Raw genomic sequence first — 55,837 nt, 5'->3', positions numbered from 1 at the left:
TTCTCACAGGTTCACCATCAACCGCTGCAACGCCACTTTCCTCTCTTCAATCGGCAACCGGCCCAGTTGCTCGACCCGCTGATAAAACCGAGCCCAATCCCCGTCAACCTCACGGAATACCGCCGCAAACGCCGGTACCCATTGATCATACAGCCCGAACGGCAACAGCTTGGCATTGCTCATCGGCCCATACATCCAGGCGTCATAGCGCTTGTCGCCACCCCACTGGGCATCACGCACTTGCCGGTATTCCCGCCTAAGCCGCTCGAACTCCGCCTGCTTGGCCGTCCGCTTCTGCGCATCATCCAGAGGCCCGGCATAAATCGCCTGCAACCGCTCGCGGCTGGCCAGCACCAACCGGATGAACTGCTCACGCTGCTGCCCTTGCTCCCCGCCAGAGGCACTCAGGCCCCGCTCCACGCGCCATTGCCGCGTGCCCTCCTGCTCGACGAAGGAGGCAAACGACTCGTTGAACTCGGTGTCGTCCTGCACATAAAAGCGCTGGTGCGCCAGCTCATGGAAGATCAGCGTGGCCAGGCGCTCGTCGCTCCAGCCCACCATCGACGACAGGATCGGGTCGTCGAACCAGCCCAGGGTCGAATAGGCCTCCACGCCGCCCACGTAAACATCCATGCCGTCCTGGCGCATCAACGCCGCCGCACCACGCGCCGCGCCTTGGTGGTAATAGCCGCGATAGGCCACACATCCAGCGATCGGGAAGCAGTGCGTCACTGGCTGCAACGACAGCTCGGGGGTTGCGAACACATTCCATACCACATAGGGCCTGCCAAGGTCGGCATATACCCGGTAGCTGCGGTTGTCCGGCAGCTTCAGCTGCCGGCTGGCAAATGCCCGCGCCTGCTTGGCGTGTTCCAGGCGCGCGCGCAATTGCGCTGAAGTGGCCGGGTTGGCCACTACCTGCTCCAGTGGCTGACGTGCGCGTAGCAGCTGCCATTGGCCCTCGGCCAACTGCCCATAGTAGGCCGCGCTGCTGCAACCGTTCAGCAGGAGCACCGCCAGCAGGGGAACCAAACGGGTGAAAACAAGGTCGAGTGGCCCAGGGCCTGAGCGCTGCATAAGAATAAGTCGAAGCATCTGCAACTGTCTGACTCGCTCAAGGCCGATTCACTCCAAGACTATCTCGCCAAGGGGGCGTTTCGCCATGCGTGCACTGTTGGTCACCGGCTCACTGTTGCTGATATCCGCCTGTTCGACCTTGCCAGACCCGGACCCGAACCAGGCCTGGATCGACCTCACCCCCTACGACAACACCTCGCTGCACGCCGTGCAGGTAGATGAACGCGACTGGGCCGACAGCCGTTATTTCGAAGTACAGCCCGGCAGCCACGAGCTGACCGTGCGCTACCAGTTTCCGGTTACCCCCAGCAATATCGGCCCGGTCGAGGAGCCGTTGTGGCGGGATTGCCAAGTCAAGCTGACCTTCAAGGATTTCAGTGCCGGCCAGCGCTACCAGCTGCAGGCTGGCAGCATCGGTTTCCGCCCCTGGATCAAACTCTACGACCACCAGCAGAAACTGGTTGGCCAGGGCTTGCCCGCAGGCTGCCAGCGCACCTGAAACGCACAAACGGCGCTATGCTTGTAGTCTATAAGTCGCAAGCGGGAGTCTTGCCATGCGCCAGCCCATGATGCTGATCGCCCTCAGTACACTGGGGGCCTGCGCCAGCCCCTTGCCGCCCGTCGACCCCAAGCAGGCCTGGGTCGACCTGTACACCATGACCCCAGGCAGAATAATCATGGCCGACCGCCTTGATGGCCAGCGCCTGGAGGATGGCCGTTACTTCCAGGTGACGCCGGGCAAGCACGAACTGGTAGTGCGCTTCGATTATGAGGTCAAGGGGGGCGGCCTCACGACCCAGCCCAGGGACCGTACCTGCTACCTGACCGTGCGCTTTGACAACTTCAAGGCCGGTGAACGCTATCGCCTGGAGGCACGGGCGCCGGTGATGGAGCCGCAGGTGCTGCTGTATGACGGCAGCCGCAAGGTGGTGGTGAACGAGCCTAGCGAGGTGTTCTGCATTCCTTGACCTGGGGCCGCAAAGCGGCCCCAGGTCAAGGACTCACCGATCATTTTTCTGATAAATGATCTTTTTGGTCCCACCATCGCAGGTCCCGACGACCATGTTCTGGTCCTTGACCTCGCTGTTGGGCACGATCTCCAAGGTATAGGACGAAACACCCTGGGCCTGGATCTTGGCCTCGATCTCGGCTTTGAGCTCCTCGCACGGCTTGACCGCCGCCAGCGTAGACGTGGCGACCAGGGAAGCCAACACGGCGATTGCGACGCGAATCATGAAACGGCTCCTGAAAGGGCAGCGTGCTGCCGACGCTGTTTAGACTACAACAAACCGCCCTCATTGCACTGTTTCAACCCACCAGTGCCGCATCCAGGCTGATCTTCGCGTTCAGCACCTTGGACACCGGGCAACCAGCCTTGGCCTTGTCGGCGATCTGCAAGAACTGCGCTTCACTCGCCCCAGGCACCTTGGCCCTGAGCACCAGATGCACTGCGGTGATGGCGAAGCCATCAGCTTGCTTGTCGAGTGTCACTTCGGCAGCGGTGTCGATCCTGTCCGGGGTGAGCCCCGCTTCGCCCAGCATCATCGACAGCGCCATCGAGAAGCAGCCGGCGTGTGCCGCGCCGATCAGCTCCTCCGGGTTTGTCCCGGATGAGCCCTCGAAACGGGTGTTGAAGCCGTAGGGGTTCTGCTTGAGTGCGCCACTTTCGGTAGAAAGCAGCCCTTTGCCGTCTTTCAGGCCACCTTGCCAGATCGCCGATGCTGTCTTTTTCATGATGCCTCCTGGTCTCGGGTTACATGCTTATGGCTTCAGAGGTCAGCCGCCTACGGCAAGTTCAGAGCAATCGCACGGCAAGCATTGAATCCTTCGAATATGCCCATACAGAGTTGAAAAGGCCTGTGGCCAAACACCTTTGCGGAGGCTCCATGACGCAGTTGCGTGACCTGAAGATTTCCACCCTCGACCTGGTGCCGGTACGTGCCGACGCCGGCCCGGCGCAGTCACTGCACAACTCGCTGGACCTGGCGCAGCACGTCGAGCGCTTTGGCTACAACCGCTTCTGGGTGGCCGAGCACCACAACATGGACGGCATCGCCAGTTCGGCGACTTCCGTGCTGATCGGCTACCTGGCTGGGGGGACCTCGAGCATTCGCGTGGGCTCTGGCGGGGTCATGCTGCCCAACCATGCGCCGCTGGTGATCGCCGAGCAGTTCGGCACCCTGGCCAGCCTGTATCCGGGGCGCATCGACCTGGGTCTGGGCCGCGCGCCAGGCTCCGACCAGATGACTGCCTACGCCCTGCGTCGCGACCGCGCCGGCGGCCCGGATGACTTCCCGGACGATGTCGAAGAACTGTCACGCTACCTCGGCCCGCGTACCGATGATCAAAAAGTGATCGCCGTGCCTGGGCACGATACCGAGGTACCGATGTGGCTGCTTGGCTCCAGCCTGTTCAGCGCCCAGCTGGCCGGGATGCGCGGCATGCCCTACGCGTTCGCCTCGCACTTTGCGCCGCGCTTGATGCATGAGGCGATCCGCGTGTACCGCAACCACTTCAAGCCTTCGACCACGCTGGACAAGCCGTATGTGATGCTGGGCATCCCCATGGTGGTGGCGGAAACCGATGAAAGGGCCGAGTACCTGGCCACTTCGGTGTACCAGCGCATCCTCGCACTGATTCGCGGGCAGAGCCTGATGCAGAAGCCGCCGGTGGAAAGCATGGATGGGCTGTGGCTGCCCCATGAGCGGGACGCGGTAGGCAGCTTCCTCGGTTTGGCGATGATCGGCAGCCCGCAAAAGGTGCGGGCCAAGGTGGAAGTGCTGCTGGAGCAGACCGGGGCAGATGAGCTGATCTTTACCTGTGATTTGTATGAGCATGCGGACCGGATTCGGTCATATGAACTGATGGCGCAGGCGCTCAAGAGCGGGTGATCCTCTTCGCGGGTAAACCCGCTCCCACAGGGGTATCACAGGCCTGAGAGCGAAGCTGTACCTGTGGGAGCGGGTTTACCCGCGAAGAATCCAATCCGTTAACCGCGGCGGTACACAATCTCCTTGGTACCAGCCTCGCAACTGCCAATCACCTTGCCGGCCGGCTCGCCCTTGTCGACGATCTCCAGCTTGTAGCCGGTGACCCCCTTGGCATCCAGCTTGGCCGCAATCTCTGCCTTGAGCTCCTCGCACGGCTTGCCCGCCGCCAGCGCACCACCGGCCAGGGCCATCAGGCCCAGCGCCAGAATCAGTTTGTTCATCACTCGCTTTCCTTGTGCAGATGAAATCAGAAGGGGCGCCCGCCAAGGCGCGCCCTTCCTGAATACCCCATCATGCCGGGCTCATCCAGCCCGGCAGTGTTTCAGCTGTTGGCTATACGGAAGCCGACCTTCAGCGTGACCTGGAAGTGCGCCGCCTTGTTGTCGCGGATATGGCCTCGGGTATCTATCACTTCGAACCATTCCAGGTGCTTGATGCTCTTGCCGGCTTCGGCCAGGGCATTGTTGATGGCCTCCTCGATGCTGGTGGTCGACGACCCTACCAGTTCGATCTTCTTGTAGGTGTGATGATCGGTCATGAGCGCTCTCCTTGGATAACGGTGAGATTCAGCCTAGCAGCGCAGGCAGGGTTTACCTGCGAACCGTCACCGTTGGTAAAAGTTCGATCGCACTTTCGCTTCGCTTGGCAGTCGCAACCTCTACAGCCCACAACGCGAAGGAGAGTCAACATGCACCGCAATTCGCTGCGTAAAACGTCCCTGGAAAGTATGGAAGCCGAAATCGAGAGCCTTCTGAAGAGCCTGGAGAACCTCAAGCATGACGCGTCGGAAGAATCCCAGAAGTCGGTGAAGGCCATCCGCAGCAACGCCGAAAGCGCCCTTCGGCATTCCCGTAGCCTGCTGAGCGATGCCTACGAGGAAGTGAAGCAGCGGACCCGCCAGACCGGCCTCGCCACCCGTGATTACGCCCAGGAACACCCGTACACCACGGCGGGTGTTGCCATCGGCGCACTGGGCCTGCTGGCGGCCTACCTGCTGTGCAAGCGCAACTAAGCGCTCTGGCGCGCCAGTTCTGCCTTTAGCCACTGCGCCAACTGCTCGGCGCGCCCGTCCGCGGCGCGCCTGGGCACCCAAAGCGCCAATGCTGCAGGGGTAGGTGAAAAACCCCACGGCGCACTCAAACGGCCCGCCCGCAGGTCATCGGCGACCAGCGGCTGCGGCGCAATCGCCACACCCAACCCGGCCACGGCAGCCTCCAGCAGGTAATACAGGTGCTCGAAAGCCTGACCATACTGAAGGGCCGCCGGCTCCAACCCCTGTTCCAGCGCCCAGGTCGGCCACGCCTGCGGGCGCGAGGTGGTGTGCAGCAAGGCTTCGCCCAGCAACGCCTTGACCGGCGCGCCCTGCAAGCGCTCGAAACCGGCGAAATGCGGGCTGAGCACCGGCCCGATGCGCTCCTCGGCCAGCACATGCACCTGCATGTCCGCCGGCCATGGCGGCTCGGCATATACCAGCAGCGCATCCAGCCCTGGCCGCCGCGGGTCCAGGTCACCTTCACCGGCCGACAGGTGCAAGCGCAGCTCAGGCAAGTCAGCCTGCAGCCGCCCCAGTCGCGGGATAAACCAGCGCGCCAGCAAGCTGCCCGAACAGCCCAGCACGAATGGTGCATCGCTGACATCGTGGCTGAGCTCCGCGCACACGCTACGCAGGCGGTCGAAGGCTTCGCCACTGGCATCGCGCAGGCGTACGCCGGCATCTGTGAGTTTGATGCCACGCCCGTCCTTCACGAACAGCGCTACGCCCAAGTGCTCTTCAAGTACCTTGATCTGCCGGCTGACGGCACCATGGGTGACATGCAACGCTTCGGCCGCCTGGCTGACACTATTGAGCCGTGCGGTGGCCTCGAAGGCCCGCAAGGCGTTCAGGGGAGGGAGGTCGTAAGCCATATTACCTGTGACTTTTTCTGACAAGTTTGCGCAATCTTATCGGTTTTCAGCAGGGCTTGCCGTGGTTAGAGTAAAGCCCATCACTTGTTCATTACGCCCTGGAGCGCCCCGATGACCCAGTCCCAATACCGTCCCGGCCCTGACGCCAATGGCCTGTTCGGCTCGTTCGGCGGCCGCTACGTGGCCGAAACCCTGATGCCACTGGTGCTGGACCTGGCCCGCGAATACGAAGCGGCCAAGGCAGACCCCAAGTTCCTCGAAGACCTGGCCTACTTCCAGCGCGACTACATCGGCCGCCCCAACCCGCTGTACTTCGCCGAGCGCCTGACCGAGCACTGCGGCGGCGCGAAGATTTTCTTCAAGCGTGAAGAACTCAACCACACCGGCGCGCACAAGGTGAACAACTGCATCGGCCAGGTGCTGCTGGCCAAGCGCATGGGCAAGAAGCGCCTGATTGCCGAAACCGGCGCCGGCATGCACGGCGTGGCCACCGCCACCGTCGCTGCCCGCTTCGGCCTGCCTTGCGTGATCTACATGGGCGCCACCGACATCGAGCGCCAGCAGGCCAACGTGTTCCGCATGAAGCTGCTGGGTGCCGAGATCGTCCCGGTCACCGCCGGCACCGGCACCCTGAAGGACGCCATGAACGAGGCCCTGCGCGACTGGGTCACCAACGTCGAAGACACCTTCTACCTGATCGGCACCGTGGCCGGCCCGCACCCGTACCCGGCCATGGTCCGCGACTTCCAGTCGATCATTGGCAAGGAAACCCGCGCCCAGCTGCAAGAGAAGGAAGGCCGCCTGCCAGACAGCCTGGTTGCCTGCGTCGGTGGTGGCTCCAACGCCATGGGCCTGTTCCATGAGTTCCTCGAAGAGCCAAGCGTACAGATCATCGGCGTCGAAGCCGGTGGCCATGGCGTGCACACCGACAAGCACGCCGCCAGCCTGAACGGCGGCGTACCGGGCGTGCTGCACGGCAACCGCACCTACCTGCTGCAGGACGAAGACGGCCAGATCACCGACGCCCACTCGATTTCCGCCGGCCTGGACTACCCGGGCATCGGCCCGGAACACGCCTACCTGCACGAAGTGAAGCGCGTGGAATACGTCAGCATCACTGACGACGAGGCGTTGGACGCGTTCCATGCCTGCTGCCGACTGGAAGGCATCATCCCGGCACTGGAAAGCTCCCACGCCCTGGCCGAAGCGATCAAGCGCGCACCGAAGCTGCCCAAGGACCACCTGATGGTGATCTGCCTGTCGGGCCGTGGTGACAAAGACATGCAAACCGTCATGAGCCACATGGCCGCCCAGGAGAAACAGGCATGAGCCGTCTTGAACAACGTTTCGCCGAGTTGAAAGCCGAAGGCCGCTCGGCACTGGTCACCTTCGTCACCGCGGGCGACCCAGGCTATGACGCCTCGCTGCAGCTCCTCAAGGGCCTGCCGGCTGCAGGTGCCGACGTGATCGAACTGGGCATGCCGTTCACCGACCCGATGGCCGATGGCGTGGCGATCCAGCTGGCCACCCTGCGCGCCCTGGAGGCTGGCCAGACCTTGGCCAAGACCCTGCAGATGGTTCGCGAATTCCGTGTGGATAACCAGACCACGCCGATCGTGCTGATGGGTTACTACAACCCGATCCACCGCTTTGGCGTGGAAAAGTTCGTGGCCGAAGCCAAGCAAGCGGGTGTCGATGGCCTGATCATCGTCGACCTGCCGCCAGAGCACGACGCCGAACTGGCGACCCCGGCCCAGGCCGCGGGTATCGACTTCATCCGCCTGACCACCCCGACCACCGACGACGCGCGCCTGCCGCGGGTGCTGGAGCGCAGCTCCGGGTTCGTCTACTACGTATCGGTGGCCGGTGTGACCGGCGCTGGCTCGGCGACCACCGAGCACGTGACCGAAGCCATTGCCCGCCTGCGTCGGCATACCGATCTGCCGATCAGCGTTGGTTTCGGCATTCGTACGCCGGAGCAGGCTGCGGCCATTGCCCGCCTGTCGGACGGCGTGGTGGTGGGCTCGGCGCTGGTCGACAAGATTGCCCAGGCCAAGAGTGCCGAGCAGGCAGTCAACGATGTATTGAGCCTGTGCTCGGCACTGGCTGAAGGGGTGCGCGGCGCTCGTCGCTGAACCGCGTCGCCTGCTTCGCGGGTAAACCCGCTCCCACAGGTTTTTCACAGTTTTCAGTATCTGTGAAATCCTGTGGGAGCGGGTTCACCCGCGAATAGGCCGGCACAGGCTATGCAGCTCTACCCCCCAAAAATCGACAGATCCAGCGGCCGCATAGCCCCCATCCAGATCGCATGATCACGATGGTCCGCCAGTTCATCCCCGGTCAACGGGTGCATGAACACCACCAACCCCTTCCGATACAACGCTAACCACGGCAACACCACCCCCACCACCTCTGGCCCGAACGCCAGCTGGCAGCTCCAGTCCGGATGCGGCCCCACCGGTTTCTGGTGCATGCGCCCCATGGTCACGGGAAACAGCCGCGCCGCCTCCTCACACAGTTCACGGGCCTGGTCCATGGTTTCTGCGTCGTAGTAAACGTGGGCGTGGTAACCCTTGATCCTCTGCACGATAACTCCTGATTGCGGTCCAACCATCACCGCCTGCAAAGGGAGTGATGCAGTGAAAAACGCCGAAACCCCAGTGTTCAAACTGGTCCTGTTCGGGCCTGAAAGCAGCCTGGGCAATGCCTTGATGGTAGAGCTGCTGTCGCGCCAGCACGAAGTCACCGCCGTGGTCGACGACCTCAACCGCCATGCGCCGCGCCCCGGCCTGCATTTCAAGATAGGCGGGCTGGGCGATGCTGACCAGGCGGAGCAGGGCGCGGCAGGCGGGTCAGCTGTAATAGCCTTGTTGTCGACGCTGGCGTCGGGCGATCTGCCCGCGCAAGCTCGCATGAGCGAGGCGCTGGTGGCGGGGCTGAAGCGTACGACTATACGCCGGCTGTTGTTGGTGGGCGATTTCGATGTGCTGGATGAGCCGGGCAAGTACAGCGAGGTGGAGCGGGAGTGTGTGGACCATGTGGTCGATGGGTTGCAGCGCAGTGCCTTGCACTGGACGTTGATCAATGCGCCGCAGGAACTGGCCGGGTTGGGGATGGAGCATTTTCGCAGTACCGAGGGCACGCTTGAGCCGGGATTGGCTGAGCCGTTGCGGCACCTGGCCAGGGTCGCGGCGGGGATGGTGGATATGCTGGAGCTGGACTTGCACCGGGGCGAGCATCTGAACTTCGTGGTCTAGATTGCCGGGGCTGCTGCGCAGCCCATCGCGACACAAGGCCGCTCCTACACGGGCCGGCCTTTGTAGATACCGTCTTGACCCTCACCCCGCAAGAGCGATTTGAGGGTCAAACGGTTTGCCGGATTTCACTACGCCATACACCAGGTGCAAAAGCTTACGCATAGCAGCGCAGACTATCTGCTTGTAGGCTTTACGCCGATTGCTCAAACGCTCTGCCAGTGCCTTCACGACCGGGTTGTATCTGATCGAGACAGTGCCTGGCATCCACAAGCCGGCGCGCAATCTTGGGGCTCCTGTACGGGAAATGGTCGATTGGCCAATCTTCTCTCCCGATTGATGGATCATCGGGTTGAGGCCTGCAAACGCAACCATGGCTGACGGGCTTTCGTACTTCAGCGGATCACCCAGTTCTGCAAGGATCAGCGCGGCCGTGGTGTCTCCCAGGCCATCAATCGACGTAATCAGTTCTCGTCGCTGGCGCAGGTCTGGATCGTCATCGATCGTCTGCTCAATAGCCTTACGGGTTTTCGCTATTTCTTCGCTGATGTGCCCAATTACAGCTCTGATCGATTCCTGGACAGCGATCTGCGACACATCCAGACGGTTCTGCTCCATCTGCTGCATCTCTTTCAGGTCGTCCAGACGCCGCACCAAGGCCCGCAAGCGCCGCTGAGCTGGCGGCTCAGGCTTCCACTGACGAAGCAAATCTTTTTTCTGCTGACCGTAAGCAGCAATAACCTTGGCATCAGCCTTATCAGTTTTGACGCGTCGAAGGTCCGCTCCGGCAAACTTGGCAATCACGGCGGGATTCAGAATACACACCCGGTAACCCTTGGCATGAAAGCACTCAGCAAGCGCTTCGTGATAAGTGCCAGTGGCCTCCATGATAACCCAGGCACGTGGTTCGGCATGTTGCTCAAGCCAGGTTGCGAATTGCTCAAAACCACTCGGATTATTGGCCAGCTTGGCTTTGGTACGGACTTTCCCATTGGGAAGTGGAGTTGCAATATCGAAAGATCGCTTGGCTACATCGACGCCAACAACAACAGACATGATCTTCTCCCTCAGACAACGAAGTTTCGATCACCCAGCACTCGGTTCAACCTTGCGAATGCGTGCTCACGCCGGGGGGCGGCACTAGATACCGTTCGAACTGTTCGAGTGGGGGTGGAGGGCCAGAGCGTTATCTACAATACGGGCTCGATGCCCTTGGAGCGGCTCCGCTTCATGACCCTCCCTCGATGATCAGTCGAGAACTTTCGCCTCTTGTGAGGCGAAAGTCGAGATACAAGGAGCGGCCTTGTGTCGCGATGGGCCGCAAAGCGGCCCGAAAATCTCAAAGGCTGCGCTCTTGCTCCAACCAATCCACAAACCGCTCGATCAACGCCCCACGCCGCTTGCGTGGCGGCAACACCACGTAATACCCACGCGCCGAGCGCAAACTCCCCTCAAGCGGCCGGCATAGCAACCCTTGCTCCACCAACCCATCCACCAGATGTCCCCAACCGATAGCCACTCCCTGCCCAGCGATCGCCGCCTGGATCAGCAACGTATAGTTATCGAACCGCAACTGCCCCGGCGGCGGCGGGCTGGCCACGCCAAACCCGCGAAACACGCCCGCCCAGTCAAACCAGCGGCTAGCCTGCTCGCCCTTCAAGTGCAGCAAGGGCAACCGTTGCAAAGCCACGGCTGACAAGGGTTTGCTATGAGTCAGCCGGGGGCTGCACACCGGGAAAACCTCCTCATCGAATAGCCAACGGCTCTCGCCCTGGTGAAAGCGCCCGTCGCCAAACAGCACAGCAACATCAATGTCCGGCCGCAACATGCCCTGGCTACGCTCACCCGTCACCAGGCTAACATCCACCTGTGGATAAGCCTCGTGAAAACGCTGCAGCCGTGGCATCAGCCAGAACGCCGCAAAAGCGAAGTCGGTAGCCACCTGCAGCACTTCGCGCTGACCCCGCCCACTGGCCTGGGCGATACCGTCCTCCATGGCCTGCAGGCCTTGATGAACCTGTTCGAACAGCACCTGGCCAGCCTCGGTCAGCTCGATACCCCGGTAAATGCGGTCGAACAGCCGCGTGCCCAGCTGTGCCTCCAGCCTTTTGACTTGCTGGCTTACCGCTGGCTGCGTGGTCCCCAGCTCCAGCGCCGCAGCGGTAAAGCCACGCAACCGTGCGGCGGCCTCGAACACGCGCAATGTATCCAGCGACAACTTGGCAAGGTGCTCAAACATAAGCAGGGCTAATCCCAGTCATTGCCCGCCATGGGCTTTACCCATGTTATCCACAGTTGCATCTTGATAGGCAAGCGGTCCGCATAACCTTCAAAGATGGAAGCCACCATGACGCGCCCGAATATCCTGTTCATCATGGCCGACCAGATGGCCGCACCCTTGCTGCCGATCTACGCCTCTTCACCGATCCAGATGCCGCACCTGAGCCGCCTTGCCGAACAGGCGGTGGTGTTCGACTCGGCCTACTGCAACAGCCCGTTGTGCGCCCCCTCGCGCTTCACCCTGGTCAGCGGTCAGTTGCCCAGTCGCATCGGCGCCTACGACAACGCCGCCGACTTCCCAGCCGACGTACCGACGTACGCCCATTACCTGCGCCGCCTGGGTTACCGCACCGCGCTTTCGGGCAAGATGCACTTCTGCGGCCCGGACCAGCTGCACGGCTACGAAGAACGACTGACCAGCGATATCTACCCAGCCGACTATGGCTGGACGGTGAATTGGGATGAGCCCAACGTGCGCCCGAGCTGGTACCACAACATGTCCTCAGTGCTGCAGGCAGGCCCGTGCGTGCGTACCAACCAGCTGGATTTCGACGAGGAAGTGGTCTTCAAGGCGCGCCAGTACCTGTACGACCATGTGCGCGAAAACGATGGCCGGCCGTTCTGCCTGACCGTGTCGATGACCCACCCGCACGACCCTTACACCATCCCCAAGCGCTACTGGGATCGCTACGAGGGTGTGGATATCCCCATGCCCCGCGCCGAATTCAGCCAGGCAGAACTCGACCCGCACTCGCAGCGCCTGTTGAAAGTCTACGACTTGTGGAACAAGCCGCTGCCTGTGGACAAAATCCGCGATGCCCGCCGTGCCTACTTCGGCGCCTGCAGCTACATCGACGACAACATCGGCCTGCTACTGCAGACCCTGGAGGAATGCAACCTGGCCGACGACACTCTGATCGTGTTCTCCGGAGACCACGGCGACATGCTTGGCGAACGTGGCCTCTGGTACAAGATGCACTGGTTCGAGATGTCGGCGCGGGTGCCGCTGCTGGTGCACGCGCCGAAACGCTACGCGCCAGCCCGGGTCAGCGCCTCGGTGTCTACCTGCGACCTGCTGCCAACCCTGGTCGAACTGGCTGGCGGCGCTGTGGATAACCACCTGCACCTCGATGGCCGCTCGCTGATCGGCCACCTGCAAGGGCAGGGCGGGCATGACGAGGTGATCGGCGAGTACATGGCCGAAGGTACCGTCGGCCCGCTGATGATGATCCGCCGCGGGCCCTACAAGTTCGTGTACAGCGAAGACGACCCATGCCTACTCTATGACCTGAGCCGCGACCCGCACGAGCGGGAGAACCTCACCGGCAGCCCGGAGCACCAGGCGCTGCTGCAGGCATTTGTCGATGAAGCACAGCAGCGCTGGGATATCCCCAGCCTGCGCCAGCAGGTTCTGGCCAGCCAGCGGCGCCGCCGCCTGGTGGCCGAGGCGCTGGCCATCGGCAAGCTGAGAAGCTGGGACCACCAACCGCTGGTGGATGCCAGCCAACAGTACATGCGCAACCACATCGATCTCGACGACCTCGAGCGCAAGGCACGTTATCCACAGCCCGCACCCCTGGATTGAGAAAAGAGGCCGCCATGCACAAGTTCTCCGCCGCCGTGTTCGCCCTGGCCCTGAGCCTCGGTACCGCCACGGCTCACGCCGCCGACAGCGACGCGCAATGCACCACCGTGAAAATGGCCGACCCCGGCTGGAGCGACATCGCCACGACCAACGCCTTGGCCCGCCTGCTGCTGGAAAGCCTGGGTTACCAGGTGAAAATCGACAGCCTGGCCGTGCCGATCATCTACGGCGGCCTCAAGGATGGCCGCGTCGATGCCTTCCTCGGCAACTGGATGCCGGCACAGCAGGGCTTTCATGACAAGTTCATCGCCAATGGCGATGTGCAGCAGCTCTCGCGCAACCTGGAAGGAACCGAGTTCACCTTGGCGGTGCCCGACTATGTGTGGCATGCCGGGGTGAAGGATTTCGCCGATTTGCAGAAGCACGCCGACCAGTTCGACAAGAAGCTGTACGGGATCGGCTCCGGGGCACCGGCCAACCTGTCGTTGAAGGAAATCATCGACAAGAATGAATTCAACCTTGGACAGTGGAAACTGGTGGAGTCCAGCGAGCAGGCGATGCTGGCGCAGGTTGACCGGGCGGTGAAGAAACAGCAGTTCATCACCTTCCTCGGCTGGACCCCGCACCCGATGAACGTGAAGCTGAAGATGCATTACCTGACCGGCGGGGAGAAATGGTTTGGCAGCAAGGGCGAGGTGTATACCCTGACCCGCAAGGGTTATCCACAAGCCTGCCCGAATGCGGCGAAGCTGTTGGGGAACCTGAAGTTCACCCTGGACATGGAAAACAGCATCATGGCCGAGGTTGTGGACAAGAAGATCAGCTTCGATGATGCGGCAAAGGCTTGGCTGAAGGCGCACCCCGAGGTGCTGGAAGGGTGGTTGGCCGGGGTTACCACCAAAAGTGGCGGGGATGCGAGCGAAGCAGTAAAAACCAAGCTGTAAACCGATCCTGTGGGAGCGGGTTCACCCGCGAATGCGTCGGTAGCCTCACTGTCGCATTCGCGGGTGAACCCGCTCCCACGGGGGGACAGTGCACCTTCGGAAATCTGGATATCTCATGCATCGCCTCACTCACCTGCTGCCCTTCCTTTCCTGGCTCCCCCGCCAATCGGGCCGCAGCCTGCGCCAGGACCTGCTGGTGGGTCTGAGCGGTGCCATCCTCGCTCTGCCGCAATCCATCGCCTACGCCCTGATCGCCGGCCTGCCCGCCGAATACGGCCTGTACGCCGCCATCGTGCCAGTGCTGATCGCCTGCCTGTGGGGCTCGTCCTGGCACCTGATATGCGGCCCGACCGCCGCCATCTCCATCGTCCTCTACGCCAGCATCAGCCCGCTGGCCGTGGCCGGCAGCGCCGACTACGTCACCCTGGTACTGCTACTGACCTTCCTCGGCGGCATCTTCCAGTTGCTGCTCGGGCTTTTGCGGTTCGGCGCACTGGTCAACTTCGTCTCCCATTCGGTGGTGCTTGGCTTTACCTTGGGCGCCGCTGTCGTCATTGCCCTGGGCCAGCTACCCAACCTGCTGGGCATGGACCTGCCAAGCCAGGCCACGGCGTTGAAGAGCGTACAGGACCTGGCCAACCATGCCGGCGAGGTCGACCTGCCTTCCTTGATTCTGGGCCTGATCACAGTGCTGATCGGCGTGGCCTTCAAGCTCTGGCGCCCACGCTGGCCTAGCCTGTTGATAAGCCTGATTCTGGTCAGCCTTCTGGCCTGGCTGCTGCCTGGGTTCTTTGGTCATGTGCCGCGAGTGCCGGCATTCACCGGCCAGCTGCCACCCTTCAGTCCGCTGCCCTTGCTGGATGTGGAACTGATCCTGCGCCTGTTACCGAGCGCCGTCGCGGTGGGCATGCTCGGGCTGGTCACCAGCCTGTCGATTGCCCGCTCGTTGTCCGCACGTTCGGAGCAGTTGATCGACGCTGACCAGGAGATACGCGCACAGGGCTTGTCGAACATTGTCGGTGCGTTTTTCTCCGGTTACCTGTCTTCCGGCTCCTTCACCCGCTCAGGGCTGAGCTACGACGCTGGCGCCCGCTCGCCCATGGCCGGGGTTTTCTCGGCGCTGTGGGTGGCGGTGTTCGCCGTTGCCGGGGCCGGGCTGATCGCGCACCTGCCGATCCCGGCCATGGCCGGCAGCATCTTGCTGATCTGCTGGGGATTGGTGGACCACCGGGGCATTCGTGCGCTGTTTCGGGTCAGTCGCTCGGAGTTCCTGGTGATGGCCCTGACGGCGGCAGCGACCTTGTTGCTGGAGCTGCAGACGGCGATCTATGCCGGAGTGCTGGCATCGCTGTTCTTCTATCTGAAGCGCACCTCGCGCCCCCGGGTGCAGCAGAGCCGTGAAGGGGAGGCGGATGTGCTGCGGGTGGGCGGGTCGATCTTCTTTGGCGCGGCGCATTATCTGCAGGTGCGCTTGCAGCGCTGCCAAGGGCCGCATGTGGTGATCGATGCGCGGCAGGTGAATTTTATCGATTACTCGGGGGTGGATATGTTGCACCGCGAGGCGCGGCGGTTGCGGCGGGCGGGGGGGAGCCTGACGCTGCACCGGGCAAGGCCGCAGGTGATCGAGGAATTACAGAAGCTGGAGGGGGTGGAGCTTTGTCCGATCCGGTTTGAAGAGTGATATTGGGCTGAGATTGGGGCTGCTGCGCAGCCCATCGCGACACAAGGCCGCTCCTACACCGACCGCGCTATGCATGCTGACGCGGTCCCCTGTAGGAGCGGCCTTGTGTCGCGATGGGCCGCAAAGCGGCCCCGACAATCTCAGCCGCGAGCCAGCTGCCGGCGCAACTCTGCCAAAACCGGCGCCGTATCCGGCCGTACCCCACGCCAGATAAAGAACGCCTCAGCCGCCTGCTCAGCCAGCATCCCCAAGCCATCCAGCACCTTCACCGCCCCCAGCTTCTCGGCCCACTGGCAAAACGGCGTAAGCTCCTTGCCATACATCATGTCATAGCAAACCGTGCGCCCCGCCTCGACCAGGCTGTCGGCAATAGGCGGCAATTCCCCGGCCAGGCTCGCCGAGGTGGCATTGATGATCACATCCACCGGCTCCTGCAACCAGGCAAACCCGCTGGCTACCACCGGCCCCAGCTCATCGAACTCACGCGCCAGCTGCTCAGCCTTTTCCACGGTCCGGTTGGCAATCACCAGCGACTGCGGCTTGTGCGCCAGGATCGGCTCCAGCACGCCACGCACCGCGCCACCAGCACCCAGGATCAGAATACGTTTGCCCGCCAGCTCGACCCCGGCATTCACCGTCAGGTCGCGCACCAGGCCAGCGCCATCGGTGTTGTCGCCCTGCAGAGTGCCATCGGCCAGCTTGCTCAGCGTGTTCACTGCACCCGCGCGCTGGGCACGCGGGGTCAGGCTGTCACACAGGCGGTAAGCTTCTTCCTTGAACGGCACGGTGACGTTGCCGCCGCTGCCTTGCTTGAAGAAACCGCGCGCGCAGTCGCTGAATTCGTCCAGTGGCGCCAGCAGCGTCCTGTACTCCAGGTCCTGGCCGGTCTGCTCGGCAAACAGGCGATGGATCAACGGCGATTTGCTGTGGCCGATGGGGTTACCAAAAACAACGTACTGGTCCATGACGGCTCCTTGGTTATCCACAGGCTTACTGACCGAGCCAGTCGCGGTCCTGCAGGAAGTACTCGGTAAGGCGCGCTTCTTCGCTACCAGGCGCGGCCTTCCAGTCGTAGCCCCAGCGCACCTGCGGCGGCAGCGACATGAGGATGGACTCGGTGCGGCCACCGGACTGCAGGCCGAACAGGGTGCCACGGTCGTAGACCAGATTGAACTCCACGTAGCGGCCACGGCGGTATTCCTGGAACTCGCGCTGCTGCGGGGTGTAAGGGGTGCCCTTGCGACGCTGGATGATCGGCAGGTAGGCGTTGATGTAGGCATCGCCGATTGCGCGGATGAAGGCGAAGCAGGTGTCGAAGTCCCATTCGTTCAGGTCATCGAAGAACAGGCCACCGATACCGCGTGGCTCGCCGCGGTGCTTGAGGTGGAAATAGCGGTCGCACCAGGCCTTGTAGCGCGGGTACACGTCGGCGCCGAACGGCGCGCATGCCTGCTCGGCCACACGGTGCCAGTGGATGCAGTCTTCTTCATTGCCGTAGTACGGGGTGAGGTCGAAGCCGCCGCCGAACCACCAGACAGCCTCTTCACCTTCCTTTTCGGCGATGAAGAAGCGCACGTTGGCGTGAGAAGTGGGTACATGCGGGTTGTGCGGGTGGATCACCAGCGACACACCCAGGGCCTCGAAGCCACGGCCCGCCAGCTCGGGGCGGTGAGCACTGGCAGAGGGTGGCAAGCCTGCACCGAACACGTGGGAGAAGTTGACCCCGCCTTTCTCGATCACTTTGCCATCACCGATCACCCGCGTGCGGCCCCCGCCACCGGCTTCGCGCACCCAGGCGTCCTCGACGAAGCGGGCACCGCCGTCTTCGGTTTCGAGGGCAGAGCAGATGCGGTCTTGCAGGTCGAGCAGGTAGGCTTTCACGGCCTCGGTGCGGCTAGTCATCGGGTCACCAGGAACGGGCAGGGAAGAATTCGCCGGGTAGCATACCACCGCCAGCCCGCGCGCCGCAGTTGACGGCGATCAAGCAAAGGCGTCCGATAGAAGGCCTTTCCCGACCCATACGACAGGAGTGCGAGATGGCCAAGCGTATCCAGTTCAGCCAGCATGGCGGCCCGGAAGTGCTGCAGTTTGTGGAGTTCGAACCAGCCCCGCCAGGGCCACAGCAGGTACGTGTGCGGAACCATGCGATCGGTCTGAACTTCATTGATACCTACTTCCGCAGCGGGCTGTATGCGCCGCCGTCCCTGCCTTCGGGGCTGGGTACCGAAGCGGCGGGTGTGGTCGAGGCGGTTGGCGAGGGCGTAACCCGGCTGAAAGTGGGTGACCGCGTGGCTCATGCCGGTGGCCCGTTGGGCGCATATAGCGAGGTACATACGCTGCCGGAAGCCAACCTGGTGAAGCTGCCCGACAACATCAGCTTCGAGCAGGCGGCGGCGGTGATGCTCAAGGGTTTGACCGTGCAGTACCTGCTGAAGCAGACCTATGAGGTGAAGGCGGGTGACGTGATCCTGTTTCACGCAGCAGCTGGCGGCGTGGGTTCGTTGGCGTGCCAATGGGCCAAGGCCTTGGGCGCCAAGCTGATCGGGACCGTGAGCTCTGCCGAGAAGGCCGAGCGGGCCAAGGCGCTGGGGGCGTGGGCGACAATCGACTACAGCCATGAAGATGTGGCCAAGCGGGTGCTGGAACTGACCGACGGCAAGAAATGCCCGGTGGTGTATGACGGCGTAGGTGCCGATACCTGGCTGACCTCGCTGGACTGCCTGCAGCCGCGTGGGTTGATGGTGAGCTTTGGTAATGCCTCGGGGGCAGTGAGCGGGGTGAACCTGGGGATTCTGGCGCAGAAGGGCTCGTTGTATGTGACCCGGCCCACGTTGGCGACCTATGCCAACAATGCCGAGAATACCCAGGCCATGGCCGATGACCTGTTTGCGATGATTGGCAGCGGCAAGCTGGTTGTGGATATCCAGCAGCGGTATCCGCTGAGTGAGGTGGCCAAGGCACAGGCGGAGCTGTCGGCGCGCAGGACTGTGGGGTCGACTGTACTGATCCCCTGAGCCCACTCCCACAGGTTCCCAAGAACTGGGGCCAATCACTTTACCTGTGGGAGCGGGTTTACCCGCGAAGAAGACACCGCGGTGCATGGCACCGGCTTTGCCGGTGTTCGCGGGTGAACCCGCTCCCACAGGTACTGCGTCGGCCTTGAACAGGGCGCTATGCCTGTGGAGGGCGGCTTGTTGGTATCGACTCGATACCATCGAGAATCGCCTCCACCAATCCCTCCGCAAGTTCAATGGAATGCAGGCTCGACCAATACATGCCACGGCCTTCTTCGCGCAGGTACTCAAGGGCTTTCGAGCCCGTTTCGTAGGCGCCTCGCAGATACAGAGCTACATGAACCAAGGCGTCCTCGGCGGAAATGTTCGGGTTTACGGTGAACAGCGGTTCGTGGCCGGCATCGCAGCGGCCGAAGGGGCGAGTAGAGGTGCAGGGAAGCGGTGGATCGGGGACTATTTTCTTCATCATTGGAAAATGCTCCTCATTGCCGCCACCAATCACTACCACGTGAATGGGTGGCGACTGTACGCGAGGTGGTAGACCCGGGCATTTTCCAATCCAGGCAGGCTCGAAAGCCTCCCACGCACAGTCACCATAGACTGCCATGGAAAAAATGCATCCGGGCTACCACACCCGATCGCCAAGTTATTCGGCGATGGGTGAAGCCTAGGGGCACTGGTTCCCACTGAGAAGGTGATGGCAGAGGACGCGGCTCGTAGGATATTTCCCAAGCCGCAAGCTGGACAGCCCTTCGAGACAAAATCAGAAAAATCTGCGGGGACTTGGCCCTGACCTGTGGGAGCGGGCATGCCCGCGAACACGGGCGAAGCCCGTGCCAGGCACCGCGTTGGATTCTTCGCGGGCTCGCCCGCTCCCACAGGAGGTCCCGGAAAGGCCTGTGGATATGTATCAGCCCGGGCGAACGACTTCGCCTGTGGCCAGGTTGCGAATCACACTCGGGTTCTTCCTTCCACCCAAGGCCCCACCCAACACCAGATCCAGCTGACCATGGAAGTACTGCTCCACCCGCAACCGGGTCTTCGCCGCCGGGCGCCCGCCAGGGTTGCACGAGGTGGAAATCAACGGCCCGACCAACGCGCACAGCTCACGCACCACCGGGTGGTCACTGACCCGCAGCGCCACGGTGTCATGCTCGCCGGTCACCCACTCAGGCAACAGGTCCTGGTGCGGCACCAGCCAGGTATTCGGCCCCGGCCAGGTGCTGCCCATGCGGTCGATCCAGTCTTCGGGGAAGTCCTCGAACAAAAAGTCGAACTGGCGGATGTTGTCGGCGACCAGAATCAGCCCTTTATCCACAGGCCGCGACTTAAGCGCCAGCAGGCGATACACCGCGTCCTCGTTCCACGGGTCACAGCCCAGGCCCCAGACCGCTTCCGTCGGGTAGGCGATCACCGCGCCCGCCCGGATCTCACGTGCGGCTTGTTGCACACGAAAACTGCTCACCATTTCTGTCACTCCGCCTATAAACCTTGCTTGTGAGCAGTGTACTTAGCCCGCGCGGGCAAACCAACGCCCGGCTTCGTTGCTGACCCGGCCTTGCAGCTCCAATTCGGTCAGTTGCGCCAGCACCTCGGCCAAGGGCAGCTCGCTGCAGTGGGCCAGGCTTTCGCTGGTTTGTGGCGCAGCATGCAGCAAGGCGAGCAGAGGATGGTCGAATTTGTCCACAACCGCAGGTGGCAGGTTCTGCCAGCCCTGCAGGCTTTCCAGGATCTGCTCCACGCTCTCCACCAACAGCGCGCCGTCACGGATCAACTGGTGGCACCCCTTGGCCCCAGGGTGGTGAATGGAGCCCGGTATGGCATACACCTCGCGGCCTTGCTCGGCAGCCAGGCGTGCGGTAATCAGCGAACCACTGGCCAGGCTGGCCTCGACCACCAGCACGCCCAGCGACAGGCCACTGATGATGCGATTGCGCCGCGGGAAGTTGCCAGGCAGCGGCCCGGCATCCAGCGGGTACTCGGAAACCAGCGCGCTGCCATTGTCGATCATCGCTTGCGCAAGCGACTTGTGGCGCTGTGGATAAAGTTTTTGCAACCCCGTGCCGAGTACGCCAATCGTGCCCCCACCAGCCTGCAATGCGGCCCGATGAGCGGCACCATCGATGCCCACAGCCAAGCCGCTGGTAATTGTGAAGCCGGCCTGCGCCAGGTAGCGGGAAAATGCCGCAGCGGTATCGAGCGCCGGGGGTGAAGCACGCCTGCTGCCCACAATTGCCAGTTGTGGGCGCTCGAGCAAGGCCGGGTCGCCTGCGACGAAAAGCAGCGGAGGGGCATCGTCGATTTCCGCCAATAGTGGCGGGTAGCCAGGGCTGTCCCACATCAGTAAATACTGGCCCGGGCGCTCTAGCCAGGCCATTGCGGCCAATGCACCCTCACGTACTTCGGCACTGCGCCGGGCATCTATGGTGGCCTGTGGTATGCCCAATGCGCGCCAGGCGCCGGCCGGAGCACACAGCGCCGATGAGGCACTGCCAAAGGCCCCCAGCAAGGTGTTAAAGCGACGCAATCCTGTCTCCGGCAGCCGGTGCAGACGTAATCTCGCCTCCAGTTCGGCAGGTGGAAGAGGCGACGAATGGTAGGTTTGCATGGGGATCATCCTTGATCGAAACGGGGCCAGCAACGTGGCACAAACTGTGGATAACTTTGTTGATAACGCTTTGACAACCTGTCCATCGAATGGGCTATAAGCTGGCCCTGAAAACCCTAGACGAGCTTTCGCAGGTGCTGAAATCCCCGTTTCCCTTTATTATGTGTGCTCAGTTTTCAACCGAACGCACAGTGACTGCCTGACCTTATGGCCATCTTGAACATTCTCGAATTCCCGGACCCGCGCCTGCGCACCATCGCCAAGCCGGTGACGGTGTTCGACGACGCCCTGCGTCAGCTGATCGACGACATGTTTGAAACCATGTACGAAGCCCCTGGCATCGGCCTGGCCGCCACCCAGGTCAACGTGCACCTGCAGGTCGTGGTCATGGACCTCAGTGAAGACCGCAGCGAGCCGCGCGTCTTCATCAACCCCACGGTCGAAGAGCTGACCCACGACATGGGCCAGTACCAGGAAGGTTGCCTGTCGGTACCTGGCTTCTACGAGAACGTCGACCGCCCGCTGCGTGTGCGGGTCAAGGCCCAGGACCGCGACGGCAAGCCATACGAGCTTGAGTGCGAAGGGCTGCTGGCGGTGTGCGTGCAGCACGAATTCGATCACCTCAACGGCAAGCTGTTCGTCGACTACCTGTCGCAGCTCAAGCGCGACCGGATCAAGAAGAAGCTGGAAAAGCAGCACCGCCAGCAAGCCTGACCCCCACCTTCCAGAAGGCTTGCTCCGGCAAGCCTTTTTCTTTTTGAAGCGAGAACTCCATGCGCATCGTCTTTGCAGGCACTCCAGAGTTTGCCGCCGAACACCTCAAGGCCCTGCTCGACAGCCCGTACGAGATCGTGGCCGTCTACACCCAGCCCGACCGCCCCGCCGGCCGTGGCCAGAAGCTGATGCCAAGCCCGGTCAAGCAACTGGCTGTGGCCCATGACATCCCGGTGTTCCAGCCGCCGACCCTGCGCAACGCAGAAGCCCAGGCCGAACTGGCCGCGCTGAAGCCGGACCTGATGGTGGTGGTCGCCTACGGCCTGATCCTGCCACAGGTGGTGCTGGATATCCCGCGCCTGGGCTGTATCAACAGCCATGCTTCCCTGCTGCCACGCTGGCGCGGTGCCGCACCGATCCAGCGCGCCGTGGAAGCCGGAGACGCCGAGAGCGGTGTGACCGTGATGCGTATGGAGGCAGGCCTGGACACCGGCCCGATGCTGCTCAAGGTGGTAACCCCGATCAGCGCCGAAGACACTGGCGGCAGCCTGCATGACCGCTTGGCCGAGATGGGCCCGCCGGCAGTAGTGCAAGCCATCGCCGGCCTGGCCGACGGTTCGCTGCAAGGCGAGGTACAGGACGATGCCCTGGCCACTTATGCACATAAGCTGAACAAGGACGAAGCGCGCATCGACTGGAGCCGCTCGGCCGTCGAGCTGGAGCGCCTGATCCGTGCCTTCAATCCATGGCCGGTCTGCCACAGCACCCTGGATGGCGAAAGCGTGAAGGTGCTCGCCGCCAGCTTGTCCACAGGCAACGGCGCCCCTGGCGAGATCCTTTCCGCCAGCAAGGACGGCCTGGTGGTCGCCTGCGGTGACCAGGCACTGAGCCTGACCCGCCTGCAACTGCCGGGCGGCAAGGCACTGAACTTCAGCGACCTGTTCAACAGCCGTCGCGAGAAATTCGCCAGCGGCAAGGTGCTGGGCCAATGAACCCACGCCTCGCCGCCGCCCGTGCCCTTGCAGCTGTGCTCAGCGGCAAGGCCTCGCTGAACAGCTCGCTGCCGGCGCAACTGGACAAGGTCGATGAACGCGACCGTGGCCTGACCCAGGACCTGGCGTTCGGCACCGCGCGCTGGCAGCCACGCCTCGACCTGCTGGCCGCGCAGCTGCTGCAGAAGCCGTTCAAGGCCGCCGATGCCGATGTGCAGGCGCTGCTGCTGGTCGGCCTGTACCAGCTGTTCTACAGCCGTATCCCGGCCCACGCCGCTATCGGCGAGACCGTCGGCTGTGCCGACAAGCTGAAGAAGCCGTGGGCCAAGGGCCTGCTCAATGCCGTACTGCGCCGCGCCCAACGCGAAGGCGAGGAACTGCTGGCCAGCATGGAGCGCGACCCGGTGGTACGCACTGCCCACCCGCGCTGGCTGCAGAAGTCGCTGAAGGCCTTCTGGCCGGAGCAGTGGGAGGCCATCTGCGCCGCCAACAACGCCCACCCGCCAATGATCCTGCGGGTCAACCGCCGCCACCACAGCCGTGATGCCTATCTGGCACTGCTGGCCGAGGCGGGTATTGGCGCCAGCGCCTGCCAGTACAGCCGTGACGGCATCGTGCTGACCGAAGCCTGCGACGTACGCGGCCTGCCAGGCTTTGCCGAAGGCTGGGTGAGCGTGCAGGACGAAGCCGCGCAGCTGTCCGCCGACCTGCTGGAACTGGCCCCCGGCCAGCGCGTGCTCGATGCCTGCTGTGCACCAGGCGGCAAGACCTGCCACCTGCTGGAAGCCGAAGCCGGCCTGGCCCACGTGGTGGCCATCGACCTCGAAGCCAAGCGCCTGACCCGGGTGCGCGAAAACCTCGACCGCCTGCAACTTGACGCCGAGCTGATCGCCTGTGATGCCCGCGACACCGCCAGCTGGTGGGACGGCAAGCCGTTCCAGCGCATCCTGCTCGACGCACCATGCTCGGCCACCGGCGTGATCCGCCGCCATCCGGACATCAAGCTGACCCGCCAGGCCGACGACATCCCGGCCCTGGCCAACCTGCAAGGCGAGCTGCTCGATGCCCTGTGGCCGACTCTGGAAGTGGGCGGCATGCTGCTGTACGCCACCTGCTCCAGCCTGCCGACCGAGAACACCGAAGTGATCGATGCCTTCCTCGCCCGCACTCCGGGCGCCCGTGAGCTGGACCTGGCCACCGAAGCCGGCCTGCGCCAGCCCCACGGCCGTCAGTTGCTGGCGCAGGAGGGCGGCCACGACGGTTTCTACTATGCCAAGCTGATCAAGATCGCCGCCTCGCGCGGATAAGAACAAAAGGTAGGGAGTAGCGGATGAAGATCATCATCCTCGGCGCAGGGCAGGTAGGCGGTACGCTGGCGGAACACCTGGCCAGCGAAGCCAACGACATCACCGTGGTCGACACTGACGGCGACCGCCTGCGCGACCTTGGCGACCGCCTGGACATCCGCACCGTGCAAGGCCGCGGCTCGCTGCCTACGGTGCTGCGCCAGGCCGGTGCCGACGACGCCGACATGCTGGTTGCGGTAACCAACAGTGACGAGACCAATATGGTCGCCTGCCAGGTGGCCTATTCGCTGTTCCACACCCCGACCAAGATCGCTCGGGTGCGCGAGTCGGCCTACCTGACCCGCGAAGAGCTGTTCGACAACGACCATATCCCGGTCGATGTGCTGATCAGCCCGGAGCAGGTGGTGACCAACTACATCAAACGCCTGATCGAGCACCCGGGTTCGCTGCAGGTGATCGACTTCGCCGAAGGCAAGGCCCAACTGGTTGCAGTAAAGGCGTACTACGGCGGGCCGCTGGTCGGCCAGCAACTGCGCCAGATCCGCGCGCACATGCCCAACGTCGACACCCGCGTGGCAGCCATCTTCCGCCGCGACCGCCCGATCACCCCGCGGGGCGACACGGTGATCGAAGCAGACGACGAAGTGTTCTTCATCGCCGCGAAGAAGGATATCCGCGCGGTGATGGGCGAGCTGCGCCGTATCGACGAAACCAACAAGCGCGTGGTCATCGCCGGCGGTGGGCAGATCGGCGAGCGCCTGGCCGAGGCCATCGAAAGCCGCTACCAGGTGAAGATCATCGAGATGAGCGCGGCCCGTTGCCGATACCTCTCCGACACCCTGGATAGCACCGTGGTGCTTCAGGGCAGCGCCTCGGACAAGGACCTGATGCTGGAGGAGAACATCGCCGACGCCGACATCTTCCTGGCCCTGACCAACGATGACGAGGCCAACATCATGTCGTCGCTGCTGGCCAAGCGCCTGGGTGCGCGCAAGGTGATGACCATTATCAACAACCCGGCCTATGTCGACCTGGTGCAGGGTGGCGACATCGACATCGCCATCAGCCCGCAGCTGGCCACCATCGGTACCCTGCTGGCACACGTGCGCCGGGGCGACATCGTCAGCGTGCACTCGCTGCGCCGCGGCGCTGCCGAAGCTATCGAAGCGGTGGCGCACGGCGATTCGAAGTCCAGCAAGGTGGTTGGCAAGGCGATCGAAGACATCGCCCTGCCGCCGGGCACTACCATCGGCGCGATCATCCGTGATGAAGAAGTGATGATCGCCCACGACGACACCATGATCGAGTCGGGCGACCATGTGATCCTGTTCGTTGTGGATAAAAAGCATATTCGGGATGTGGAGAAGCTGTTCCACGTCGGCTTGAGTTTCTTCTAGGAGCACAGGGCATGCGCGAATCGCTGGAGAAGATGCTGGCCAAGGGTGTGGATAACTCGTTGCTGAGGTTCGGGCTGGGCAAGGCCTGGCTGGACGAAGGCAATGGTGCTGAAGCGGCGGTGCATCTGGCACGGTGCGTGGAACAGGACCCGAAGTACTCGGCGGCGTGGAAGCTGCTGGGCAAGGCGCATCAGCAGCAGGGTGACCTGGCGGCGGCGCGCAAGGCCTGGGAGGAGGGGATCGTCGCGGCGCAGGCCCATGGGGACAAGCAGGCCGAGAAAGAGATGACTGTGTTCCTGAAGAAGCTCGACAAAATCTCAAGCTGACGCGGTCCCTGTGGGAGCGGGTTCACCCGCGAATGCGCCGGTGAAGCCAACATTGCATTCGCGGGTAAACCCGCTCCCACAAGGTCCCTGCTACCACAGGCAGAAGTGCATTCAGCCTACTGGAAGAGCAGTGGATAACTCAGTACCAGCGCGCTTCGCCAGCAGGGCGCTTCTTGAAGCGCTTCATGCTCCACATGTACTGGCTCGGGTACTCGCGCACATAGCGCTCGACCACCTTGCTCATCGCCGCTGCCGACACGGTCACGTCGGTGCTGTACATCTCTTCCGGCGCCGCCTCCAGGAACACCTTGAAGCCCGAGCCATCCGGGAGCCGCAGGGCATGCAGGAACACTCCCACCGCCTTGCCCCCGGCCAGCATGTTCGGCACGAACTTGCTGGTCAGCGCCTGGGTCCCCAGGAACGGCACGAATACCCCCGCCGACTCCGCCGGCTCCGGGTCGGCAGGAATACCCACCTGGCCACCACGGCGCACTTCCTTGATCACGCTGAGGATGCCTTCCTTGGTCGAAGGCGCCACGCGGTTACCCATCTGCACCCGCTGCTCGCGCAGCAGGTCATCCACCGCCTTGAGCTTCGGCGGGCGGTAGAAGATGATCGGTTTGCACTGGTTGCAATAGAAGTGGTTCAGCACTTCCCAGTTGCCCAGGTGGCTGGTGATGCCAACCACGCCCTTGCCAGAGGCCAAGGCCTGCTCCAGCACTTCCAGGCCGTGTACTTCCTTGACCAGCTCCAGCGAGCGCTGCGGCGGCCAGATCCAGGCACAGGCACTTTCGACGAAGGATTTACCGATATCCTTCAACGCGCGGCCCACCAGCTGCTCGCGCTCGGCCGGGTTCATCTCGGGGAAGCACTTTGCCAGGTTGATGCGCACGACATTGCGCGAACCGTTAGGCACCTTCCACATCAGCCAGCCGATACCGGCACCGACGCGCTGCACAGCGCCCCAGGGCAGCTTGGCAAACAGACGCAGCACCCCGACCATCAGGGCGCCCTTGAACTTTTCCACAGGCGAATTCCTTATTTCAGCAAGGCGCGCATTGTAACCCCTCAGCGCAACAAGGCGGCGTAGCGATCGCAATCGGTGGTGTGGTCCATGACCATGCCGGTGGCCTGCATGAAGGCGTAGCAGATGGTCGGGCCAACGAACGTGAAGCCGGCTTTCTGCAGGGCCTTGCTCATTGCTTTGGCTTCATCGGTAACCGCAGGTACCTCGCTGCGGCCCGTGAAGTGGTTGATCTTCGGCGCACCACCAACGAACGACCACAGCCAGTCGGCGGGGTTATCCACAGCCAGCCAGGCCTGTGCATTGCGCCTGGCAGCCTTGAGCTTGAGGCGGTTGCGGATGATGCCGGCATCCTGCATCAGCTCCTCTATGCGTTCGTCGCTCATGCCGGCGAGTTTCACCGGATCGAAGCCGTGCAGCACCTCGCGATAACGCTCGCGTTTGCGCAAAACGGTGATCCACGAAAGCCCCGCCTGGAACCCTTCGAGCAAAAGCATCTCGAACAGCAACGCCGGGTCACGCTGGGGCGTTCCCCATTCCTGGTCATGGTAGGCCTGGTACAACGGATCGTCGGTACACCAAAAGCAGCGTGGCATAAGGCTCCAATGAGTAGAGGGCGAGGCGAATCAGGTTATACTCCCGCTCTTTACATCCGCATCCCCAGATACAGGTGAATTTCGTGAGCCAGCCTACGCCAGCCGTGCGTACCTTCCAAGACCTGATCCTCGCCCTGCAGAACTACTGGGCAGCTCAAGGTTGTGTGGTGCTTCAGCCCTACGATATGGAAGTAGGCGCCGGCACTTTCCACACCGCTACATTCCTGCGCGCCGTGGGTCCAGAAACCTGGAACGCCGCCTATGTGCAGCCTAGCCGTCGCCCTGCCGACGGGCGGTATGGCGAAAACCCCAACCGTCTGCAGCACTACTATCAGTTCCAGGTGGTACTGAAGCCCAACCCGGCCAACTTCCAGGAGCTGTACCTCGGCTCGCTGAAAGCCATCGGCCTGGACCCGCTGGTCCACGACATTCGCTTCGTCGAAGACAACTGGGAATCGCCGACCCTCGGCGCCTGGGGCTTGGGCTGGGAAATCTGGCTCAACGGCATGGAAGTCACCCAATTCACCTACTTCCAGCAGGTAGGCGGCATCGAGTGCTACCCGGTCACCGGTGAAATTACCTACGGCCTTGAGCGCCTGGCCATGTATATCCAGGGCGTCGACTCGGTGTACGACCTGGTGTGGGCCGACGGCCCGTTCGGCAAGGTCACCTACGGTGACGTGTTCCACCAGAACGAGGTGGAGCAGTCGACCTACAATTTCGAGCACGCCAACGTCGAGAAATTGTTCGAGCTGTTCGACTTCTACGAAAGCGAAGCCAACCGCCTGATCAAGCTTGAGCTGCCGCTGCCGACCTATGAAATGGTCCTGAAGGCCTCGCACACCTTCAACCTGCTGGACGCCCGCCGCGCCATCTCGGTAACCGAGCGCCAGCGCTATATCCTGCGTGTACGTACCCTGGCCCGGGACGTGGCGCAAAGCTATCTGCAAGCCCGCGCACGCCTGGGCTTCCCGATGGCCACCCCAGAACTGCGTGACGAAGTGTTGGCTAAGCTGGAGGCTGCACAATGAGTGCTCAAGATTTCCTGGTAGAACTGGGCACCGAAGAGCTGCCACCGAAGGCCCTCGCCAGCCTCGGCGAAGCCTTCCTGGCCGGTATCGAGAAAGGCCTGCAGGCCGCTGGCCTGAACTACACCGGCAAGCAGGTTTACGCCGCGCCGCGTCGCCTGGCCGTGCTGATCCGCCAGCTGGATGTGCAGCAGCCTGACCGCAGCATCAATATCGACGGCCCACCCCTGCAGGCTGCTTTCAAAGACGGCGAGCCGACCCAGGCTGCCTTGGGCTTTGCCAAGAAATGCGGTGTGGATCTGTCGGAAATCGACCAGACCGGCGCCAAGCTGCGCTTCTCCCAGCACATTCCGGGCAAGGCCACTATCGGCCTGCTGCCGACGATCGTCGAAGATTCGCTCAACGATCTGCCGATCCCCAAGCGCATGCGCTGGGCGGCCAGCCGTGAAGAGTTCGTGCGCCCGACGCAATGGCTGGTGATGCTGCTGGGCGACCAGGTGGTCGACTGCACCATCCTGTCGCAGAAGGCCGGCCGTGAATCTCGCGGCCACCGCTTCCATCACCCGGAAAACGTGGTCATCACCACCCCGGCCAACTACGTCGAAGACCTGCGCAAAGCCTACGTGCTGGCCGACTTCGCCGAGCGCCGCGAGCTGATCAGCAAGCGTACCGCCGAACTGGCCATGCAGCAGGAAGGCAGCGCCATCGTGCCGCCGGCACTGCTGGACGAAGTGACCGCTCTGGTCGAGTGGCCGGTGCCGCTGGTGTGTTCGTTCGAGGAGCGTTTCCTCGAAGTGCCGCAGGAAGCCCTGATCACCACCATGCAGGACAACCAGAAGTACTTCTGCTTGCTGGACAGCGAAGGCAAACTGCTGCCGCGCTTCATCACCGTGGCCAACGTCGAGAGCCGCGACCCCAAGCAGATCGTGCAAGGCAACGAGAAGGTCGTGCGCCCACGCCTGACCGACGCCGAGTTCTTCTTCAAGCAGGACAAGAAGCAGCCGCTGGAAACCTTCAACGAGCGCCTGAAGAACGTGGTGTTCCAGGCTCAGCTGGGTACTGTGTACGACAAGGCCGAGCGCGTTTCCAGGCTGGCCGCCTTCATCGCCCCGCTGATCGGCGGCGACGCCCAGCGTGCCGGCCGTGCTGGCCTGCTGTCGAAGTGCGACCTGGCCACCGAGATGGTCGGCGAATTCCCTGAAATGCAGGGTGTTGCCGGTTACTACTACGCGCTCAACGACGGTGAGCCGGAAGACGTAGCCCTGGCCCTGAACGAGCAGTACATGCCGCGCGGTGCTGGTGCCGAGCTGCCGCAGACCCTCACCGGTGCTGCCGTGGCCATCGCCGACAAGCTCGACACCCTGGTCGGCATCTTCGGCATCGGCATGCTGCCTACCGGCAGCAAGGACCCGTACGCCCTGCGCCGTGCCGCCCTGGGCGTGCTGCGCATCCTGATCGAGAAGCAACTGGACCTGGACCTGACCGGCGCGGTCGAGTTCGCGGTCAAGCAGTTCGGCACCAAGGTCAAGGCCGTAGGCCTGGCCGAACAGGTGCTGGAGTTCATCTTCGACCGCCTGCGTGCGCGTTACGAAGATGAAGGCATCGACGTGGCCACCTACCTGTCGGTACGTGCCCTGCAGCCAGGTTCTGCGCTGGACTTCGACCAGCGCGTGCAGGCTGTACAAGCCTTCCGCAAGCTGCCGGAAGCCGAGGCCCTGGCCGCGGTGAACAAGCGTGTGTCGAACCTGCTGAGCAAGGCCGAAGGCGCCATCGCCGACCACGTCGAGCCGAAATACTTCGACAACGCCAACGAGTTCTCCCTGTACTCGGCCATCCAGCAGGCCGACCAGGCTGTGCAACCGATGGCTGCTGCACGCCAGTACAGCGAATCGCTGGCCCGCCTGGCGGCCCTGCGTGACCCGGTCGACGCCTTCTTCGAGGCGGTGATGGTCAACGCCGAGGATGCCAAGGTACGCGCCAACCGTTATGCCCTGCTCAGCCGCCTGCGCGGCCTGTTCCTGGGCGTGGCCGACATTTCGCTGCTGGGGTAAGCCTTGAAACTGCTGATTCTCGACCGTGACGGAGTCATCAACCATGACTCCGACGCCTACATAAAGACGCTGGACGAGTGGGTGCCGATCCCTGGCTCGGTCGAAGCGATCGCGCAGTTGAGCAAAGCAGGCTGGACGGTGGCGGTAGCCACCAACCAGTCCGGCATTGCCCGTGGCTACTATGCGCTGGCAACCCTTGAGACCATGCACGCGCGCCTGCGCGCTCTGGTGGCCGAGCAGGGTGGCGAGGTGGGTTACATCGTGTATTGCCCGCACGGGCCGGACGAAGGCTGCGATTGCCGCAAGCCCAAGCCTGGCATGCTGCGGGCGATCGCCGAGCATTACCAGGTCGGCCTGGAAGGCGTCTGGTTCGTTGGCGACAGCAAAGGTGACCTGGAGGCCGCCCTGGCCGTCGGTGCACAACCCGTGCTGGTGAAAACCGGCAAGGGCGAGCGGACCCTGGAAAAAGGCGTCCCGGAAACTACACTGATTTTCGACGATCTGGCAGCTATCGCCAGAGAACTAATTTAAACAGTGCGCCTTCGGGCGCATTTTTCTCAGGCGGGCATGCCCCGCAATGGTACAAGCCACTATGTCGATCCTGCAGGCGATCAGAATCTTTCTTTTTTACCTGCTGCTGGGCACCAGTTCTCTGCTGTGGTGCTCGCTGAGCTTCTTCGTCGCGCCGTTCCTGTCTTTCCCCAAGCGCTACAAGTTCATCAACGTGTACTGGTGCCGTTGCGCGTTGTTCCTGGTGCGCACCATCCTGGGTATCGACTACAAGGTCACTGGTGCCGAGAACGTGCCTGATGAGCCTTGCGTGATTCTGTCCAATCACCAGAGCACCTGGGAAACCTTCTTCCTTTCCCAGTACTTCTCGCCGCTGAGCCAGGTGCTCAAGCGCGAGTTGCTGTACGTGCCGTTCTTCGGTTGGGCCATGGCCATGCTGCGGCCGATCGCGATCAACCGCGACAACCCCAAGGAAGCCCTGCGCCAGGTAGCCAGCAAGGGCGACGAGTTGCTCAAGCAGAAAACCTGGGTGCTGATCTTCCCGGAAGGCACCCGGGTGCCATTCGGCACAATGGGCAAGTTCTCCCGCGGCGGCACCGCGCTGGCGGTGAATGCCGGGCTGCCGGTGTTGCCGATTGCCCACAACGCCGGCAAGTTCTGGCCGAAGAACGGCTGGGGCAAACGCGCTGGCACCATCGAGGTGGTGATTGGCGAACCGATGTATGCCAACGGCACCGGGCCACGGGCCATCGCCGAGCTCAATGACCGCGCCGCAGCGTGGAACGAAGCGACCCAGCGCGCCATGGGTTCGCTGCCACCAGCAGAGGAGAAGCCCCAGGAGCAGATGGCCTGACCTTCTGTGGATAACTTGTGTGCAATTTCTGGATGAAATGCTCTGAATCGACGCTAAGTCTTTGAATTAGCTGTTTATTTCTGTGTATGACATTTTTCTGAAAATCGTGCATAAGTTTTTTTGGGGCATAAGAAAACCGGCTTTTACAGCCGGTTTTTTTATGGGTTCATGCAGGTGTGGGTGATCTGTGTAGGAGCGGCCTTGTGTCGCGATAGGGCTGCGAAGCAGCCCCGGCAATTTGTGCATCACTGCTGAAACCCCAGGGCCGCTTCGCGGCCCTTTCGCGACACAAGGCCGCTCCTACAGCCAACCGTCAGATCTTGTCGATATCCACATCCTTGGTTTCTTTCAGGCAGAAAATCCCCACCACCAGGCTGACCCCGGTTACCAGCACCGGGTACCACAGCCCATAGAAGATATCCCCGGTATACACCACCAGTGCGAACGACACCGTTGGCAGGAAGCCACCAAACCAGCCGTTGCCAATGTGGTAAGGCAGCGACATCGAGGTGTAGCGGATACGAGTCGGGAACAGCTCGACCATCACCGCCGCCAGCGGGCCATAGGTCATGGTCGCGATCAGGATCATCGCCACGATAAGCACCACCACCATCACCTGGTTGACCTGCCCTGGGTCAGCCTTGGCCGGGTAGCCAGCCTGTTCCACCGCCGCACGCATGGCCGCTTCGTCGAAGCCATTGATGGTCTTGTCACCGATGTTGACCACCACATCGCTGCCCGCCACATCCACCGAGCTGTACGGCAGGCCCTGCTTGACCAGGAATGTCTTGACCTTGTCGCACGGGCTGTCGAAACGCGCCTTGCCCACCGGGTCGAACTGGAAGGTGCAACCTTGTGGGTCGGCGGTGACCACGATCGGCGCCTGGCGGCTGGCCGCGTCGATCTGAGGGTTGGCGTAGTGGCTCAGCGCCTTGAACAACGGGAAGTACAGCACCGTGGCCAGCAGCAGGCCGAGCATCAGGATCGGTTTGCGGCCAATACGGTCGGACAACCAGCCGAAGAACACGAAGAACGGCGCACCAATGACCACGCTGATGATCAGCAGGGTGTTGGCTTGGGCCGGGTCCATCTTCAGCATCTGGGTCATGAAGAACAGCACGTAGAATTGCGCCGTGTAGAAGGTTACGGCCTGCCCTGCGTTGATGCTGAACAGGGCGGTGAGCACCACCTTCAGGTTCGGCCAGGAGGTGAACGACTCACGGATTGGCGACTTGCTGACCTTGCCCTGGGCCTTCATTTTCACGAACGCCGGCGACTCGTGCATGCTCATGCGGATCCAGGTGGAAATCGCCAGCAGCACGATCGACAGCAGGAACGGCAGGCGCCAGCCCCAGGTTTCGAACTGGTCGCCACTGACATAGCGGCTGCCCAGCACCACCAGCAGCGACAACAACAGGCCAAGGGTGGCGGTGGACTGGATGAAACCGGTGTGGAAACCGCGCTTGCCGGGCGGCGCATGCTCGGCCACGTAGGTGGCCGCACCGCCGTATTCACCACCCAGCGCCAGCCCCTGCAGCATGCGCAGGACTACCAGGATGATCGGCGCCGCGATGCCGATGCTGGCGTAGGTGGGCAACAACCCCACCGCGAAGGTGGACAGGCCCATCAGCACGATGGTCACCAGGAAGGTGTACTTGCGCCCGATCATGTCGCCCAGGCGGCCGAACACCAGCGCACCGAACGGCCGCACCAGGAAGCCGGCAGCAAAGGCCATGAGGGCGAAGATGAAGGCGGTGGTGTCGTTCACGCCAGCAAAGAACTGCTTGCTGATGACCGCTGCCAGCGCACCATAGAGAAAAAAGTCATACCACTCGAAAACTGTCCCGAGGGATGACGCGAAAATGATCTTGCGTTCTTCACGACGGCTGGAGCTGCTGGCCGCCGCACCCTGCTCTTGGATGTAATCCGACATCGTTGCTGTCCTCGGCCCGCAGGCCACAGTGATTATTCTTGTTGTTCCACTGTCGGCAGCTTCTGACCGCCAGCTGCCGGTACTGCACGCACCCGTGGTCAGGGCGTCGGTATCGCGTCTTCGTTCAGATAGGTCTGGGTGGCAGCTCCTTTGAGGATCAGTTGCGCCGCCTTCTCGGCGATCATCAGGGTGGGTGAACAGGTATTGCCGGAGGTGATCTGCGGCATGATCGAGGCGTCTGCCACGCGCAGACCGGGGATGCCGTGCACGCGCAACTGGTTATCCACAACGTCCAGTTCGCCATTGCCCATGCGGCAGGTGCCGACCGGGTGGAAGATGGTGGTGCCGATCTTGCCGGCAGCTTCGAACAGCTCCTCTTCAGTTTGCAGGGCTGGGCCCGGCAGGTATTCCTTCGGGTCGAACACGGCGAGGGCAGGGGCCTGGACGATACGCCGGGTTAGGCGAATGGAATCGGCGGCAACGCGCAGGTCTTGGGGGTCACTGAGGTAGTTGGGGTCGATCAGCGGCGTGCTGTTCATGTCGCTGCTGCGGATATCGATACGCCCGCGGCTGGCCGGGCGCAGATTGCACACCGAAGCGGTAAAGGCCGGGAACGTGTGCAGTGGCTCGCCGAAGCGCTCAAGTGACAGCGGCTGCACGTGGTACTGCAGGTTGGCGGTGGCCTGCTCAGGGCTTGAACGCACGAATGCCCCCAGCTGGCTCGGCGCCATGGCCAGCGGGCCACTGCGGTCATAGAGGTAGCGCAGGCCCATGCCCATCTTGCCCCACAGGCTGTTGGCCATCTGGTTGAGGGTGCGGGTATTGCGAATCTGATAGACCAGGCGCAGTTGCAGGTGATCCTGCAGGTTGCCGCCAACACCGGGCATGTCGTGACGTACGCCAATGCCCAGGCTTTCCAGTAGCTGTCGTGGGCCGATGCCGGAGCGCTGCAGGATACCAGGAGAGCCCACCGCGCCCGCACAGAGGATGATCTCGCGACGTGCCGCAAACTCGTGCCAGGCACCCTGCCAGAACGCCTTCACCGCCCGTGCGCGGGTGTTGTTGAGCAGCACCTGGTCAACCTGAACGCTGGTCAGCACGGTGAGGTTGGGGCGGTCCTTGATCGGCCGCAGGAAAGCCTTGGACGCGTTCCAGCGTACACCGCTGCGCTGGTTCACCTGAAAGTATCCACAGCCCTGATTGTCGCCAGTATTAAAGTCGTCGACCTTGCTGATGCCGCTCTGCTCGGCGGCATCGCGGAAGGCATCGAGGATCGGCCAGCTGTAGCGCTGGCGCTCGACCCGCCATTCGCCATCACCACCGTGGTGCTCGCTGGCGCCGGCAAAGTGGCTTTCGCTGGCCTTGAACAGCGGCAGTACGTCCTTCCAGGCCCAACCGTCGTTGCCTTGCTCGGCCCAGCGGTCGTAGTCGGCGGCCTGGCCGCGCATGTAGATCATGCCGTTGATCGAGGAGCAGCCACCCAGCACCTTGCCGCGTGGATAGCCCAGCGCACGACCGCCCAGGCCAGGCTGCGCCTCGGTCTTGAAGCACCAGTCGGTGCGCGGGTTGCCGATGCAATAGAGGTAACCAACGGGGATGTGGATCCAGGGATAGTTGTCGCGGCCACCCGCCTCCAGCAGCAGCACGCGGCAGGAAGGGTCGGCGGACAAACGATTGGCCAACAGGCAACCGGCGGGACCGGCCCCTACGACCAGGTAGTCGAAGACAGAATCGGCTGATGGCATGTGCAACCTCGGGCCTGATTATTATTCTTGTCCCGATCCATCTTAGTGAGTAATTTCGTGGAGGAAACACGAGATTTCGCGCAGCCGCTGTGCGTTTTAGCACAGTGGTAAGTCTGTACCGGCCTCTTCGCGGGTAAACCCGCTCCCACAGGTTCGGCGCTGCTTCTGAAGCCTGCGCGATCCCTGTGGGAGCGGGTTTACCCGCGAAGAGGCCGGACGAACAGCCACAAGGATCAGCATGTTCGACTGGAACGATCTGCGGTTTTTCCTCGAGTTGCAGCGCAGCGGCCGTCTGCTTACCGCCGCCAAGCGCCTCAACACTACCCACAGCACCGTGGCCCGGCACATCGAGAGCATCGAGCAAAGCCTGGGTACCGCGCTGTTCGTGCAGCATGCCCAGGGCTATGAACTGACCCCCTCGGGCCAGGCCCTGCTCAAGCATGCCGAAGCCATGGAGAACGTCGCCCTGCTGGCGCAGGAAGAAATCACCCAGGCCATCACACCGCTCGGCAAGATTCGCCTGGGTGTGACCGAAGGCATCGGCATCATGTTCTTCACCCCGCGCATGAATGCGCTGTTCGACCGCTACCCCGGCCTGGAGGTGGAGCTGGTGGCGGTGCCGCGCTTCGTCAGCATCCTCAATCGCGAGGCGGAAATCAGCATCCACCTGGAACGGCCCAACGCAGACCTGCTGATCACCCGCAAGCTCACCGACTATCGCCTGGCCTTGTACGCCAGCCAAGCCTACCTGGATCGTGCCCCTCCGCTGCGCAACCGCGAGGACCTGGCCCGGCACAGCTGGATCGGCTACGTGGACGACTTGTTGTTCAGCCAGGAACTGCTGTTTCTCAACAGCTTCTGTCGCGCCCCCAACGTGGTGTTTCGCAGCACCAGCGTAATCGCCCAGCAAACCGCCGCCCGCGCCGGGCTGGGCATCGCCGTACTGCCCAACTACATGGCGCGCCACGACCCGACGCTGGTGCGCGTGCTGCCTGGCGAAACCATCCAGCGCAGCTACTGGATCTGCACCCGCCGCGAACTGCACAAGTCGGTGCGCCTGCGGGTAGTGTGGGACTACCTGCTGGCGCTGTGCGCGGCAGAACAGAGCGAGCTGCTAGCCCAGTAGCGCCTTGCCGGCCAGCAGCAGAGCCGCAGCCCAACCGGCCACGGCAAACATCTGCTGCAAGCGCGGCCCGGCCAGCCTGGCCGCCAATGGCCGCGCCAGCAGCAGGCCGAGCACCGCACCGACGGCGAACGGGGCGCCAACCTGCCAGTGCATGACCCCTGCCAGGCTGGCGCTGACCACACTGCCGGTGGACACCAGCGCGATCACCGCCAGCGAAGTGGAGACGATGCTGGCCATCCGCAGGTTGGTGTAGCGGTTCAGGGCCGGGATGATGACAAAGCCACCGCCCACGCCGAGCAGGCCGGACAGCAGCCCGGACAGTGCGCCGGTGAAGGCCAGGGCGCGCGCGCAGGGCAGGGTCCAGCGCAAACGGCCCTGCAACGGGTTCAGCACGCAGGGTTCGATGTAGCGATGGGCGTCATTGGCTTCGCCGCGCAGTTCCTTGGCCGCCTTGCGCCAGATGCGCAGGCAGGCGTATACCAACAGCCCGGCGAACACCAACTGCAGTGGCGTATTCGGCAAACGGTGGGCCAGCATCAGCCCGAACGGGGCCGCTGCCACACCGATCAATGCGATGAACAATGCCGCCCGGTAGCGCACCAGGCCCTGACGCAAGCCCAGCACAGCACCCACCGCTGCCGCCATGCCGACAGCCAGCAGGCCGACCGGTGCAGCCTCGACCATCGACAAACCCAGGCCGAACACCAGCAAAGGCACTGCGAGAATGCCACCGCCGGCACCGGTCAACGCCAGCACGGCACCGATGATCGCGCCCAGCCCCGCTCCCAGTATTTGATGTTCGATCACTGCCGACCCTCGGCTACCAACGGCTGTGGCCGTGCCAGCCACTCGCGGCCCTTGAGCATGCCTTTCCAGTACAAGGGTGGCAGCACCTGTGCCTTGAGCAACCAAGCCAGACGTGTCGGTTTGCGGCCATCCAGCAGCCAGTTGGGGAAGCTTGGAGCCAGCTTGCCGCCATAGGTGAACTCGGCCAGGACGATCTTGCCGCGCTCGACGGTGAGCGGGCATGAGCCATAACCATCGTACTGGGCCAGGGTAGGCAATCTGCCCAGGGCCACCAGCACGTTGTTGGCCACGACCGGAGCTTGCTTGCGTGCAGCGGCGGCGGTCTTGGCATTGCTGGTATTGGCTACGTCACCCAGGGCATGCACGTTGGTGTATTTGCGATGGCGCAGGGTGTGCGGGTCGACATCGACCCAGCCGGCGCTGTCGGCCAACGGGCTTTCACGAATGAAGTCCGGTGCCACCTGCGGTGGTACCACGTGCAGCATGTCGAAGGCCTCGACACGGGTTTCGCTGCTGCCATCGGCCAAGGTGCACACGAAGGTGGCGCGCTTGTTCGGGCCGTCCACGGCGACCAGGCGGTGGGAAAAATGCAGGTCCACGGCGTACTTGTCGATGTACTTCATCAGTGCGGGCACGTAGTCCGCCACTCCGAACAACACCGCGCCGGCATTGAAGAAGCTGGCTTTCACAGCCCCCAGATGACCGTGCCGCAGCCAGTGGTCGCAAGACAGGTACAGCGCCTTCTGCGGCGCGCCTGCGCACTTGATCGGCATGGGCGGCTGGCAGAACAGGGCTCGGCCTTGCTTGAGCTTCTGCACAAGTTCCCAGGTGTAGGGCGCCAGGTCGTAGCGGTAGTTGGAGGTGACGCCATTGCGACCCAAGGTCTCGCTGAGGCCATCAATGGCCGCCCAATCCAGCTTGAGGCCGGGGCAGACCACCAACTGTTCATAACTGATGGCGCGGCCACCTTCGAGCAGGACCAGTTGGCCCAACGGGTCGAACCCCTGCACGCGTGCCTTTATCCAGCGCACGCCGCGCGGAATGGTCGAGGCCATGGTGCGAGCAGTGCTTGGCGCCTTGAACACACCGGCACCGACCATGGTCCAGCCGGGCTGGTAGTAATGCACTTCGGCGGGGTCGATCAAGGTCACATCCAGCGACGGGTCACGGCTGATCAGGCTGGAAGCAGTGGCGATTCCGGCGGCGCCGGCACCGACGATGACCACTTTGTGGTGGTCGGTATTGGCAGGGGACAACAAGGCAGGCATGGCGGTAAATCCTGTAAATCTGGTTATGGGGCAGGGCGGTCACAGCTTGTTCAGCGGAATCTTCAGGTAGCTCACACCGTTATCTTCCGGCGCGGGGAACTGGCCGCTGCGCATGTTCACCTGCACCGAAGGCAGGATCAGTACGGGCATGTCGAGGGTCTTGTCACGGGCTTCACGCATGGCGACGAAGCTGTCCTCGTCGACGCCCTGGTGGATATGAATATTGTTGGCGCGCTGCTCGGCCACGGTGGTGACGTACTGCATGTCACGGCCACCTGGCAGGTAGTCGTGGCACATGAACAGCCGGGTCTGATCGGGGAAGGCCAGCAGGCGACGGATCGAACGGTACAGGGTGCGGGCATCGGCGCCCGGGAAGTCACAGCGAGCGGTACCGTAGTCGGGCATGAACAAGGTGTCGCCGACGAACACCGCGATCTCGCCGGCGTCCTCGATCATGAAGCTCATGCACGCAGGCGTGTGCCCGGGGGTGTGCAACGCGCGGGCATGCAGGTTGCCAATACGGAAACCTTCCTCATCCTCGAACAGCACATCGAACTGGCTGCCATCGCGGGCGAAGCCAGGCTCGGCGTTGAACAGGGCGCCGAACACTTTCTGTACCTGGGTGATGTGCGCGCCGATGGCGGTATGGCCACCTAGCTTTTCCTTCAAATAGGCCGCCGCCGAAAGGTGGTCGGCATGCACATGGGTTTCCAGCACCCACTGTACGCTGGCTTCAAGCTCGGTCACGCGCTGGATCAGGCGGTCCGCCGAGGCAGTGCGGGTGCACCCGGACTTGGGGTCGTAATCCAGCACACTGTCGATCAATGCGCATTGGCGGGTTTCACGGTCCATGACCAGATAGCTGATGGTCGAAGTCGCCTTGTCGTAAAAGGCGTCCACGTGCAGGTTGTTGCCGATGATCATCGCGTTCTCCAATTTATCCGCCCGGCCTTGTACAGGCGTAGGCAGTGCCAGGAGATTTATCAAGATGCATGCCAGGCAATTTCCTACGCGTGGGCCAGGGAAACCGGCCCGTTGCTGTCAGTTGCCGATGACAGTGGCAGCGCAGATGGCAGTCGACTGTCAGCCAATGGCAGTGTTTGGCAGTCCTTGTTACCCTGCCCCGGTCATCCAATCGGTGCCGTCATGCCTGAAGCCCATCCCCTCATCCTAGCTTTGGTTTCCTATCTCGAGCACGATGCCCTGCCAACCATCGTGCTGGATACCGACTACAACATCCTGGCGGCCAATGCTGCCTATCGCCGCCAGTTCGGCCGCCATGAGCAGGCACCCCTGGGTGAAAAATGTCACAAGGTCTCGCACCACTACGCAGTGCCTTGCGACCAGGCCGGCGAGCATTGCCCGATGCGCAAGGCGTGGCAAAGCAAGGTGCCGGAGCGTGTGCTGCACATCCATCACACGCCACGCGGCCCCGAACATGTGGATGTCGAGCTGCGGCCAATCCTGGATGAACAGGACAGGGTGGTCGCCTTTGTCGAACGCCTGACCAGCATCACGCTGGCGTCAGCGCAGCCTCAGGAACAAGGGCTGGTCGGCCGAGCACCAGCTTTCAAGGCGGCTCTGGCCAGCCTGCAGCGTGCGGCGCCGGCGCAGATCCCGGTGTTGCTGCAGGGTGAGTCGGGTACCGGCAAGGAACTGTTCGCTCGAGCAGTACACATGGGCAGCCCCAGGGCGAACGGTCCGTTGGTGGTGGTCGACTGTACTGGCCTGACCGAGTCGTTGTTCGAGAGCGAGTTGTTCGGTTACGAGAAGGGCGCGTTCACTGGCGCCAACCAGCGCAAGATCGGCCTGGCTGAAGCGGCGCATGGCGGCACCCTGTTCCTGGACGAGATCGGCGAGGTACCGCTGGCGATGCAGGTGAAGCTGCTGCGCCTGATCGAGTCCGGCAGCTTCCGCCCGGTGGGTAGCCTGCGTACGGTGCATTCGGATTTCCGCCTGGTGTCGGCAACCCATAAACCGCTCAGGCAAATGGTCGCGGACGGCACCTTCCGCGAAGACCTGTACTACCGCATCAGCGGCTTCCCGATCCGTCTTCCTGCTTTGCGCGAACGGGTAGAGGACCTGCCCTTGCTCGCCCAGAGCCTGCTGCAGCGCATGGCAGACAAGCCGACACCGAGGCTGAGCGACGACGCCTTGCAGCAGCTTGGGCTGCATCCATTTCCGGGCAACATTCGCGAGCTGCGCAACATTCTGGAAAGGGCTCGCTTGTTTGCCGATGACGGACTGATCCGGCCAGAGCATTTGCCGGAGGATATTGGGCCGGCGGGGGCGATTACGGCAGGTGGCAGGCGCAATCATCTGGGCGAGCTGGCGCAGGCACTGGAACAGTTCAAGGGCTCACGCAGTGAACTGGCCCGTCACCTTGGCCTGAGCGAGCGCACGCTGTATCGCCGGTTGAAGACGCTTGGCCTGAATTGAAGCGTTGGCTGTGCTGGCCGTATCGCCGGCAAGCCGGCTCCCACAGGTACGTCACAGCACCCGAATACAGCGCCACACCTGTGGGAGCGGGTTACCCGCGAAGAATTCGACGCGGTGGATGGCACCGGCTTCGCTGGTGTTCGCGGGTAAACCCGCTCCCACAGGGGTGGCACTTCACGGACCTTTACCTCTGTGCTGACATTTTGAACGGGGACTATGTGTTGGTGGCCATTGCCAGTGGTGTGATCGTCAACGTCCTCAGCGGTTACTGATTTCTACAGGCACAAAAAAGCCCGCATTTGCGGGCTTTCTTGTGTCTGGTGATCTACACCGGATCAGAAGTCCAGGTTCGATACCGACAGCGCGTTGCTCTCGATGAAATCACGACGTGGCTCGACCGCATCACCCATCAGGGTGTTGAAGATCTGGTCAGCAGCAATCGCATCCTCGATGGTGACCTTGAGCATACGGCGGACGGTCGGGTCCATGGTGGTTTCCCACAGCTGCTCAGGGTTCATCTCGCCCAACCCTTTGTATCGCTGGATGGTGTGGCGCTTGGTGGTTTCGTTCATCAGCCAATCCAGGCCTTCCTTGAACTCGACGATTGCCTTGCGGCGCTCACCGCGCTGCACGTAAGCACCTTCGCCCAACAAGCTGGACAGCTTGGCACCAATGTTGACTACGGTACGGTAGTCATTGCTGCCAAAGAAGTCCCGGTTGAAGGTGACGTAGCTGGCCAGGCCGTGGGAGGTAATTTCCACTTCTGGCAACCATACGTTGCGCTCTTTGTCTTCACGCAGGCTGGCTTTGTAAACCAGGCCGGACTTCTGGCTGCTGTTCAGACGTTCCTGGAACTTAGCCAGCCAGGCTTGCATCACAGCATGGTCACCCAACTGCTCCAGGGTCACCTCCGGCAGGTAGATGAAGTGCTCGGTCAGTTCTTCCGGATACAAGCGCGACAGGCGCTTGAGTGTCTTCATGACACTGCGGAACTCATTCACCAGCGCTTCCAGCTGCACACCAGAAACCGCTGGTGCCGACTCGTCCAGGTGCAGGCTGGCATCTTCGAGGGCCGACTGGGTCATGTACTCTTCCATGGCCTCGTCGTCCTTGATGTACTGCTCCTGCTTGCCTTTCTTTACCTTGTACAGCGGTGGCTGGGCAATGTAGATGTAACCGCGCTCGACCAGCTCCGGCAGCTGACGGAAGAAGAAGGTCAGCAGCAGCGTACGGATGTGCGAACCGTCAACGTCAGCATCGGTCATGATGATGATGTTGTGATAACGCAGCTTGTCGATGTTGTACTCTTCGCGGCCGATACCGCAGCCAAGTGCAGTGATCAGCGTGCCCACTTCCTGGGACGAGATCATCTTGTCGAAGCGCGCTTTCTCGACGTTGAGGATTTTACCCTTCAGCGGCAGGATCGCCTGGGTGCGACGGTTGCGGCCTTGCTTGGCCGAGCCACCCGCAGAGTCACCCTCCACCAGGTACAGTTCGGAAAGGGCAGGGTCCTTTTCCTGGCAGTCCGCAAGTTTGCCTGGCAGGCCAGCAATATCCAGCGCGCCTTTACGGCGAGTCATCTCACGGGCTTTACGTGCCGCTTCACGGGCACGGGCAGCGTCGATCATCTTGCCAACGACGGCCTTGGCCTCGTTGGGGTTTTCCAGCAGGAAGTCGGCGAAGTACTTGTTCATCTCCTGTTCCACGGCGGTTTTCACCTCCGAGGAGACCAGCTTGTCCTTGGTCTGCGAACTGAACTTAGGGTCCGGCACCTTCACCGAGATGATTGCGGTCAGGCCTTCACGGGCGTCGTCACCAGTGGTCGCCACCTTGTTCTTCTTGGCCAGTCCTTCCTGTTCGATGTAGCTGTTCAGGCTACGGGTCAGCGAGGAACGGAAGCCCACCAGGTGAGTACCGCCATCACGCTGCGGAATGTTGTTGGTGAAGCACAACAGGTTTTCGTTGAAGCTGTCATTCCACTGCAGGGCGACTTCAACACCCACGCCATCGTCACGCTGGACGTTGAAGTGGAATACCTGGGAGTTGACCGGGGTCTTGTTGGTGTTCAGGTATTCGACGAAAGCACGCAGGCCACCTTCGTACTTGAAGAACTCTTCCTTACCGCTACGTTCATCCTTCAGCAGAATGCCAACGCCCGAGTTGAGGAACGACAGCTCGCGGATACGCTTGGCCAGGATGTCCCAGCTGAAGTGAATGTTCTTGAATGTTTCAGCCGAAGGCTTGAAGTGGATGTGGGTACCGGTGGTTTCGCTGTCACCGACAACCGCCATCGGCGCCTGTGGAACACCGTGAACGTAGGTCTGTTCCCAGATCTTGCCACTACGGCGAACGGTCAGTACCAGCTTTTCGGACAGGGCGTTCACAACAGAAACACCTACGCCGTGCAGACCGCCGGATACCTTGTAAGAGTTGTCGTCGAACTTACCGCCGGCGTGCAACACGGTCATGATGACCTCGGCTGCGGAAACGCCTTCTTCTTTATGCACGTCGACCGGAATGCCGCGACCGTTGTCGCGCACACTGATGGATTCGTCCGGGTGGATGATGACGGTGATGTCATCGCAGTGACCGGCGAGGGCTTCGTCGATCGAGTTGTCGACTACCTCGAAAACCATGTGGTGCAGGCCGCTACCATCATCGGTGTCGCCAATGTACATGCCGGGGCGCTTGCGCACGGCATCCAAACCTTTCAGCACCTTGATGCTGGAGGAGTCGTACGTTTGATTTTCGCTCATGCATTCACTCCCGATGGTCGTGGGTCTGGGTGATACGGCCTTGTTCCACGTGGAACAAAGCAACTGGCGTTTCCGTCTGCCAGCCTTCCCTCAGTAATTCGTGATCTACACAGGTGATGAACACCTGGCAGCGTAATTCTTCAAGCAAGCGGCACAACGCGCGGCGATGCTGGTCGTCCAGTTCGGACGGCAAGTCATCCACGAGATAAATACAGTGACCGCGGCGAGCCTGACTAACGAGGTGGCCTTGGGCAATGCGCAATGCGCACACCACCAGCTTTTGCTGACCACGCGACAGGATGTCGGCTGCATTGTTGGCAGCCAGACGAAGACGCAGATCAGCGCGCTGCGGACCGGCCTGGGTGTGGCCCATCTGCTGATCGCGAAGGAGAGAGGACGCGAGTACTTCTTGCAGTTCCCGGTCCTTGTCCCAGCCTCGGTAGTAGCTAAGGGTCAACCCGTCCAGCTCGACCAGTTCGCTCAGGGTTCGCTCGAAGACGGGCTTCAAGGCCTTGATGTAGTTGCGACGGTATTCATCTATCTCCGCACTGGCCAGGCATAATTCCCGGTCCCAAGCGGCTTGCGAAGCTGGGTCAAGTGTACCATGCCGCAACCATGAGTTCCGCTGCCGCAGTGCCTTCTGCAGCCGTTGCCAGGCTGGCAGGAAACGTGGTTCCACGTGGAACACTCCCCAATCCAGGAACTGGCGGCGTATTTTTGGAGCGCCTTCCAACAGGCGGAAACTGTCTGGATTGATGAGCTGAAGCGGAAGCAGCTCAGCTAGCTGTGCCGCACTCCGAGCATTCTGCCCATCAATACGAATAGTGAACTCCCCTTGCCGCTCCCGGGATACACCCAGGTTGCTGCTGCCACCCTCGGCCAGTTGCACCTCGCCGAACACGGTACAGGCAGGCTGTTCGTACTGGATAACCGGATTCAGGCGGGTGCTGCGGAACGAACGCGCCAGCCCGAGCAGATGCACGGCTTCAAGCACGCTGGTTTTGCCGCTACCGTTGGCGCCGTAAAGGATGTTGATGCGGGGGGAGGGTGAGAGTGTCACCGGGTGCAGATTGCGCACCGCGGTGACAATGATACGTCGAAGGGACATTTCGCCTGCTACGGGTTACAGGCGCATCGGCATGACAACGTAGGAAGAATCGTCGTTGCCAGCTTCCTGCAGCAGAGCACTGCTGTTGGAGTCGGACAGGATCAGACGAACTTGCTCGGTAGTCATCACGCCCAGCACATCCAGCAAGTAGCTGACGTTGAAGCCGATTTCCAGCGAGCTACCATCGTAGTCCACGCTGATTTCTTCTTCAGCTTCTTCCTGCTCGGGGTTGTTGGCTTGGATCTTCAGTTGGCCAGCGGCCAGTTGCAGGCGGATTCCGCGGTACTTTTCGTTGGAAAGAATTGCAGTACGGCTGAAGGCTTCACGCAGCGCCTGACGGTCACCAATCACCAGTTTGTCACCGCCCTTGGGCAGTACGCGCTCGTAGTCCGGGAATTTGCCGTCTACCAGCTTGGAAGTAAAGGTGAATTCACCGGTGGTAGCGCGGATGTGGTGCTGGCCCAAGACGATGCTGACCATGCCTTCCGGGTCGGTCAGCAGGCGCGCCAGTTCGAGGATACCTTTGCGCGGCACGATGACCTGGTGGCGATCATCCTGCTCGATCGGTGCACTCATGGAGCACAGCGCCAGGCGGTGGCCGTCAGTGGATACAGCTCGCAGGGTGTTGCGGGAAACTTCCAGCAGCATACCGTTGAGGTAGTACCGCACATCCTGCTGGGCCATGGCGAAACTGGTACGCTCGATCAGGCGGCGCAGCTTGCTCTGTTCCAGGTTGCAGGTCAGAGAGCCCGGGCCTTCTTCCACGGTCGGGAAGTCATTGGCAGGCAGGGTCGACAGGGTAAAGCGGCTGCGGCCGGCCTTGACCAACAGTTTCTGCTCGTCGACCTTGATATCGATCAGGGCGTCGTTCGGCAAGCTTTTGCAAATGTCCATCAGCTTGCGTGCCGGGACAGTGATTTCGCCAGGCTCGGCCGGCTCTTCGAGTTGCACGCGGCCTACCAGTTCGACTTCCAGGTCGGTACCAGTCAACGACAGTTGCTGGCCTTGTACGACCAGCAATACGTTGGACAGGACCGGCAAGGTCTGGCGGCGCTCGACGACACCGGCGACCAGTTGCAGGGGTTTCAACAGGGCTTCGCGTTGAATGGTGAAATGCATGGTCTAGTCCCTTGCCTTCAATTAGCTGCGCAGACGGCCATCAGGTCGTCAGCGTCCGCAGCAGGTTCTTGTAGTCCTCGCGGATGTCCGCGTCGGATTCCTTCAGTTCGTTGATCTTGCGGCATGCGTGCAGCACCGTCGTATGGTCGCGACCACCGAACATGTCGCCGATTTCCGGCAGACTGTGGTTGGTCAGTTCCTTGGACAGGGCCATGGCCACCTGACGTGGACGCGCTACGGAACGCGAACGACGCTTGGACAAAAGATCGGAGATCTTGATCTTGTAGTACTCGGCGACAGTACGCTGAATGTTATCCACACTGACCAGCTTGTCCTGCAGCGCCAGCAGATCCTTGAGCGACTCACGAATCAGTTCGATGGTTATGTCGCGGCCCATGAAGTGAGAGTGAGCGATCACCCGCTTCAATGCGCCTTCCAGTTCACGGACGTTGGAACGGATACGCTGGGCAATGAAGAAGGCCGCGTCATGCGGTAGTTCGACCTTGGCCTGGTCGGCTTTCTTCATCAGGATCGCCACGCGTGTTTCCAGCTCCGGAGGCTCGACGGCCACCGTCAGGCCCCAACCAAAGCGCGACTTCAGGCGCTCTTCCAGGCCTTCGATCTCCTTGGGGTAGCGGTCAGAGGTAAGGATTACCTGCTGGCCACCCTCGAGCAGGGCGTTGAAGGTGTGGAAAAACTCTTCCTGCGAGCGCTCTTTACGGGCAAAGAACTGGATATCGTCGATCAGCAACGCATCCACCGAGCGGTAGAAACGCTTGAATTCATTGATGGCGTTCAGCTGCAGCGCCTTGACCATGTCCGCGACGAAGCGCTCCGAATGCAGGTACACGACCTTGGCGTTCGGGTTCTTCTTCAGCAGGTGGTTACCCACAGCATGCATGAGGTGGGTTTTACCCAGGCCCACACCACCATAAAGGAAGAGCGGGTTGTAGCCGTGCTTGGGGTTGTCTGCCACCTGCCAGGCAGCTGCGCGCGCCAGCTGGTTCGACTTGCCTTCGACGAAAGTGTCGAACGTGAAGGTGCGGTTCAGGTAACTGGTGTGCTTGAGCGCACCTTCGACCTGCACGGTCCGTTGTTCGGTCCGGGCATTGCCGGCCGACACAGTAGCCGGTTCGGCCATGGCATCGAAGCTATCACGCGAGGATGGCTCGGCCAGTTCATCGACCAGTACAGGTTCGGCCGCCGCCAAGGCGACGGGTTCGACCGCTGCCGGCACGGCCTTCTGTGTCTGGCTCTGCGTCTGGGTCTGGGCCAGCGAGGCGGCCACCGCAGCACTTACTGGCGCGTTGGGCGCGGCACGTGGCGCGGAGCTGCGACGGCTGCCGATCAACAAGGAAAGAGCAGGCGCAATGCCGCTGCCGTTTTCGCCCAACAGCTCGAGCAAACGACCCAGGTACTTTTCATTGACCCAATCGAGAACGAAACGGTTAGGCGCATAGACGCGCAACTCGTCGCCTTCGGCTTCGACCTGTAGCGGACGGATCCAGGTGTTGAATTGCTGGGCAGGCAGTTCATCGCGCAGAAGCTCCACGCACTGCTGCCAAAGTTCCACTGACACGGATATCCCCTGAGTTTGAAAGCCGGATGAGGCAAAAACAAACCGCCATTGTACCGGTCGAGCGTCCAGTTATCCACATGTGGACACGTTAGGAACCATGACAAAACAGCCATTTATCGACCAAAACGGCTTCGTCATGCTGTGAATAAGCCCTGTGGATAACCGACCATGAGCGCTATGCACAACCCTGAGGTCAGAGCTGTTGATAACTCAGCTGTGGATAAGCGGCATTTTAATCCACAGCTTTCGACCATGAAGAAAACAAGCGCAGCACGGGTTGATAACGCACTTGTAAAACTCTGTACAGCCCGATTTCTATGGGTTAGAGATGGTTATCCACAGAAGGTTATCCACTTAAGATTTATAGATTCTTCAGAAAAGCTTTTTATATGTCTCTTCTTTTTTTTCATGTTGTCCCCAATTCGTGTGTCCGATCAAGCACCCGTGAGGGATTGGGCAAGCACGCACCGTCCATCACGTGCTCTATATGGAAAGACTGGTTGGAAATTGACCTACGGGCTTGCTTTCTCTAGAATCGCCGGTCTCTTAAAAAGGGGGCCATCCCGGCCCGTCGTCGACAAACCAGGTAACACGCCATGAAACGTACTTTCCAACCAAGCACCATCAAGCGCGCGCGCACCCACGGCTTCCGTGCCCGTATGGCTACCAAGAACGGCCGCGCTGTTCTGTCGCGTCGTCGTGCCAAAGGCCGTAAGCGTCTGGCCATTTGATTTTTCGGCACAGGTGGTGAGTCAGGACTTCAGTCGGGAAAAGCGACTGCTTACACCCCGACATTTCAAAGCGGTCTTCGACTCCCCAACCGGCAAGGTTCCAGGGAAAAACCTGCTGATCCTTGCTCGCGAGAACGGCCTCGATCACCCACGCCTCGGCCTGGTAATCGGCAAGAAGAGCGTCAAGCTCGCCGTTCAACGCAACCGCCTCAAGCGCTTGATGCGCGATTCCTTTCGCCTGAACCAGCAGTTGCTTGCCGGGTTGGACATTGTGATCGTCGCGCGCAAGGGATTGGGTGAGATAGAAAACCCGGAATTGCACCAACACTTTGGCAAACTCTGGAAACGCCTGGCGCGCAGCCGGCCCACTCCAGCAGTGACCGCCAATTCCGCAGGGGTAGACAGCCAAGATGCGTAAACTGGCGCTCGTTCCGATCCAGTTTTACCGTTATGCCATTAGTCCTCTGATGGCCAGCCACTGTCGTTTCTTCCCCAGTTGCTCCTGTTACGCTTATGAAGCCATCGAAAACCACGGCCTCTGGCGTGGTGGGTGGCTAGCCGTTCGTCGCCTGGGGCGTTGTCATCCGTGGAACGACGGCGGTTTCGATCCCGTTCCTCCCGCTCCTTCATCCCGAACTTCTTCGATAGCCGAGTAATCATGGATATTAAACGCACGATCCTGATCGTCGCCCTGGCAATCGTGTCCTATGTCATGGTCCTCAAGTGGAACCAGGACTACGGCCAGGCTGCCCTGCCGACTCAGAATACTGCTGCCAGCACCGTTGCCCCGGGTTTGCCGGATGGCGTACCGGCCGGTAATGCCGGCGCCAGCGCCGATGTGCCAAGCGCCAACGCCGAAACCAGCGCAGCCGAACTGGCGCCGGTTGCGGTCAGCAAGGACCTGATCCGGGTCAAGACCGATGTCCTGGACCTGGCTATCGATCCGGTCGGTGGTGACATCGTCCAGCTGAACCTGCCGCAGTACCCACGGCGCCAGGACCACCCGGACATTCCGTTCCAGCTGTTCGACAACGGTGGCGAGCGTGTCTACCTGGCACAAAGCGGCCTGACCGGCGTCAACGGTCCGGATGCCCGTCCGGCCGGTCGCCCTCTGTACGCTACCGACAAGAAGGGTTACCAGCTGGCCGATGGCCAGGAACAACTGGTGGTCGACCTGAAGTTCAGCGACAACGGCGTCAACTACATCAAGCGCTTCAGCTTCAAGCGCGGCGAGTACGACCTGACCGTCAGCTACCTGATCGACAACCAGAGCGGCCAGGCCTGGAGCGGCAACATGTTTGCCCAGCTCAAGCGTGATGCCAGCTCCGATCCGTCGTCGAGCACTGCCACCGGCACCGCTACCTACTTGGGCGCGGCCCTGTGGACAGCTTCCGAGCCCTACAAAAAGGTCTCGATGAAGGACATCGACAAAGGTAGTTTGAAAGAAAATGTGTCCGGCGGCTGGGTTGCCTGGCTGCAGCACTACTTCGTGACCGCCTGGATTCCGGCCAAGTCGGACAACAATGTTGTCCAGACCCGCAAGGACAGCCAGGGCAACTACATCATCGGCTACACCGGCCCGGCCATCAGCGTACCTGCTGGCGGCAAGGTCGAGACCAGCGCCATGCTGTACGCCGGCCCGAAAATCCAGTCCAAGCTGAAAGAGTTGTCCCCAGGTCTGGAACTGACCGTCGACTACGGCTTCCTGTGGTTCATCGCCCAGCCGATCTTCTGGTTGCTGCAACATATCCACAGCCTGTTGGGTAACTGGGGCTGGTCGATCATCGTGCTGACCATGCTGATCAAAGGCCTGTTCTTCCCGCTGTCGGCTGCCAGCTACCGTTCGATGGCGCGCATGCGTGCCGTTGCGCCGAAGCTCGCTGCACTGAAGGAACGCTTCGGTGACGATCGCCAGAAGATGTCCCAGGCGATGATGGAGCTGTACAAGAAAGAGAAGATCAACCCGCTGGGCGGCTGCCTGCCGATCCTGGTGCAGATGCCAGTGTTCCTGGCCCTGTACTGGGTGCTGCTGGAAAGTGTGGAAATGCGCCAGGCCCCATGGATGCTGTGGATTACCGACTTGTCGATCAAGGATCCGTTCTTCATCCTGCCGATCATCATGGGCGCCACCATGTTCATCCAGCAGCGCTTGAACCCTACGCCGCCGGATCCGATGCAGGCCAAGGTGATGAAAATGATGCCGATCATCTTCACCTTCTTCTTCCTGTGGTTCCCGGCTGGTCTGGTGCTGTACTGGGTTGTGAACAACTGCCTGTCGATCGCACAGCAGTGGTACATCACCCGCAGCATCGAAGCAGCCAGCAAAAAAGCTGCTGCTTGACAGGCTACTGCGCTAGCCTGTGAATAAAAAACGCCCCCTAGTGGGGCGTTTTTGCTATCTGTCGTTTTTGTCGTAGAGGCTTTCGAGCATGAACACTGTGCGTGAAACCATCGCCGCCATCGCCACCGCCCAAGGCCGCGGCGGTGTGGGTATTGTCAGGTTGTCCGGCCCTCTGGCTGCCAAGGCCGGCCAGTTGATTACCGGCCGTACGCTTACCCCGCGCCATGCCCATTACGGCCCGTTCCGCGACGAGGAAGGGTTGGTGCTGGACGAAGGTATCGCGCTGTTTTTCCCCGGGCCGAATTCGTTCACCGGCGAGGATGTGCTGGAACTGCAAGGCCACGGTGGCCCGGTAGTGCTGGATATGCTGCTGCAGCGCTGTGTACAAGTGGGTTGCCGGCTGGCTCGCCCAGGCGAGTTCAGCGAGCGTGCATTCCTCAACGACAAGCTCGACCTGGCCCAGGCCGAAGCCATCGCCGACCTGATCGAGGCCAGTTCCAGCCAGGCCGCGCGCAATGCACTTCGTTCGCTGCAGGGGGAATTCTCCAAGCGCGTGCATTTCCTGACCGAGGCGTTGATTGCCCTGCGCATATACGTCGAGGCGGCGATCGACTTCCCGGAGGAAGAAATCGACTTCCTTGCCGACGGTCACGTACTGTCGATGCTCGATGTGGTGCGCGATGAGCTGTCCAAGGTGCAGCGTGAAGCCGGGCAGGGTGCCTTGCTGCGTGACGGCATGACCGTGGTCATCGCCGGTCGGCCGAATGCCGGCAAGTCGAGCCTGTTGAACCAACTGGCCGGGCGCGAAGCAGCGATCGTCACCGATATCGCCGGCACCACCCGGGACATCCTGCGCGAACACATCCACATCGACGGCATGCCGCTGCACGTGGTCGATACTGCCGGCCTGCGCGACACCGATGACCATGTGGAAAAGATCGGCGTGGAACGTGCGCTGAAGGCCATTGGCGAGGCAGACCGGGTGCTTTTGGTGGTGGACTCCACCGCACCCGAGGCCAGCGACCCATTCGCCCTGTGGCCGGAATTTCTCGACCAGCGGCCAGACCCAGGCAAGGTCACGCTGATCCGCAACAAGGCCGACCTGAGTGGTGAGCGGATCGCGCTGGAACAGTGCGATGACGGCCATGTGACCATCACCCTCAGTGCCAAAGGGGACGACACAGGCCTGCAGCTGCTGCGTGACCACCTGAAGGCGTGCATGGGTTATGAACAGACAGCCGAGAGTGGTTTCAGCGCCCGTCGGCGCCATCTGGATGCCCTGCGCCAGGCCAGTGAGCACCTGGAACACGGCCGTGCGCAACTGACCCTGGCTGGCGCGGGTGAGCTGCTGGCAGAAGACCTGCGACAGGCGCAGCAGGCCCTGGGAGAAATTACCGGGGCATTCAGCTCAGACGACCTGTTGGGAAGGATTTTCTCCAGTTTCTGCATCGGCAAGTAATCCACAGCCAGGCAAGGCCAAGAGCCGCTCCTTCGGGAGCGGCTTTTTTTTTGCCTGTAATTCGTTACAGGAGATAACCGGGTACCTGTGGGAGCGGGCGTGCCCGCGAAGAGGCCCTTACAAGCCCTGAATCTCTGTGGCTGTACCGACGCTTTCGCGGGCTCGCCCGCTCCCACCTTGTCCGTATCCAGCCCTACCTCGATGTTTTTTTTCATTCACAGGCTCGAATCCGTGCTCAGGAGCCCTGTGGAAAACTCGCCTTCAGCTCCGTTGATAAGCAGGCTTTTTTTCTGAGGACAAACCCGCCTGTGGGTAAACAGTCATTTAATCCACAGGCTAAATCGTGTTATCCATAGCCCTCATGGCACTCCAGCCACAGGGTTTAATTTTTCTCTATCCTGCATGAACAAAGGCCTAGGTAACCTTATCCACAGAATGGCTTGTGCATAAGAATAAACATAAAAACAAAGCTTTTTTAAATTTCTCCTCTTTGATTTCTGTTACCTGCCACTCATCCACAGGCTGGTCAAATTTTGCTCAGAAGGTTTCTTTAAAGGGGGTGAAGTCCCTATACTTGTCCGCTTACCTTCTCTATTCGCAAAAACAGGCACGAGGTGCGTGGTGGATTTCCCTTCCCGTTTTGAAGTGATCGTCATCGGCGGCGGCCATGCCGGTACCGAGGCTGCGCTTGCGTCTGCACGCATGGGTGTGAAAACCCTGCTGTTGACCCATAACGTGGAAACCCTCGGTCACATGAGCTGCAACCCCGCCATTGGCGGTATTGGCAAAAGCCATCTGGTCAAAGAGATCGATGCTCTCGGCGGCGCCATGGCGCTGGCCACCGACAAGAGCGGCATCCAGTTCCGCGTTCTGAACAACCGCAAGGGGCCGGCGGTACGCGCCACCCGTGCACAGGCCGACCGCGCCATCTACAAGGCAGTGGTGCGTGAAATCCTGGAAAACCAGCCGAACCTGTGGATATTCCAGCAGTCCTGCGACGACCTGATCGTCGAGCAGGACCAGGTCAAAGGCGTGGTGACCCAGATGGGCCTGCGTTTCTTCGCCGAATCGGTGGTACTGACCACCGGTACCTTCCTCGGCGGCCTTATCCACATTGGTTTGCAAAACCATTCCGGTGGTCGCGCCGGCGATCCGCCTTCGATCGCCCTGGCCCACCGCATGCGTGAATTGCCGCTGCGCGTTGGCCGCCTGAAAACCGGTACTCCGCCGCGCATCGATGGCCGTTCGGTGGACTTTTCGGTGATGACCGAACAGCCAGGCGATACGCCGATCCCGGTGATGTCGTTCATGGGCAATGCCCAGATGCACCCGCGCCAGGTGAGCTGCTGGATCACCCACACCAATGCACGCACCCACGAGATCATTGCCTCGAACCTGGACCGTTCGCCGATGTACTCGGGTGTGATCGAAGGTGTCGGCCCTCGCTACTGCCCGTCGATCGAAGACAAGATTCATCGCTTCGCCGACAAGGAAAGCCATCAGGTGTTCATCGAGCCGGAAGGCCTGACCACCCATGAGCTGTACCCCAACGGTATTTCCACTTCACTGCCGTTCGACGTGCAGCTGGAGCTGGTGCGTTCGATCCGCGGCATGGAAAACGCCCACATCGTGCGCCCGGGCTACGCCATCGAATACGACTACTTCGACCCGCGCGACCTCAAGTACAGCCTCGAGACCAAAGTCATCGGCGGCCTGTTCTTTGCCGGGCAGATCAACGGCACCACCGGTTACGAAGAGGCCGGCGCCCAGGGCTTGCTGGCCGGGACCAACGCCGCACTGCGTGCGCAGGGCCGTGATAGCTGGTGTCCGCGCCGCGACGAGGCGTACATTGGCGTACTGGTCGACGACCTGATTACCCTGGGTACCCAGGAGCCGTACCGCATGTTCACTTCGCGCGCCGAGTACCGTCTGATCCTGCGCGAAGACAACGCCGACCTGCGCCTGACCGAAAAGGGCCGCGAGCTCGGCCTGATCGACGACCAGCGCTGGGCCGCCTTCTGCGCCAAGCGCGACGGCATCGAACGCGAGGAGCAGCGCCTGAAGTCGACCTGGGTACGTCCGAACACCGAGCAAGGCCAAGCCATTGTGGATAAGTTCGGCACCCCGCTCAGCCATGAGTACAGCCTGCTCAACCTGCTGGCGCGCCCGGAAATCGACTACGCCGGCCTGATCGAGGCGACCGGCGGCGAAGCGATCGATCCACAGGTCGCCGAGCAGGTCGAAATCCGCACCAAGTACGCCGGTTACATCGATCGCCAGCAGGATGAGATCGCCCGTCTGCGCGCCAGCGAAGACACTCGCCTGCCTGTGGATATCGATTACTCGACGATTTCCGGCCTTTCCAAGGAAATCCAGGGCAAGCTGGGCCAGACCCGTCCGGAGACCCTGGGCCAGGCCTCGCGCATCCCGGGCGTCACCCCGGCGGCGATTTCCCTGTTGCTGATTCACTTGAAAAAACGCGGCGCTGGCCGCGAATTGGAGCAAAGCGCTTGAGTTCCCTGGTCACCCCGCAACACGCAGAAGAGTTGTCCACAGGTGCGCGCCAGCTCGGTGTCGAGCTGACCGCAGAGCATCACGAAAAGCTGCTCGGCTACCTGGGCCTGTTGATCAAGTGGAACAAAGCCTACAACCTCACTGCCGTGCGCGACCCCGACGAGATGGTGTCGCGCCACCTGCTCGACAGCCTCAGTGTCATGCCGTTTATCCACAGCGAGCGTGACAACTGGCTGGATGTCGGCAGCGGCGGTGGCATGCCCGGTATCCCTTTGGCTATCCTGCATCCGCACAAACGCGTGACGGTGCTGGACGCCAATGGCAAGAAGACCCGCTTCCTGACCCAGGTGAAAATGGAACTCAAGCTGGACAACCTCACGGTTATCCACAGCCGGGTCGAGGCCTTCCAGCCAACACAAGCGTTCGACGGAATCATCTCCCGCGCCTTCAGCAGCATGGAGAACTTCACCAACTGGACCCGCCATCTGGGCGACACCGGGACGCAATGGCTTGCAATGAAGGGGCTGCATCCTGCCGATGAACTGGTAGCATTGCCCGCAGACTTCACAGTGGAAAGCGAGCAGGCCCTGACCGTTCCGGGTTGCCAGGGCCAGCGCCATCTGCTGATACTGCGCCGCAAGGCATGACTGGGAACACACGCAACAATGGCTAAGGTATTCGCAATCGCGAACCAGAAAGGTGGTGTGGGCAAGACCACCACCTGTATCAATCTCGCCGCCTCGCTGGCTGCGACCAAGCGTCGTGTGCTGCTGATC

The 55,837-nt window shown here is 61.8% G+C and carries 55 protein-coding genes (1 of these 55 running past the window's edge); 30 read left to right on the top strand and 25 right to left on the bottom strand.

Annotated elements, in window-relative coordinates:
* Positions 1-3: 3 nt before the first annotated feature.
* Entirely contained in the window at positions 4-1,077 is a 1,074-nt protein-coding gene (locus RIN61_RS12040; protein ID WP_112251702.1) for an aminopeptidase, read from the bottom strand.
* Between the two features lie 85 nt (positions 1,078-1,162).
* Between RIN61_RS12040 and RIN61_RS12035 the strand changes: the two genes are divergently transcribed.
* Both RIN61_RS12035 and RIN61_RS12030 read left to right on the top strand, forming a co-directional pair.
* Positions 1,163-1,576 carry a PA0061/PA0062 family lipoprotein gene (locus RIN61_RS12035; protein WP_015268455.1) on the top strand — a complete coding sequence of 138 codons (414 nt, stop codon included), beginning with the start codon at positions 1,163-1,165 and terminating at the stop codon, positions 1,574-1,576.
* Between the two features lie 55 nt (positions 1,577-1,631).
* Entirely contained in the window at positions 1,632-2,045 is a 414-nt protein-coding gene (locus RIN61_RS12030; protein ID WP_112251701.1) for a PA0061/PA0062 family lipoprotein, read from the top strand.
* Between the two features lie 33 nt (positions 2,046-2,078).
* Here the strand turns inward: RIN61_RS12030 and RIN61_RS12025 are convergent, their stop codons facing one another.
* Complete coding sequence (locus RIN61_RS12025) at positions 2,079-2,312, bottom strand: DUF1161 domain-containing protein (RefSeq protein WP_112251700.1); 234 nt, start codon at positions 2,310-2,312, stop codon at positions 2,079-2,081.
* Positions 2,313-2,385: 73 nt separating this feature from the next.
* On the bottom strand, positions 2,386-2,811 hold the full coding sequence (locus tag RIN61_RS12020; protein ID WP_112251699.1) for an OsmC family protein: 426 nt from the start codon (positions 2,809-2,811) through the stop codon (positions 2,386-2,388).
* A gap of 152 nt (positions 2,812-2,963) precedes the next feature.
* Here RIN61_RS12020 and RIN61_RS12015 point away from each other — a divergent pair, with 152 nt between their 5' ends.
* The gene (locus RIN61_RS12015) at positions 2,964-3,968 is read left to right on the top strand and encodes an LLM class flavin-dependent oxidoreductase (RefSeq protein ID WP_112251698.1); all 1,005 of its coding nucleotides are present in this window, start codon (positions 2,964-2,966) and stop codon (positions 3,966-3,968) included.
* Between the two features lie 98 nt (positions 3,969-4,066).
* On the opposite strand, the gene RIN61_RS12010 is transcribed toward RIN61_RS12015, so the two are convergent.
* Both RIN61_RS12010 and RIN61_RS12005 read right to left on the bottom strand, forming a co-directional pair.
* The gene (locus RIN61_RS12010; RefSeq protein WP_112251697.1) at positions 4,067-4,288 is read right to left on the bottom strand and encodes a DUF1161 domain-containing protein; all 222 of its coding nucleotides are present in this window, start codon (positions 4,286-4,288) and stop codon (positions 4,067-4,069) included.
* Between the two features lie 101 nt (positions 4,289-4,389).
* On the bottom strand, positions 4,390-4,605 hold the full coding sequence (locus RIN61_RS12005) for a dodecin (protein ID WP_013970282.1): 216 nt from the start codon (positions 4,603-4,605) through the stop codon (positions 4,390-4,392).
* A gap of 150 nt (positions 4,606-4,755) precedes the next feature.
* Here RIN61_RS12005 and RIN61_RS12000 point away from each other — a divergent pair, with 150 nt between their 5' ends.
* On the top strand, positions 4,756-5,079 hold the full coding sequence (locus RIN61_RS12000) for an ElaB/YgaM/YqjD family protein (RefSeq protein WP_112251696.1): 324 nt from the start codon (positions 4,756-4,758) through the stop codon (positions 5,077-5,079).
* Here RIN61_RS12000 and RIN61_RS11995 read toward each other — a convergent pair.
* A complete protein-coding gene (locus tag RIN61_RS11995; RefSeq protein WP_207878756.1) occupies positions 5,076-5,972 on the bottom strand; it encodes a LysR family transcriptional regulator in 897 nt (298 codons plus the stop codon). The two genes, RIN61_RS12000 and RIN61_RS11995, sit on opposite strands and share 4 nt — an antisense overlap.
* A 111-nt stretch (positions 5,973-6,083) precedes the next feature.
* On the opposite strand from RIN61_RS11995, the gene trpB reads away from it, so the two are divergent.
* Positions 6,084-7,301, top strand: a complete 1,218-nt coding sequence (trpB, locus tag RIN61_RS11990; RefSeq protein WP_112251694.1) for a tryptophan synthase subunit beta — start codon at positions 6,084-6,086, stop codon at positions 7,299-7,301.
* Positions 7,298-8,107 (top strand): tryptophan synthase subunit alpha, encoded by an 810-nt coding sequence (gene trpA / locus RIN61_RS11985; RefSeq protein ID WP_313857322.1) that lies wholly within the window; start codon positions 7,298-7,300, stop codon positions 8,105-8,107. Before trpB ends, trpA begins: the two co-directional genes overlap by 4 nt.
* A 119-nt stretch (positions 8,108-8,226) precedes the next feature.
* Here trpA and RIN61_RS11980 read toward each other — a convergent pair whose 3' ends face one another.
* Positions 8,227-8,559 carry a DOPA 4,5-dioxygenase family protein gene (locus RIN61_RS11980; protein WP_313857320.1) on the bottom strand — a complete coding sequence of 111 codons (333 nt, stop codon included), beginning with the start codon at positions 8,557-8,559 and terminating at the stop codon, positions 8,227-8,229.
* A gap of 52 nt (positions 8,560-8,611) precedes the next feature.
* Here RIN61_RS11980 and RIN61_RS11975 point away from each other — a divergent pair, with 52 nt between their 5' ends.
* Positions 8,612-9,229 (top strand): NAD(P)-dependent oxidoreductase, encoded by a 618-nt coding sequence (locus RIN61_RS11975; protein ID WP_313857318.1) that lies wholly within the window; start codon positions 8,612-8,614, stop codon positions 9,227-9,229.
* 81 nt (positions 9,230-9,310) lie between these two features.
* Here the strand turns inward: RIN61_RS11975 and RIN61_RS11970 are convergent, their stop codons facing one another.
* Together RIN61_RS11970 and RIN61_RS11965 are read right to left on the bottom strand one after the other, a co-directional pair.
* Positions 9,311-10,282, bottom strand: a complete 972-nt coding sequence (locus tag RIN61_RS11970) for an IS110 family RNA-guided transposase (protein ID WP_207880112.1) — start codon at positions 10,280-10,282, stop codon at positions 9,311-9,313.
* A gap of 283 nt (positions 10,283-10,565) precedes the next feature.
* Positions 10,566-11,465: a choline sulfate utilization transcriptional regulator gene (locus RIN61_RS11965; protein ID WP_252379135.1), complete on the bottom strand. Its 900-nt coding sequence runs from the start codon at positions 11,463-11,465 to the stop codon at positions 10,566-10,568.
* 108 nt (positions 11,466-11,573) lie between these two features.
* Here RIN61_RS11965 and betC point away from each other — a divergent pair, with 108 nt between their 5' ends.
* The 3 genes from betC to RIN61_RS11950 all read left to right on the top strand — a co-directional run bounded on the left by betC (position 11,574) and on the right by RIN61_RS11950 (position 15,716).
* Positions 11,574-13,091, top strand: a complete 1,518-nt coding sequence (gene betC, locus RIN61_RS11960) for a choline-sulfatase (protein WP_313857314.1) — start codon at positions 11,574-11,576, stop codon at positions 13,089-13,091.
* A 14-nt stretch (positions 13,092-13,105) separates the two neighbouring features.
* Entirely contained in the window at positions 13,106-14,035 is a 930-nt protein-coding gene (gene choX, locus RIN61_RS11955) for a choline ABC transporter substrate-binding protein (protein WP_112251688.1), read from the top strand.
* Positions 14,036-14,150: 115 nt separating this feature from the next.
* Positions 14,151-15,716, top strand: a complete 1,566-nt coding sequence (locus tag RIN61_RS11950; RefSeq protein WP_313857312.1) for a SulP family inorganic anion transporter — start codon at positions 14,151-14,153, stop codon at positions 15,714-15,716.
* A gap of 140 nt (positions 15,717-15,856) precedes the next feature.
* Here the strand turns inward: RIN61_RS11950 and aroE are convergent, their stop codons facing one another.
* Complete coding sequence (gene aroE, locus RIN61_RS11945; protein ID WP_112251686.1) at positions 15,857-16,681, bottom strand: shikimate dehydrogenase; 825 nt, start codon at positions 16,679-16,681, stop codon at positions 15,857-15,859.
* Between the two features lie 25 nt (positions 16,682-16,706).
* Positions 16,707-17,618 (bottom strand): oxygen-dependent coproporphyrinogen oxidase, encoded by a 912-nt coding sequence (gene hemF, locus RIN61_RS11940; RefSeq protein ID WP_112251685.1) that lies wholly within the window; start codon positions 17,616-17,618, stop codon positions 16,707-16,709.
* Positions 17,619-17,752: 134 nt separating this feature from the next.
* On the opposite strand from hemF, the gene RIN61_RS11935 reads away from it, so the two are divergent.
* Positions 17,753-18,730, top strand: coding sequence for an NADPH:quinone reductase (locus tag RIN61_RS11935; RefSeq protein WP_313857309.1), 978 nt, complete (start codon positions 17,753-17,755; stop codon positions 18,728-18,730).
* Between the two features lie 157 nt (positions 18,731-18,887).
* On the opposite strand, the gene RIN61_RS11930 is transcribed toward RIN61_RS11935, so the two are convergent.
* The 3 genes from RIN61_RS11930 to dprA form a co-directional block, all read right to left on the bottom strand.
* The gene (locus RIN61_RS11930; protein ID WP_112251758.1) at positions 18,888-19,199 is read right to left on the bottom strand and encodes a hypothetical protein; all 312 of its coding nucleotides are present in this window, start codon (positions 19,197-19,199) and stop codon (positions 18,888-18,890) included.
* A gap of 441 nt (positions 19,200-19,640) precedes the next feature.
* Positions 19,641-20,198, bottom strand: coding sequence for an L-threonylcarbamoyladenylate synthase type 1 TsaC (locus RIN61_RS11925; protein WP_023660948.1), 558 nt, complete (start codon positions 20,196-20,198; stop codon positions 19,641-19,643).
* A gap of 42 nt (positions 20,199-20,240) precedes the next feature.
* The gene (dprA, locus tag RIN61_RS11920) at positions 20,241-21,338 is read right to left on the bottom strand and encodes a DNA-processing protein DprA (RefSeq protein WP_112251683.1); all 1,098 of its coding nucleotides are present in this window, start codon (positions 21,336-21,338) and stop codon (positions 20,241-20,243) included.
* A 207-nt stretch (positions 21,339-21,545) separates the two neighbouring features.
* Here dprA and def point away from each other — a divergent pair, with 207 nt between their 5' ends.
* Genes def through RIN61_RS11895 form a run of 5 tightly spaced genes read left to right on the top strand, consistent with a single transcriptional unit; the run spans position 21,546 to position 26,074 of the window.
* Positions 21,546-22,052, top strand: a complete 507-nt coding sequence (gene def, locus RIN61_RS11915; RefSeq protein ID WP_016712797.1) for a peptide deformylase — start codon at positions 21,546-21,548, stop codon at positions 22,050-22,052.
* Positions 22,053-22,111: 59 nt separating this feature from the next.
* The gene (fmt, locus tag RIN61_RS11910; protein ID WP_112251682.1) at positions 22,112-23,044 is read left to right on the top strand and encodes a methionyl-tRNA formyltransferase; all 933 of its coding nucleotides are present in this window, start codon (positions 22,112-22,114) and stop codon (positions 23,042-23,044) included.
* Positions 23,041-24,351 carry a 16S rRNA (cytosine(967)-C(5))-methyltransferase RsmB gene (gene rsmB, locus RIN61_RS11905; RefSeq protein ID WP_112251681.1) on the top strand — a complete coding sequence of 437 codons (1,311 nt, stop codon included), beginning with the start codon at positions 23,041-23,043 and terminating at the stop codon, positions 24,349-24,351. Before fmt ends, rsmB begins: the two co-directional genes overlap by 4 nt.
* A 23-nt stretch (positions 24,352-24,374) precedes the next feature.
* Complete coding sequence (gene trkA, locus RIN61_RS11900; RefSeq protein WP_112251680.1) at positions 24,375-25,748, top strand: Trk system potassium transporter TrkA; 1,374 nt, start codon at positions 24,375-24,377, stop codon at positions 25,746-25,748.
* A gap of 11 nt (positions 25,749-25,759) precedes the next feature.
* A complete protein-coding gene (locus RIN61_RS11895; protein WP_112251679.1) occupies positions 25,760-26,074 on the top strand; it encodes a tetratricopeptide repeat protein in 315 nt (104 codons plus the stop codon).
* Positions 26,075-26,213: 139 nt separating this feature from the next.
* Here the strand turns inward: RIN61_RS11895 and RIN61_RS11890 are convergent, their stop codons facing one another.
* Both RIN61_RS11890 and RIN61_RS11885 read right to left on the bottom strand, forming a co-directional pair.
* The gene (locus tag RIN61_RS11890; protein WP_313857301.1) at positions 26,214-27,101 is read right to left on the bottom strand and encodes a lysophospholipid acyltransferase; all 888 of its coding nucleotides are present in this window, start codon (positions 27,099-27,101) and stop codon (positions 26,214-26,216) included.
* A 41-nt stretch (positions 27,102-27,142) separates the two neighbouring features.
* A complete protein-coding gene (locus RIN61_RS11885; protein ID WP_112251677.1) occupies positions 27,143-27,694 on the bottom strand; it encodes a DNA-3-methyladenine glycosylase I in 552 nt (183 codons plus the stop codon).
* 83 nt (positions 27,695-27,777) lie between these two features.
* Here RIN61_RS11885 and glyQ point away from each other — a divergent pair, with 83 nt between their 5' ends.
* From glyQ to RIN61_RS11865, 4 genes are read left to right on the top strand one after another with little or no spacing between them, the layout of a single operon-like run.
* Positions 27,778-28,725 carry a glycine--tRNA ligase subunit alpha gene (gene glyQ, locus RIN61_RS11880; protein ID WP_027592054.1) on the top strand — a complete coding sequence of 316 codons (948 nt, stop codon included), beginning with the start codon at positions 27,778-27,780 and terminating at the stop codon, positions 28,723-28,725.
* The gene (glyS, locus tag RIN61_RS11875) at positions 28,722-30,773 is read left to right on the top strand and encodes a glycine--tRNA ligase subunit beta (RefSeq protein ID WP_133969803.1); all 2,052 of its coding nucleotides are present in this window, start codon (positions 28,722-28,724) and stop codon (positions 30,771-30,773) included. The genes glyQ and glyS overlap by 4 nt, the downstream gene beginning before the upstream one ends.
* Before the next feature lie 3 nt (positions 30,774-30,776).
* Positions 30,777-31,304, top strand: a complete 528-nt coding sequence (gmhB, locus tag RIN61_RS11870) for a D-glycero-beta-D-manno-heptose 1,7-bisphosphate 7-phosphatase (RefSeq protein ID WP_112251675.1) — start codon at positions 30,777-30,779, stop codon at positions 31,302-31,304.
* Between the two features lie 46 nt (positions 31,305-31,350).
* Positions 31,351-32,136 carry a lysophospholipid acyltransferase family protein gene (locus RIN61_RS11865; RefSeq protein WP_112251674.1) on the top strand — a complete coding sequence of 262 codons (786 nt, stop codon included), beginning with the start codon at positions 31,351-31,353 and terminating at the stop codon, positions 32,134-32,136.
* A gap of 313 nt (positions 32,137-32,449) precedes the next feature.
* On the opposite strand, the gene RIN61_RS11860 is transcribed toward RIN61_RS11865, so the two are convergent.
* Both RIN61_RS11860 and RIN61_RS11855 read right to left on the bottom strand, forming a co-directional pair.
* A complete protein-coding gene (locus RIN61_RS11860; RefSeq protein ID WP_112251673.1) occupies positions 32,450-34,069 on the bottom strand; it encodes an MFS transporter in 1,620 nt (539 codons plus the stop codon).
* 98 nt (positions 34,070-34,167) lie between these two features.
* Positions 34,168-35,814 (bottom strand): GMC family oxidoreductase, encoded by a 1,647-nt coding sequence (locus tag RIN61_RS11855; protein WP_112251672.1) that lies wholly within the window; start codon positions 35,812-35,814, stop codon positions 34,168-34,170.
* A 238-nt stretch (positions 35,815-36,052) separates the two neighbouring features.
* Here RIN61_RS11855 and RIN61_RS11850 point away from each other — a divergent pair, with 238 nt between their 5' ends.
* On the top strand, positions 36,053-36,940 hold the full coding sequence (locus RIN61_RS11850) for a LysR family transcriptional regulator (protein ID WP_133969799.1): 888 nt from the start codon (positions 36,053-36,055) through the stop codon (positions 36,938-36,940).
* Here RIN61_RS11850 and RIN61_RS11845 read toward each other — a convergent pair.
* The 3 genes from RIN61_RS11845 to RIN61_RS11835 are packed head-to-tail and all read right to left on the bottom strand — an operon-like array spanning position 36,929 to position 39,939.
* The gene (locus RIN61_RS11845) at positions 36,929-37,747 is read right to left on the bottom strand and encodes a sulfite exporter TauE/SafE family protein (protein ID WP_112251670.1); all 819 of its coding nucleotides are present in this window, start codon (positions 37,745-37,747) and stop codon (positions 36,929-36,931) included. The genes RIN61_RS11850 and RIN61_RS11845 overlap by 12 nt on opposite strands.
* The gene (locus tag RIN61_RS11840; protein ID WP_207876978.1) at positions 37,744-39,015 is read right to left on the bottom strand and encodes an NAD(P)/FAD-dependent oxidoreductase; all 1,272 of its coding nucleotides are present in this window, start codon (positions 39,013-39,015) and stop codon (positions 37,744-37,746) included. Before RIN61_RS11840 ends, RIN61_RS11845 begins: the two co-directional genes overlap by 4 nt.
* 39 nt (positions 39,016-39,054) lie before the next feature.
* Positions 39,055-39,939 (bottom strand): MBL fold metallo-hydrolase, encoded by an 885-nt coding sequence (locus RIN61_RS11835; protein WP_313857290.1) that lies wholly within the window; start codon positions 39,937-39,939, stop codon positions 39,055-39,057.
* A gap of 222 nt (positions 39,940-40,161) precedes the next feature.
* Here RIN61_RS11835 and RIN61_RS11830 point away from each other — a divergent pair, with 222 nt between their 5' ends.
* Positions 40,162-41,454: a sigma-54 interaction domain-containing protein gene (locus RIN61_RS11830; RefSeq protein WP_112251667.1), complete on the top strand. Its 1,293-nt coding sequence runs from the start codon at positions 40,162-40,164 to the stop codon at positions 41,452-41,454.
* Between the two features lie 335 nt (positions 41,455-41,789).
* On the opposite strand, the gene gyrB is transcribed toward RIN61_RS11830, so the two are convergent.
* The 4 genes from gyrB to dnaA are packed head-to-tail and all read right to left on the bottom strand — an operon-like array spanning position 41,790 to position 48,016.
* The gene (gyrB, locus tag RIN61_RS11825; RefSeq protein ID WP_112251664.1) at positions 41,790-44,210 is read right to left on the bottom strand and encodes a DNA topoisomerase (ATP-hydrolyzing) subunit B; all 2,421 of its coding nucleotides are present in this window, start codon (positions 44,208-44,210) and stop codon (positions 41,790-41,792) included.
* A gap of 4 nt (positions 44,211-44,214) precedes the next feature.
* Positions 44,215-45,318, bottom strand: a complete 1,104-nt coding sequence (gene recF / locus RIN61_RS11820) for a DNA replication/repair protein RecF (RefSeq protein WP_112251663.1) — start codon at positions 45,316-45,318, stop codon at positions 44,215-44,217.
* 15 nt (positions 45,319-45,333) lie between these two features.
* Positions 45,334-46,437, bottom strand: a complete 1,104-nt coding sequence (gene dnaN, locus RIN61_RS11815; protein WP_112251662.1) for a DNA polymerase III subunit beta — start codon at positions 46,435-46,437, stop codon at positions 45,334-45,336.
* A 40-nt stretch (positions 46,438-46,477) separates the two neighbouring features.
* Positions 46,478-48,016, bottom strand: a complete 1,539-nt coding sequence (gene dnaA / locus RIN61_RS11810) for a chromosomal replication initiator protein DnaA (RefSeq protein ID WP_112251661.1) — start codon at positions 48,014-48,016, stop codon at positions 46,478-46,480.
* A 596-nt stretch (positions 48,017-48,612) separates the two neighbouring features.
* Here dnaA and rpmH point away from each other — a divergent pair.
* The 8 genes from rpmH to RIN61_RS11770 form a co-directional block, all read left to right on the top strand.
* Positions 48,613-48,747: a 50S ribosomal protein L34 gene (gene rpmH / locus RIN61_RS11805; protein ID WP_003253163.1), complete on the top strand. Its 135-nt coding sequence runs from the start codon at positions 48,613-48,615 to the stop codon at positions 48,745-48,747.
* 13 nt (positions 48,748-48,760) lie between these two features.
* On the top strand, positions 48,761-49,165 hold the full coding sequence (rnpA, locus tag RIN61_RS11800; RefSeq protein WP_003253166.1) for a ribonuclease P protein component: 405 nt from the start codon (positions 48,761-48,763) through the stop codon (positions 49,163-49,165).
* Positions 49,158-49,403, top strand: coding sequence for a membrane protein insertion efficiency factor YidD (gene yidD, locus RIN61_RS11795; RefSeq protein ID WP_075046823.1), 246 nt, complete (start codon positions 49,158-49,160; stop codon positions 49,401-49,403). The genes rnpA and yidD overlap by 8 nt, the downstream gene beginning before the upstream one ends.
* A gap of 2 nt (positions 49,404-49,405) precedes the next feature.
* On the top strand, positions 49,406-51,088 hold the full coding sequence (gene yidC, locus RIN61_RS11790) for a membrane protein insertase YidC (RefSeq protein WP_112251659.1): 1,683 nt from the start codon (positions 49,406-49,408) through the stop codon (positions 51,086-51,088).
* A gap of 88 nt (positions 51,089-51,176) precedes the next feature.
* A complete protein-coding gene (mnmE, locus tag RIN61_RS11785) occupies positions 51,177-52,547 on the top strand; it encodes a tRNA uridine-5-carboxymethylaminomethyl(34) synthesis GTPase MnmE (protein WP_112251658.1) in 1,371 nt (456 codons plus the stop codon).
* Positions 52,548-53,168: 621 nt separating this feature from the next.
* The gene (gene mnmG, locus RIN61_RS11780) at positions 53,169-55,061 is read left to right on the top strand and encodes a tRNA uridine-5-carboxymethylaminomethyl(34) synthesis enzyme MnmG (RefSeq protein WP_015268403.1); all 1,893 of its coding nucleotides are present in this window, start codon (positions 53,169-53,171) and stop codon (positions 55,059-55,061) included.
* Positions 55,058-55,708, top strand: a complete 651-nt coding sequence (gene rsmG, locus RIN61_RS11775) for a 16S rRNA (guanine(527)-N(7))-methyltransferase RsmG (RefSeq protein ID WP_112251657.1) — start codon at positions 55,058-55,060, stop codon at positions 55,706-55,708. Before mnmG ends, rsmG begins: the two co-directional genes overlap by 4 nt.
* An 18-nt stretch (positions 55,709-55,726) precedes the next feature.
* Positions 55,727-55,837, top strand: the 5' end (the start) of a protein-coding gene (locus tag RIN61_RS11770) for a ParA family protein (protein WP_112251656.1). The gene runs 681 nt beyond the window's last position; only the first 111 of its 792 coding nucleotides appear in the window; the start codon lies at positions 55,727-55,729; its stop codon lies beyond the right edge, outside the window.

It is taken from the genome of Pseudomonas inefficax (assembly GCF_032164165.1).
In the GTDB taxonomy this organism is placed as follows: Bacteria; Pseudomonadota; Gammaproteobacteria; order Pseudomonadales; family Pseudomonadaceae; genus Aquipseudomonas; species Aquipseudomonas inefficax.
This window is presented reverse-complemented; position numbering and strand designations above follow the sequence as displayed.

Coding starts and splice junctions, on each gene's coding strand:
- RIN61_RS12040 (WP_112251702.1), bottom strand. CDS start 1,077: ATGCAGCGCTCAGGCCCTGGGCCACTCGACCTTGTTTTCACCCGTTTG.
- RIN61_RS12035 (WP_015268455.1), top strand. CDS start 1,163: ATGCGTGCACTGTTGGTCACCGGCTCACTGTTGCTGATATCCGCCTGT.
- RIN61_RS12030 (WP_112251701.1), top strand. CDS start 1,632: ATGCGCCAGCCCATGATGCTGATCGCCCTCAGTACACTGGGGGCCTGC.
- RIN61_RS12025 (WP_112251700.1), bottom strand. CDS start 2,312: ATGATTCGCGTCGCAATCGCCGTGTTGGCTTCCCTGGTCGCCACGTCT.
- RIN61_RS12020 (WP_112251699.1), bottom strand. CDS start 2,811: ATGAAAAAGACAGCATCGGCGATCTGGCAAGGTGGCCTGAAAGACGGC.
- RIN61_RS12015 (WP_112251698.1), top strand. CDS start 2,964: ATGACGCAGTTGCGTGACCTGAAGATTTCCACCCTCGACCTGGTGCCG.
- RIN61_RS12010 (WP_112251697.1), bottom strand. CDS start 4,288: ATGAACAAACTGATTCTGGCGCTGGGCCTGATGGCCCTGGCCGGTGGT.
- RIN61_RS12005 (WP_013970282.1), bottom strand. CDS start 4,605: ATGACCGATCATCACACCTACAAGAAGATCGAACTGGTAGGGTCGTCG.
- RIN61_RS12000 (WP_112251696.1), top strand. CDS start 4,756: ATGCACCGCAATTCGCTGCGTAAAACGTCCCTGGAAAGTATGGAAGCC.
- RIN61_RS11995 (WP_207878756.1), bottom strand. CDS start 5,972: ATGGCTTACGACCTCCCTCCCCTGAACGCCTTGCGGGCCTTCGAGGCC.
- trpB (WP_112251694.1), top strand. CDS start 6,084: ATGACCCAGTCCCAATACCGTCCCGGCCCTGACGCCAATGGCCTGTTC.
- trpA (WP_313857322.1), top strand. CDS start 7,298: ATGAGCCGTCTTGAACAACGTTTCGCCGAGTTGAAAGCCGAAGGCCGC.
- RIN61_RS11970 (WP_207880112.1), bottom strand. CDS start 10,282: ATGTCTGTTGTTGTTGGCGTCGATGTAGCCAAGCGATCTTTCGATATT.
- RIN61_RS11965 (WP_252379135.1), bottom strand. CDS start 11,465: ATGTTTGAGCACCTTGCCAAGTTGTCGCTGGATACATTGCGCGTGTTC.
- betC (WP_313857314.1), top strand. CDS start 11,574: ATGACGCGCCCGAATATCCTGTTCATCATGGCCGACCAGATGGCCGCA.
- choX (WP_112251688.1), top strand. CDS start 13,106: ATGCACAAGTTCTCCGCCGCCGTGTTCGCCCTGGCCCTGAGCCTCGGT.
- RIN61_RS11950 (WP_313857312.1), top strand. CDS start 14,151: ATGCATCGCCTCACTCACCTGCTGCCCTTCCTTTCCTGGCTCCCCCGC.
- aroE (WP_112251686.1), bottom strand. CDS start 16,681: ATGGACCAGTACGTTGTTTTTGGTAACCCCATCGGCCACAGCAAATCG.
- hemF (WP_112251685.1), bottom strand. CDS start 17,618: ATGACTAGCCGCACCGAGGCCGTGAAAGCCTACCTGCTCGACCTGCAA.
- RIN61_RS11935 (WP_313857309.1), top strand. CDS start 17,753: ATGGCCAAGCGTATCCAGTTCAGCCAGCATGGCGGCCCGGAAGTGCTG.
- RIN61_RS11930 (WP_112251758.1), bottom strand. CDS start 19,199: ATGATGAAGAAAATAGTCCCCGATCCACCGCTTCCCTGCACCTCTACT.
- RIN61_RS11925 (WP_023660948.1), bottom strand. CDS start 20,198: ATGGTGAGCAGTTTTCGTGTGCAACAAGCCGCACGTGAGATCCGGGCG.
- dprA (WP_112251683.1), bottom strand. CDS start 21,338: ATGCAAACCTACCATTCGTCGCCTCTTCCACCTGCCGAACTGGAGGCG.
- def (WP_016712797.1), top strand. CDS start 21,546: ATGGCCATCTTGAACATTCTCGAATTCCCGGACCCGCGCCTGCGCACC.
- fmt (WP_112251682.1), top strand. CDS start 22,112: ATGCGCATCGTCTTTGCAGGCACTCCAGAGTTTGCCGCCGAACACCTC.
- rsmB (WP_112251681.1), top strand. CDS start 23,041: ATGAACCCACGCCTCGCCGCCGCCCGTGCCCTTGCAGCTGTGCTCAGC.
- trkA (WP_112251680.1), top strand. CDS start 24,375: ATGAAGATCATCATCCTCGGCGCAGGGCAGGTAGGCGGTACGCTGGCG.
- RIN61_RS11895 (WP_112251679.1), top strand. CDS start 25,760: ATGCGCGAATCGCTGGAGAAGATGCTGGCCAAGGGTGTGGATAACTCG.
- RIN61_RS11885 (WP_112251677.1), bottom strand. CDS start 27,694: ATGCCACGCTGCTTTTGGTGTACCGACGATCCGTTGTACCAGGCCTAC.
- glyS (WP_133969803.1), top strand. CDS start 28,722: ATGAGTGCTCAAGATTTCCTGGTAGAACTGGGCACCGAAGAGCTGCCA.
- RIN61_RS11865 (WP_112251674.1), top strand. CDS start 31,351: ATGGTACAAGCCACTATGTCGATCCTGCAGGCGATCAGAATCTTTCTT.
- RIN61_RS11860 (WP_112251673.1), bottom strand. CDS start 34,069: ATGTCGGATTACATCCAAGAGCAGGGTGCGGCGGCCAGCAGCTCCAGC.
- RIN61_RS11855 (WP_112251672.1), bottom strand. CDS start 35,814: ATGCCATCAGCCGATTCTGTCTTCGACTACCTGGTCGTAGGGGCCGGT.
- RIN61_RS11850 (WP_133969799.1), top strand. CDS start 36,053: ATGTTCGACTGGAACGATCTGCGGTTTTTCCTCGAGTTGCAGCGCAGC.
- RIN61_RS11840 (WP_207876978.1), bottom strand. CDS start 39,015: ATGCCTGCCTTGTTGTCCCCTGCCAATACCGACCACCACAAAGTGGTC.
- RIN61_RS11835 (WP_313857290.1), bottom strand. CDS start 39,939: ATGATCATCGGCAACAACCTGCACGTGGACGCCTTTTACGACAAGGCG.
- RIN61_RS11830 (WP_112251667.1), top strand. CDS start 40,162: ATGCCTGAAGCCCATCCCCTCATCCTAGCTTTGGTTTCCTATCTCGAG.
- gyrB (WP_112251664.1), bottom strand. CDS start 44,210: ATGAGCGAAAATCAAACGTACGACTCCTCCAGCATCAAGGTGCTGAAA.
- recF (WP_112251663.1), bottom strand. CDS start 45,318: ATGTCCCTTCGACGTATCATTGTCACCGCGGTGCGCAATCTGCACCCG.
- dnaN (WP_112251662.1), bottom strand. CDS start 46,437: ATGCATTTCACCATTCAACGCGAAGCCCTGTTGAAACCCCTGCAACTG.
- rpmH (WP_003253163.1), top strand. CDS start 48,613: ATGAAACGTACTTTCCAACCAAGCACCATCAAGCGCGCGCGCACCCAC.
- yidD (WP_075046823.1), top strand. CDS start 49,158: ATGCGTAAACTGGCGCTCGTTCCGATCCAGTTTTACCGTTATGCCATT.
- yidC (WP_112251659.1), top strand. CDS start 49,406: ATGGATATTAAACGCACGATCCTGATCGTCGCCCTGGCAATCGTGTCC.
- mnmE (WP_112251658.1), top strand. CDS start 51,177: ATGAACACTGTGCGTGAAACCATCGCCGCCATCGCCACCGCCCAAGGC.